This is a genomic window from Moorena sp. SIO4G3 (assembly GCF_010692305.1).
In the GTDB taxonomy this organism is placed as follows: Bacteria; Cyanobacteriota; Cyanobacteriia; order Cyanobacteriales; family Coleofasciculaceae; genus Moorena; species Moorena producens_A.
In genome coordinates this window covers 1-49,674 of sequence record NZ_JAAHIG010000040.1, presented here as the reverse complement: position 1 = coordinate 49,674, position 49,674 = coordinate 1, and the positions used below count along the sequence as shown (strand labels likewise).

Here is a 49,674-nt window from a genome sequence, read left to right as displayed (position 1 = left end):
TTACTAATGGTCAGATTAACAGTAATTGCCCACCCTACCACATAGATCCCAGCGAGCAAGCTATAGTAGGGTGGGCAAATCGACAGTATTCCTGATCTAATGGTCAGATTAACAGTAATTGCCCACCCTACCTAATGGTCAGATTTACAGTAATTGCCCACCCTACCACGCAAGCTATAGTAGGGTGGGCAAATCGACAGTATTCGAGTACTAATGGTCAGATTTACAGTAATTGCCCACCCTACCACTTCTCGAATCGGTGAGCATAGGGTCAGAAAGTCTGGAATTTGCCCACCCTACCCCTTTGGCAAACAAAGAATCGAATAAAAGTTCGATTTCCATTCTCGCGCACATGAGCAAGATATCCCTTACAAAGGGGAAGAGATGGAATTAATAATATTGTTTTCAGGGCAGAGGTATCGTCAACAATTTCAGTAACGGTTTGTTGATTTTTTTGACCTTCTATGTAGTTTTATAAGGAGTATCGTCGTATCACGATTTATTTCACACAGTGAACTATCATTAATGAGATACCAGTTGGTTTGAGTTTGGGGTGCCATGTAGGGCTCCTTGAATACGACCCGATCGACTGATATTGTTTTCATCAAGGGTACATGGAACTCGAAACTTGCTATGCGCACTCATACCTATAAACCGAAATATTCTAAATCCACCTCAAGGACAATAGCTCAAAAAAAGAAAGACAAAAGAGAGATTGCTATTATTTGAAGATTGGAAGCAGAGGAAAGGGAGTGGAACGCGGAAAACGCGGTCGGGGAATGGGGAAGTTTGAGTGCGAAGGTGATGCGCACCTTAGAATCAGGAGTAACCCAACCGGAAAGGGGAAGGAGAGAGATGGGGCGGCAAGCCAAGTTTAAATTTGGTATGCCGGGAGAGAGAAGCAGGCAAGGGGCGAATCACGGTGGGCATCAGGTAGTGCAGCCTAAAAGGATTATGGGGCAGCGGAGAGCACAACCGTTGACGGGGGATACGGTGATAACAGGCGAAAGCTTGAGGGCATCGAGGAGTGATAATCAAAACAAAACTGGCTGGCCTGATCGCCTCAAAGCAGGCATTGAAAACCTCTCGGGCTACTCGATGGATGATGTGAGGGTGCATTACAACTCGGAGAAACCGGCACAGTTGCAGGCACATGCTTATACACAGGGGACGGATATTCATGTGGGGCCGGGGCAGGAGAAGCATTTGGCCCATGAGGCTTGGCATGTGGTGCAGCAGAAGCAGGGGAGGGTAATCGCAAACAAACAGAGCAAGGGAGGGTTAGATGTAAATGACGATCCGATCTTGGAGAAAGAGGCAGATGTGATGGGAAAACGAGCATCTAAATCGCCATCGGAAAACCCCATTGACGGTTCTGAAAAAAGGAATTGTGGAACAAGACGGGATTTGGGAGGAAGAAAAGGAAACGAGGAAAAAAACCGGCGTGGACAGTCAAGCTATGGAGTAATACAGGGTGAGTTTTATGAGATGGTGTGGGACGAGAGCACAGAAGCATGGACATATGAAAAAAGAAGTGGCATGTATGAATATTTAAAAAATTATTATTATGATCCGGTGTTGGATGAGAACGGACAACAGATATTAATTGATGATCTAGGAGTGTGGAAATCGTTGAAGACGAGGGTTAAACGGGTACTGGGATTATTGCCTGAGATAGAAGCAATGGTGGATAACATCCGACAGCAGCAGCGATTAATCAATGCACTTAGATTGCGTTATGACAATAACGGAAATGATGACAATAATGAGGATTTAGACAGACTGACGGAAGATGGAAGCTTCTTGACAGTTGAAAGCAGGGATGAACGTGAAACAACGGTAGTAGTGTCAAGGGAAATAGTTGAAGCACTCGCGGATCCGACTCCGGTAAGTCGTTTATGGGCACATATTATACCAATATTAGCGATAACAACTATGTTCGCTATGTTTGGACTGTATGTATTGTTAAACATGGATCTCATACCACCATGGGTAAAGATACTTATAACAGTCTGCGCATGGTTATTAGCCGTGTATAATGTATATAGGATCCTGAGGTCTCAGGTGCTAATAATGGCTGCTAAGGCGTTTTTAGTGATTTGGCAGATTTTTTCACTAGTAGGAGCCGGCTTGTACTTTTTAATAGAAATGTTGGAAGGAAAAGGTACTATAGGAGGAAGTATATTAATTGCCAATATCCCCTCAGCGATTCTGATAGAGTATCTATGGAAGAGGGCTGAAAAAGCGTTGAAGGAAAACCGGGTTAACCGAGAGAGAGCAAGCGAGTTAGATCCTGCGGATTTTGACACAATATCAGAGATCACAAATACTGGTGATGATATTTCTAGCACTGCATTCCATACTCCCCGCGGTGGCTCAATAAGCTCTGCCATGAGTGATGGTTAAAAATTTTAAAGACCGTGGTGAGATCTAGTTATGGCCGGACACTAGGCCTGCCAAAAAAAAGCGGTCGGTATGGTTGTGATAATAGATCGCTCTTGTAGGGTGGGCAAATCGACAGGATAACTGATCTAATAGCCTTGCCTCTCACCATTTGCCCACCCTACCCGACCGAAAGGGTAAGCCTCTGTTGTCTGTAGGATTAAAGCCAAGTAAACCACCAACCCAAAACCAAACAGACTCACCCCATCCACGCCACTTCTCACCCACCGCAACCAATGGTGAAGGTACGTCTCAATGCGTTCGAGATCCGCATTCTGCTCATAAAGCCGAGACACCTTATCCACCATGCGTTCCACTGTCTTTTTCGCCACCCCCAACCCAATCAATTCAAAATTCAAAATTATCAATTTAAAAAAAAGAATAATGGCTCTCCTAGAGTGGCTAGCTCTTGTAGGGTGCGTTAATGAAATGTAACGCACCATTGATATACAAATTGAAACCAAACCATTCTTAACCAATACCATGGTGCGTTACGGCTTCAACTATGGTTATATCATATAATCTTCTCAACAAAACCGCCTAACGCACCCTACAAAATTCCCAAATATTATTCAGTGCGATCGCTTTTAGCGTGGCCTACGGCCAATCGCTCTAGGGTGCGTTAATGAAATGTAACGCACCATCTATCTGCAAATTGAAACCAAACCATTATTAACTAATACCACGGTAACTAATACCACGGTGCGTTACGGCTTAAAATTATGTAATATCATCTATTTTTATCAACGAATACTACGGTGCGTTACGGCTCAAAATCTTGTCATAACATCGTGTATTATTACCAAACTGCCCTTAGCACCCTACAAAATCCCTACATACAAAATTTAAAAATTATCTTCATTATATAGCAATTAATTTATCATTTTTCACATATATAATGGTGTGTTACGGCTTCAACATAGGCCATATAATTTTCTTAACCAAACCGCCTAACGCACCCTACGAAATCCCAAAGTTTTATTCATCCTATATCCGAATTGACATCGAACTATTCTATACCAATATCATGGTGCGTTACGGCTTCAACTATGGCCATATAATAGATTTTTCGTAAACCTACCCGCCTAACGCACCCTACGAAATCTAACGCACCCTACGAAATCTCTACAAAATTAAAAAATTCTATTCATCCCAAATCCCCTGTGGTTTTTCTTTCCTTCCATCCTTTCCCCAATCCCTTGGATAAATTCCCTGAGCGATAAACCGATGAATACTGGAATACTGCCAATCTTGGGGATGTTTACATAACCGATGTCGAACCGGATTATCATGAATATAATCACAATGGTGAGCAAAATCTCGTTCATTACCGATTAAATGTTCCCAACAACGACGTTGCCAAAGATTGCTTTCCCTTCGCTTTTGTCGTGACCGAGAAACTGCTCGATTAATCCCTATTTCTTGTGCATAATGTTTGGTAACATATGTTTTTATTAATCGCAATCTCACCGAAAAATCCGGATCATCAGGGGGTAAACTCCACAAACAATGAAAATGGTCTGGTAACAAAACAAATGCCTCAATGGAAAAAGGATATTTTTCCCTTACCTTAGCGATCGCTTCTCTGAGAGCTTTTTTGCCAATGTCACTACAGAGCCAAGGTACTCTTTGATAAGTGACTTGAGTGATAAAATATGTACCACCGGAAACATGAGGTCTTCTATAATTGGGCATTAGGATCTGCTAGATGCTCACATTTATAGTATTCCCAGCTCTCGTAGGGTGCGAAGCATGAAATGTAACGCACCATTGATATACAAATTGAATCCAAACCATTCTTTACCAATACCACGGTGCGTTACGGCTTCAACGCTTGGTTTTCTCAGATAATATTATCAACGAATACTACGGTGCGTTACGGCTCAAAATCTTATTATAATATCCTGTATTATTACCAACCCGCCTAACGCACCCTACAAAATTCCTACAAAATTACAAAATTATATTCATCCTATATCCAATTTGAAACCAAATCATTCTTCATCAATACCATGGTGCGTTACGGCTTAAACGCTTGGTTATATCATATAATCTTCTCAAATAAATCGCCTAACGCACCCTACTTAATTACCAAATTTTATTCCTAATATATCCAAAATTAAACCTATTAAATTATACAATTTGCGCATCGGCGCACGCTACGCGAACGAACTTTATTTTAAGCATTATACTGATAGCTGACAGATGATAGGGCGATCGCCTCTTGTAGGGTGGGCAAATAGACATGATTCCTAATTAAATTGCCAAACTATCATTATTTGCCCACCCTACCCTACTATATGCTCACATTTATAGTATTCCCAGCTCTCGTAGGGTGCGAAGCATGAAATGTAACGCACCATCTATTTACAAATTGAAACCAAACCATTATTAACTAATACCACGGTGCGTTACGGCTTCAAACCTTGGTTTTCTCTTATAATATTCTCAACCAAATCGCCTAACGCACCCTACAAAATAACTATTGTACCACTTACGATATGTTGAGAACTTCAAGACGCTGTCGGGCAATTCCCCTCCCGTTAAATCGAAGATTATAACGGGAGACCCCTTGCCCGTTTAAGTTGGGCATTAGGATCTGCTATATGCTCACATTTATAGTATTCCCAGCTCTCGTAGATCGCCTCTTGTAGGGTGGGCAAATAGACATGATTCCTAATTAAATTGCCAAACTATCATAATTTGCCCACCCTACCCTACCGAATGCGATCGCGTAGCGTGGCCTACGGCCAATCGCCCTATAGTTTATAATAAGGGAAAAACCCCCTAAATCAATTGGAGAAACCCCTTGGCAACCCTTACCGACATTGGCAAACTGATCAGTACTGATGCCAATAGTAATCGTCCAGTCATTGCAGGAACTCGAACCTCTGTGCGCCGAATTGCTGGCCTATATAATCAAGGTAACAACGCTGAAGAAATAGCGAGACGATTAAATCACCTAACAATCACTCAAATTTATGCCGCATTAACTTATTATCATGCTAACCGTCAGGAAATAGACGAAGATATCGCAGCCGAACAAACCGCCTATGAAGAACTGGCCAAACAACATTATCAGGCCACCAAACCCTAAACATGACACAGATTCGCCTTTATTTAGATGAAGATACCATGGATAGCGATCTGATCATGGCTTTGCGTCTTCGCAACGTGAATGTTGTCTCGACAGGGGAAGCTCAAATGTTGTCCCGTAGCGATGAAGAACAATTACAATGGGCCTATGACCATCAGCGTGTGATTTATAGCTTTAATGCCCGAGACTTTTATAGAATTCATACTAATTTTATCGAGAAAAGACAAGAGCATTCAGGGATTATTTTAGGGTTTCAAAACTATTCCATTGGTGAGCAAATGCGGCGGATTTTAAGGATAATTGCCACTAAATCAGCAGAAGAAATGAAAAATCAAATAGAATTTTTAAGTGCTTGGGGAGAATAATAGCGTAAGCTTTAGCCCAGACAGCAACGCTCTTGTAGGGTGCGAAGCATGAAATGTAACGCACCATCGGTATACAAATGGAAACCAAACCATTATAAAGCAATACCACGGTGCGTTACGGCTTCAACTATGGTTATATCAAATAATATTATCTATCAATACAACGGTGCGTTACGTCTCAAAATATTGTTATAATATCGTGTCTTATTACCAACCCGCCTAACGCACCCTACAAAATCCCTACAAAATCCCAAAATTCTATTCATCAATTCTCGAAAATGAAACCAAACCATTCTCAACCAATCCCATGGTGCGTTACGGCTTCCACTATGGTTATATCAAATAATATTATCACAAAAAACGCCTAACGCACCCTACAAAATTACTACAAAATCCCAAAATTATATTCATCCTATCTCCAAAATGAAACCAAACCATTCTCAACCAATCCCTACAAAATTACCAAATATTATTCATATAATATCCAAAATTAAATCAAACCATCATTAACCAATACCATGGTGCGTTACGGCTTCAACCCTTGGTTATCTCAAAGAATTTTATCACCCAAAACGCCTAACGCACCCTACAAACTTACTCCAAAATTAATAATACCCTGATAGCTGATAGCTGATAGCTGACCGCTGATTGCTCACCTTTCTTTCAATTACTCCTCAACAAAAAAAAAACTAAAAACCCTTGACAAATTATTCAATAATCATTATGATTATACTTATAAACCTAAAAACAATTATTCGTTTATGTCTCAAAACTCTCTGCCAAATTCAAACGATAATTCAAACGGATTCGTTGTTCCGTACATTTTACAAGGGTCTCGCGAGCAAATAACCCATACCATGTATCTCCTTAATGGCCTGGGCTACGCTAAACTTACTGAATGGGGTCCTCTTCAGCCCACTGGAATTCCAGGGAAATATATTACGATTATGAAGAGGTATTGGATTTGGCGTTAACACCTTAATTTTCTGGGGGGGTTTCCCCCCTGGATAAAGGCTCCGGTCTGTTCGCTACACGAACAGATAGGTGAGAAAATTGAGTGCATAAGCGAAAATTCCTAGCCGTGGAAAGTATTTCTGCGGCTATTTTTTTTTGGGTGATCAGGTTGAAGGTGATCAGGTTGAAGGTGATCAGGTTGAAGGTGATCAGGTTGAAGGTGATCAGGTTGAAGGTGATCAGATCACTTTTGTAGTGCGATCGCTTTTGTAGGGTGGGCTGCATGTTGATGATCACTGATCAAAGGATGAAACTCTCATGACGCAGCCCACCCTACGGCTAAATCTGCTGACTGAGTGCGTACGCCGATCTTGTAGGTTAGGTTGAGGGGATGACTGATAGCGATGCAGCGCGGTCTTGGGGAGGCAGCGCGGTCTTGGGGAGGCAGCGCGGTCTTGGGGGTTTCCCCCATGAGCGACTGCCGTTCCCCCAGCGACTGCCGTGGTTTCCCCCACTCGCGCTTTGCATCAAGACAAAGATAAAATAGAAAAAACCAGCAAATGATCAAGAAAGCATGCTCAAAACCTCAGCCTTTCAGCAAGCGATTGAAACCGTTGAAAAATTGTCCTTAGAAGAGCAAGAGATATTACTCGATACTCTTCTGAAACGATTCCATCTACAACGTAGAGCCATAATATCCCAAGAAATCCAAGAAATTCACCAAGAATTAGCAGAAGGAAAAGTAACATTTGGTTCAGTTGATCAATTCCTAGAAGAACTCGATCAACCATGAAAATTGCTTGGACACCCCAATCACTACGAGGTTTTAAACGAATAATTCGTAAAAGACCAGATTTTAGACCGCTAATTGAAAAAACCGTGCGTCAGTTAGCAGAAGATCCCTTTCATCCTAGCTTACATACCCACAAACTTAAAGGTGATTTATCCAATATCTGGTCATGTTCAATTGACTACAGCTACCGTATTTTATTTGAATTTATCGAAAATCCTGAAGATCAAGAAGAAGCTATTTTGTTGCTTAATTTAGGTACTCATGATGAAGTATATTAGCGAAGCCCTAGTCAGTAGGGTGGGCAAATCGACATGATAACTGTACTTTAGGAGAAACTATCATGACGCAGCCCACCCTACACCACTTCACAGGGATTTAAACAACATCCAATAGTTTTAGACTAAGAACCATGACTCCAAATAATCCACAGCCAGATGAACGCCCTCCTATTTGGATTGGGCATGTTAGCATAAACGTTTCAGACTTCAAAAAATCTCTCGACTTCTTTGAGTTTGTGGGGATGCGAAAAGTTGCTGAATTTCAAGACTTAGCAGTACTTGAGTTAAGAGGGGGAACCCATCTGGTGCTTAGAAATAAACCAGAAGCAGCACCAGGACAAGCAAGTTTTGATCTGATGGTGGATGATTTAAAAGCTCAACAGGTCGCCCTGCAAGAGGCTGGCTATACACCGAGCGAAATTCGCGAAGGCCGAATTCACAGTGTGTTTGATGTCTCTGAACCTTCAGGAAACATAATTAGCTTTTACGATAGCCATGTGGTGGGGCCAGTCTAGAGGTTATATCATGTCAGGTTGAATACTTACACTTTGGGGAATCGAAGGCAGAGGGCAGAAGGCAGAAGGCAGAAGTAAAGGAGTAAGGTTTAATCGGAGAAGGTTTTTTATAACTAATTATCCGGACATGATATTACTCAGTAGGGTGGGCAAAGGTGGATGATAACTCATCTTTTGGTTAAACTATAGCGTTGATTGCATGTATGAGGTACACTTATCAACCTCAAAGTCCCCCTTGTTAAGGGGGACCAACGGGGGATCCGTTTGTACCTCATGGGAAAAATAATTGCTATATCATTATTGGCGTTGCTTAATAATGGAATGATTTTAAGAGTTTTTAGGAATGGGCATCATGCCGTGGAATGGGCATCTTGGTGGAATGGGCATCTTGCCGTGGAATGGGCATCTTGCGTGGAAGCGATGCAGCGCGGTCTTGGGGGTTTCCCCCATGAGCGACTGCATCAAGACACTGGCATCTTGCCAGTTTCATGCTTATTTCCGCGCGGGCAGGATGCCCACTCTACTTATATTCTTGCTTGATTCAGCAACGCCTCATTATTTGCCCACCCTACCCAGCTTATAGCTGACCGCTGATAGCAGAAAGCTGATAGCTAAATCTGCCGACGGAACGCTCTAATGGCTTCTCCCGCATCGGTTTCCGCCATCAAAACACAGTGTCTAAACCAATCAAGATCCAATTCACTCAGTCCGGGTAGCAAGCTACGTTCAATGGGGACATAACTGCCATCTTGAAGATGATAAAGCTTCAGTAATCCATCTTCCCAAAACCAAACCTCAGGAACACCTAAAGCTTGATAGCGTTCTAACTTACTGATGCCACCACTACTAAAAACCACTTCGATGGATAAATCTGGAATCGGTTTAACACTACCGATGCAATAAGACTCGTCAGCTTGGGCAGAGGCGACCCCTTCTTTTTCCTGAGTCATGCAGCTAGTTGCCTGAAAGAAAATACCCTTTTCCGTCAGAAAAGTTGTGATTAAGTTACCGATGATACTGGCAAAAATTTCATGTTCTCGTCCTGGCATCAGAATCTCGATTATTCCATCAAAGTAAAACAGCCGTACTCCAGGAGAAGCATCAAAGCCCTTCTGAATCAACTTAAACTGTTCCCAGGTGCCATCATGGACAATGCGTTGGTCGGTGGTTTGGTCGATTAGTTGGGGCATCGCTCTCACCTCGGGCTATCCTTACCGGCCATTGTGACATAGTCAGTAGGGTGGGCAAATGGACATGAAAACTGTACAAATGCTGAAACTATGATTATTTGCCCACCCTACACCAGAGTCAGTAGTCAGGTTTGGTGGGCAAATGGACATGATAAGTGATCAAATGGTGAAACTATGATTATTTGCCCACCCTACACCAGAGTCAGTAGTCAGGTTTGGTGGGCAAATGGACATGATAAGTGATCAAATGGTGAAACTATGATTATTTGCCCACCCTACACCAGAGTCAGTAAGGTGGGCTGCATGTCGATGATAACTGTACAAATGGTGAAACTATGATTATTTGCCCACCCTACACCTACTGTTGACAGAATCAGGTATTCTATGGGCTACTGTGCTAGAAAAAATAATATAGCGTTTCTAGGATTTATGAGGTACACTTTTCAACCTCAAAGTCCCCCTTGATAAGGGGGATTTAGGGGGATCCCTTTGTACCTCATGGCATATAGAATTGCTTAACATAGAGTTAAACTAGTCACAAGAAACTAGTCACCATCATGAACTATTCCCTAATCAGAATACTGGCTAATCTTCTGACATCTCTGATAGTTGCGATTTGGATTGGCGCGATCGCTATTTTCTCGATCCAAAATATCACGGAAGTATCCGTGAAGTTTTTAGTCTTCGAGTCGATTGATCTGCCAATCGGTGTTGTCTTGGCTATTAGCGTTGGTATTGGTCTTCTTGGGGGAGCGATCGCACCTCTAGTGTGGCAGCTTTTGGGACAATCCTGGAAAATCCTAGACTATGAGGATGACCTATACTACGATGAGTAGACTTGGAGAATTTAATCGTAGTCCATCCGGTCATAAAGTCTATCATCATATTGATGAGACATAAACTCAGAGCGCCGTCTAGCTGGTAGGGAAGGAGGAACACCAGAGTAGGGGTGTTGCACCACGTAAGTGGTACGAGGAGGACGCTGTGGTCGTGAGAGCAAGGCTAACCCCCCAATCACAACAGCACCACCACCAATGGTTACTGCCATACCGCCAAGTCCCCAAAGTATCCCTGACATCAGGGTATTTGCCGTCTCATTATTAGGTTTACGATTAGGAATTAGTTGCTCAGGAGCCCTGATCACACTGGCATCAACCTGAGCAGTTAGATTGTCTAGCAGTAACTGCTGATTGTGAAGTTGGGCTTTGAGCTGTTCAGTTTCAGCTCGTTGTTGCTCAACCATAGTTTTGAGCTGCTCAGTGTCCCGCCGCTGCTGTTCAACATTGAGGATATTATTTAAATTATTATTTAAGTTGGGCGAAGCTAGAGCCTGGTTTGGCGGTTGATCTGTGTAAGGAGAATTATAGGGATTGTTAGGGGAAATTTGGAAGGGTTGGGAAGAGGGAAGGTTATTCGCCACCATATTGCCTCCTCCTTTGAGGAGAAACAATGCTGCCATACCGGCAAAGGCAGCCCCCGTCAGGAATGCCATACCATCACTCATTAATATTGCCTCTCAACTGGAACCGAATTACAACGAATTGCCACTACTGCTAAGGTCGCATATTTTTTAGCTTACGGCAAAAGAAGCCCCTGACATTTTAACGCGCAGCATAATAAGTGTGGGATTAATTTTTCACAGGGTATGCATGGAATTGCTATAATATATGTACTGGTAAACAAAGCCGTTCGCGTATCGTGGCCTACGGCCTTAAATGCTGGTTTGTCAGGACAACAGTCTTAAAAAAAACACCAAGAAAACAGAGCGGCAGCGATGCAGCGCGGTCTTGGGGAGGCAGCGCGGTCTTGGGGGTTCCCCCCATGAGCGACTGCCTTGGTTTCCCCCACTCGCGCTTTGCATCAAGAGAGGGCAGTCCGTTCTTAAAGCCCAGCGCCTCCTAAGCAATAGCCGGATTGGCGCTTGTTGCCTACACTGAACCTGAAAGGTCAGTTTAGGAGCTGTAACTTAATTTCACCCTTAACGTTGGGCAATAAGCCCTGTGCCCATAGTTTTGGGGAATTTTGGTGTAACAATTGCAACCATACCCTAAATTGAACAAGATGAGTGACCCATTCCCCCACCACGAGAACGCAGGTGGGGGTCTGAGAACTGCCTATTGTGGTATAATTGGTTTAGCTTGAGCGGTACGGTAAAGGACAGAACAAGATTCTGAGCAACCTAGAGGCACGACCTCTCAACGCCAGGGAAAACAAACCTGTAAATCCTGTGTAGTCGGTTTATATACGTCAGACTCTAGGTAAAATTTTCTAATACAAGCCCCATAGCGGAAACGACTTGGGGGAGAAGTCCAGCAAAAGTCCTGGCTTTTCGGCGCGAATGCCGCCTGTCGCGAGGGATAAACCCTTGTAATCAAGACGGACACCCCCACCTCCCGTAGCAGTTGGGGGGAGCATTCATAACTAGATTGCGGCCAATGTCTACCCTAGCTCATTTTCAAAATTTTGCGATTTCTCGATTAAGTTTCCTTAATTGCTATGGATAATGGTGTGGGCAAATCCTTTCCGCCCCCTAGGGTAACCTGAAGATAGTCTTACCCAGTAAGGAATTGAGTGACATGAGGGGTAAAACCCTTTAGCCGATTATCAATGGTTTCATAGCATCTTCGATAGATGTTAATAACAAGTTACCAAACCTTGACATTTGAGTTGGGAGTCGGGATTCCCGATTCCCTACTCCCTACTCCCTACTCCCTACTCCCTACTCCCTACTCCCTACTCCCTACTCCCTACTCCCTACTCCCTTTCCTATTGCTGTATTTGCCGAAGCACTTCCCTAATCACATCCGTTGGCACCTGATCTGTCAAGGTTACTTCACCAATCTTGGTAGGCAAAACAAATCTTACCTTACCGTCTTTTACTTTCTTATCCGTTTGCAGGGTATCAATAATGGCGTCAATATCTAGCCCACTGGGTAACTTAGTAGGTAGTCCAGCTTTCTGGATTAAAGCATCCTGGCGCTCGGCATCTTCTGACTGCCACATCTGGAGTGCCACAGCAATCTGGCCTGCCGCTACCATTCCAATCCCTACCGCTTCCCCATGATTGACTAACTTGTAGCCAGTTAAGCTTTCTACGGCATGACCAATGGTGTGACCATAGTTCAAAATTGCTCTGAGCCCAGCTTCTTTCTCATCCTGACTGACCACATCGGCTTTAGCTTGACAAGACCGAGAGAGAATTGTTTCTAATAAATCCTTCTTCAGGTAACGCAATTGGTCAAGTCGCTTCGATTCCTCTAGTTTCACAAACAGCTCTTCATCCCAGATAATCCCATACTTAATCACTTCTGCCATCCCTGCTCGCAATTCTCTGGCTGGCAATGTTTTTAAGACCGAAGGGTCAATTAAGACAAATCGTGGTTGATGGAAGGCACCGATCAAGTTTTTGCCCTTGGGGTGATTGACCCCAGTCTTGCCACCAACTGAAGCATCAACCATGGCCAACAGCGATGTGGGTACCTGAACGAAATTAATTCCCCTTAGCCAAGTGGCAGCTGCAAATCCTGTCATATCCCCAATTACTCCACCGCCCAATGCCACTAGAGTCGAGGAGCGTTCTAGGCGGTTTTCTAGGGCAACATCATAGATCTTTTGGATAGATTTGACAGTTTTGTATCGTTCACCAGCAGGGAGGGTGAGGCTAGATACCTTATATCCCACTAACTCCAAAGCTGCGATCGCTCTTTCCCCATATCTTCGGAAAATCGCTGGATTCGATACCACTAAAACTTTTTTGCCCAACTGTAGACGGCTCATCCAAACCCCAATATCATCTAAGCCACCTGTGGTCATTTTGCCATCAGGAAGCTGTTGTGCGATCGCAATATCATAGGAATGTTCTGGTAGAGCAACGGGAATAACTAACTTCATGGGGGAGAGCGGCACTTAGTACATGATTAACGTTACTTTACGCGATTTTTGGGTAGGCAAGGGAATGTATTCCCTTACCACCAGGCACATCGACCAACCAAAAGAAGTCAGCGTAGCTTTGTAACAATAGGGGTTCAGACTTAGAAATCCTGACTTTTAAGAAGTATTCTCTCTTGCTCATTTAACCGTTTGTTGATATATTGTAAGTAATGGAATTTTAACATCAATGGCTCCCAATCACTCTTACACGACCAAACTGAAGCTAAACAACCGTCAAAAAACATTGATGGCTAAACACGCAGGATTTAGTCGGTGGGTGTACAACTGGGGTTTAGCCATGTGGCGAGATGCATACAATCAAGGTTTAAAGCCTAACACTAAAACCCTAAAGCGGTTATTTACTAACCATGTCAAACCTGAGTATCCCTGGATGAGGGAATTATCCTCAAAGGTTTACCAATATGCGTTCATCAATTTAGGAGAAGCATTCAAACGGTTTTTCAAAGGAATGGGTAAGTACCCTAGATTCAAATGCAAGGGTAGGAATGACCGCTTTACTATCGACAATTCAGGGAGACCGATTCGATTAGGTGGATTAATTCATAACTTACCCTTCCTGAAGCGGGTTAGAACGTTTGAAGCCCTACCAGATTGTCTAACTAAAAAAGTCACAATCTACAAAAAAGCCGGTGAGTGGTATATTAGCTTCTCCATTGAAAAGACCTTTGAACCCACAGTTAAAGAACGAGAAAGAGTTGGGGTGGATTTTGGGATAAAAACCCTAGCTGTATTAAGTTCTGGGGTTGAGTTTAAAGGCTTAAATCCATACCGAAACGCTCAAAAGAAACTGGCAAGACTTCAGAGACAATTAGCGAAAAAAGTTAAAGGTTCTCAGAATTGGGAAAAAGCCAAGGTTAAAGTTCAAAAACTCCACCGTCGTATAGCTAATCTACGCAAAGATTATCTTCACAAAATGACAACTTATATCGCTAAGAACCACGGGGAAGTTGTGATTGAAGATTTGAAGGTTTCTGGGATGATGGCTAATCACAAATTAGCGAAAGCAATCGGTGATTTAGGACTGTATGAAGCCAGGCGGCAACTTCAGTATAAGTGTGAACGCTACGGTGCCAAGTTAGTAGTAGCTGACAGGTTTTTTCCATCTAGTCAATTATGTTCATCATGCGGAAATAAACAGCCAATGCCTTTATCTGAAAGGGTTTATGACTGTGGTTGCTGTGGAAATAAGATTGATCGCGATTGGAATGCCTCGTTGAACCTAGAACGCTATAACGAGTACGGCTCGACTCGTAAGCCTGTTGAGGGTTAACCGCTCCCATGCCCCCGTTGAAGCAGGAAATCAACACACAAAGTCTCGTTATGTGAAGCTTTGTACACGTTTGATGGAGCAGCCTTTTTCCTAGTGAACTATGGCGCTGTATATATCTAATCTAAAAAATATGTATATGTAGATATATATATGAGAGGGGTTAAAGGCCACCCCTCTACAGATCCAGCTTTTAAAGTCCAGGCTTTAAGGAAATTTGGCATCACTCCTTAGCACTAGCAAACACCAACTGGTTGCAGCAGCTTCTTTTGAGCGTTAGCAGATAATACGGTAACCTGACCGTGGTCATCCACATCAACAACTGCTGTATCGCCCTCTTGAATCTGACCAGATAGCATGGCTTCGGCTAAGCTATCTTCTAACAAGCTCATAATTGCCCGTCGTAGAGGTCTAGCACCATAGCTCGGTTCGTAGCCTGCTGTGACTAAGTGGTCTTTGAAAGCCTCTGTGACTTCCAGGATAATTCCTTTCTCTTGTATAGAGCTAGAGATTTCCTGGAGCAGGATGTCAGCAATTTCCTTAACTTCATTCTTCTTGAGCTGACGGAAGACAATTATATCGTCAAGGCGGTTAAGGAACTCAGGACGGAAATAGTCTTTAAGATTTTCATTGACCTGAGTGCGGATCTGGTTGTACCTAGATTCATCTTGGTTATTTGACGACTCAAAGCCAAAAGCACTACCTCCTTTTTCAATCACTTTAGAACCAATGTTGGAGGTCATGATTAAGATTGTGTTCTTGAAATCTACAGTACGACCTTTAGCATCGGTTAAGCGACCATCATCTAACAATTGCAACAGTACGTTGAAAACGTCAGGGTGAGCTTTCTCGATTTCGTCAAATAGTACCACCGAGTAGGGCTGGCGTCGGACGGCTTCGGTAAGTTGACCACCTTCGTCGTACCCCACAAACCCTGGGGGAGAACCAATGAGCTTGGAAACAGTGTGGCGTTCCATATATTCCGACATGTCAAGGCGAATCATCTTGTCTTCTGACCCAAACAGGTAGGAAGCCAAGGATTTAGCCAGTTCTGTCTTACCAACTCCAGTCGGACCAGAGAAGATAAAGCTAGCAATCGGTCGATTGGGATCTTTTAATCCAACTCTTGCCCGACGAATTGCCCGAGACACAGCAGTAACAGCTTCGTTTTGACCAATGATCCGCTCGTGCAAGGTTTCTTCCAAGTGCAGCAGCAGAGCTGATTCAGATTCGGTCAGTTTATTGACCGGTATCCCAGTCCAAGACGCTACGATTTGAGCAATGTCTTCTTGTACCACAATCGGAATAGTTGGAGATGGGGATAACTTACCTTCAATTCCCTCACTCTCCCACTCTGATTCTGCTCTAGCCCTTGAAGAAGGCTTTGAGTGCATCAAGTGAACCCGACTCCCAGCTTCGTCAATCAAGTCAATGGCTTTATCAGGTAAATAGCGGTCCGAGATATAGCGGTCTGACAATTGAGCTGCAGCCAGTAACGCTTGGTCAGAAATCTGGACTTTGTGATACTCCTCGTAGGTTGAGCGCAAACCATGGAGTATATCAATGGTATCCTCTACAGAGGGTTCCGAGACCATGACTGGCTGGAAACGACGTTCTAGTGCTGCGTCTTTCTCAATATACTTCCGGTATTCATCGAGAGTAGTAGCTCCCAAGCACTGGAGTTCACCTCTAGCGAGAGCAGGCTTAAGGAGATTAGCCGCATCCATACCCCCTTCTAAGGAGCCTGCACCGACTAAGGTGTGAATTTCGTCAATTACTAGGATAATATTCCCCGATTGCTGGACTTCAGACACAACCTGCTTGAGGCGTTCTTCAAAGTCTCCCCGGAAGCGAGTACCAGAAACCAATAAAGCCATATCTAGGCTAATCACTTGTTTGTCTGCCAACAGGTCTGGAACATCTTGAGATACAATCCGTTGGGCTAGACCTTCTGCGATCGCAGTTTTGCCAACTCCCGGTTCCCCCAGTAAGATCGGGTTATTCTTGCTACGACGACCTAAAATCTGAACCACCCGCTCGATTTCCTGCTGACGACCAACCACCGGATCTAGTTTGCCCTCTGCAGCTAACTTGGTCAGATTAGTTCCAAATTCTTCTAAGGTAGCTTTCTGGTTTTGAGTATTCCCCATAAACGAGGAACCTTTTCCCCTAGCAGTTGTTGCTGCTGTTAATTCTGCTATCGTACTAATGACATGGGTGCGTAATTCTGTGAGGTCTACACCCAGGTTTACCAGTACTTGAGTGGCAACGCTGTTCCTGTCTTGAATGATAGCTAGCAACAAATGTTCAGTATCGATGTAGTTGTGTCCTAGTTGCTTAGCTTCCTGGAAAGATTGCTGGAAAACTTCTTTGGCTTTGGGGGTGAAAGGGAGTTCTGAGCTAAACATTCTCGAACCCCTACCCACAGTATTTTCTACCGAGTAGCGAGCATCTTCGAGGGTAACACCAAAATCACTCATTACTCTGGCTGCCACAGCTGTTCCTTGTGCAATCAAACCCAACAGCAGTTCCTCAGTTCCTACGAGGCTGTGTCCCAAGCGACGGGTTTCCTCCTGAGCCAGCATGATGGATTTGATCGCTTTATCTGTAAAATGTTCAAACATCCCCGGTTCACCTTACGGAATTTAAGCAGTGGGTGACATATCACCCTGGTGTAAAGTTTTATGTACTTTACATTCACCAATGTACCCATCTGTGCTTAAATTCAGCAGTCGGTAGAACCGTAATCTTGAGGAGTGGTTGCCGCCTAACGCATTTTGGTCAAGCTTTCAGTCTTATCCAAAAACATCTCGGTGAAAATACTCATCACAGTTCGCTTACGCACCCGGATATTGGCACTGATAGACATACCCGATTGCAATGGCTCTTTTTTGCCATAAGCTTGAATGAACTGTTTATCCAATTTGATTTTGGCAGGGAAAGTATAGTCTTGACGCAATTCCGCAGGATCCGGTGGTAGGGCATCAACACCAATCCATATTACCTCCCCTTTGACATCACCAAACTCACTAAAGGGAAAAGAGTCAACTCTGACTTCGGCTTTCATTTCTTTTTCCACAAAGCCGATGTCTCGGTTGGTAAGATAGACCTTAGCAATAAGAGAGCTACCGGGAACAATTTTGAGCACTGGTTCACTGGTATTGGCAACAAAACCAGGAGTTGAGGGTTGCAAATCAAAGACTGTTCCATCCACAGGAGCTCGTAGTTCTTGATAGCTTAGGGTTAGTTGAGCCTGCTGCAACTGGCTATCAATTTCCGCCATCTGTTTATTGTTATCAACAATTCGTTGATTTAATTGACTGATGATGCTAGCTATTTGGGTGTTTATGCTATCAATCCTTTCTTGATTTTGAGCCATCAAATCAGCCAGTTCTCGTTGAGAAGAGGCAATAGTATTGAGTAGATTTGCTCTGACCCCAGCAATTTCTTTTTGCAAGCGTTTTTCTTCTTCAATCCTAGAGTTTATCTCAGTTTGGCGATTTTTGACCTCATTTTCCTGCCTCAAGAACTGAATCTTAGAAAAGCCCCCTTGTTCATACAGGGGTCTGAGATCTGCAAGAATACCCTGCTCAACACTCAGGATGTCTCTGCCATTGGCAAGTTGAATCTGATTTTGTTTGAGCTGTTCCTGTAGGGAGCCAATTCTACTCTCAAGTTCAGCAATCCGAGCGTCAAGAGCAGAAGTACCATATTGTAAACGAATTCGTTGTTCAGGGCTAAGATTAGCGCTCTTAGAACCTCCACTCAGTTGAGCGCGATAAAGTCGAATTTCTGCCAGTACCGTGTTTCGACTAGCGATCAGAGAAGGCAGTTGTGAGGACAGTTGTATGTCCAAACCTGGTGGTGGTACAGGTGGATAATTAGGATTACTAATTGCAGCTTGATAAAACTGGTTTTCTCTGATTAAGGTAGCCCGGCGTTTATTGAGAGAAGTCAGTTGAGCCTGAGTAGCCTTAGGCTCAAACGAAAGGAGCAAATCCCCTTTTTTAACGGACTGTCCTTCCTCAATATGAATGTTTGTCACCACTCCACCCACAGGAGCTTGGACTTCTTTAACTGCACCTTGTGGCTCTAGCTTCCCACGGGCGGGAACCGCATAGTCAATTTTGGCAAAGTAAGCCCACACCATACCAAAACTTGTTAGACTCAACAGTGCCCAGAGAATGGCATGAGACCAATGGGGCGATTGTTCTAAAATAACTGGCTGGTCGAATTCGAGGTGACTATTAGAAGCACGATGTCTGTCCCTGGTGTCTTGAGGCACTGTGGTTTTGCTCATAGTACCCACAGAACCTAAGTTGATTTTTGGATTTCGTTTGGAACCATTGCCATTACCATTGCCATTATATTGGCTCATCGTTATTAGCTCCTGCTATTCGTTAATACTTGGGTATTGGATGAATGATCAAGGATCAAAAAGAAAGAATGAAGGATAAAGGATGACGAATTAAGGATAAAAAAGAAAGAATGAATGATAAAGGATGACGAATGAGATAATTATCGGGTTTAATAATTAAATTTAGTAACTAATAAAAAAACTGACTCATTGATCATTTTTATCACTTACTATAGGGGGAGTTAGCAAAAACTTCTCGCTCTCAATTAAACGCTTGCTGTAAAAGCAACTACCCGACCACTAGTATTTTTTTATCCTTGAGCCTAGTCTATCCGACACCAAGGGTTAAACCAAATAGCAAATACCGAGACAATACAAACTTCATCCTTCACCCTTAATCCTTAATGCTTAACCCTTCATGGTTAATCCTTCACCCTTCACCCTTCATAGCTACATTTGAGCATCTTGTTGCATGTAGAGGCAATAGTAACGACCTTTCTGAGCCATCAGTTCATCATGAGTACCTTGCTCTACTATTGAACCCCGATCCATCATCAAAATGATATCAGCGTTGCGAATGGTTCCTAGGCGGTGGGTAATGAACAATACCGTGCTTTGTTGAAAAGCTTCCGCTAGATTTAAACACACTTGCCGCTCGGTGTCATAATCGAGGGCGCTGGTGGCTTCATCTAATATCATTAACTGGGGTGATTGCAAAATCGTTCTGGCGATCGCAATACGCTGTCGTTGTCCCCCTGAAAGACCTGAACCCCTTTCGCCAACGCTGCTATTGTAACCCAAAGGCAAACCCATGATAAAATCATGGGCTACTGCTATTTTTGCTGCCTGAATAATTTCCTCACTGTCTGCATCAGGATTGGTCAGAGCAATATTCTCTTGAACGCTTCCCTCAAACAACAGGGTTTCCTGAGGCACAATCCCAATCTGACGCCGCAGGGAATAGAGTTCGACTTTCGAGATATCGTAACCATCCACAATGATGCGACCGGACTCTGGACCATAGAGTCTAGCCAAAAGTTTGGTCATGGTACTCTTACCGGAACCACTTTGACCTACAATCCCTACAAATGAACCAGCTGGAATCTCGACGTTAATGTTATTCAGTTGCATTGGTCCACTCTTGGCAAAGCGGAAGGAGAGATTTTCATAGCGAATGTCTCCCCTGATAGAGGGCAAGGGGATATTACCCTGGTCTGCTTCAGCCACTTCTTTCGGTGTATCGACAATGTCACTGAGGCGTTCGAGAGATAGCGCTGTAGACTGGAAGTTTTGCCAAAGTTGGGCTAAACGCAGCAAGGGACTGGTAACGTAGCCCCCAATAATCCGAAAGGCAATCAACCCCCCTAAGCTTAATTGTCCATCTAGTACTAGATAGACCCCTACCCACAGCACAAGTAAACCAGAGAGTTTGTTCAAGAAGGTGCTCATAGAACTGGCGGCGGTAGAGGTTAGCACATTCTTGAAGCCTTCACTAACATAGCGCCCATATTTCTCTTGCCATTTCCAACGCGATCGCAATTCAATATTCTGGGCTTTGACGGTGGAAATACCAGATAATACCTCTACTAGATAGGATTGGGTTTGAGCATTCCGTTCTGCTTTATTGCGTAGCTGTTGCCGGACAATTGGGGAAACGATCAGGGTCAGGAGCATGAACAAAGGAATCACTGACAAAGTCACCACGGTCAGCACCCAACTAAACATGAACATGACCACGATGTAGATTATAGAAAAGACTGAATCTAACACCACGGTTAGGGCTGTCCCGGTCAAAAAGGAGCGGATATTTTCTAGCTCATTGATGCGAGTGGACAACTCCCCAACGGGTCGTTTCTCGAAATAGTTTAACGGTAAGCGCAACAGGTGGTCGATAATCTCGGAACCAAGAGACATATCGATACGGTTGGTCGTATCTACAAACAGGTAGGTACGCAGGGTGATTAAAACCCCCTCAAAAACCGACACCACCAACAGTAAAATTCCCAGTACTTGCAAGGTATCGGTACTGTTTTGGGAGATCACTTTGTCAATGAGTACCCGGATAATCAAGGGATAGGCGAGACCTAACAGTTGGACAAAGAAAGAAGCAATTAAAACTTCCGCCAATACCTTGCGGTAACGAACGATAGAAGGCCAAAACCAACTCAGACCAAACCGCTGGGTAGGGGTGTCTTTGGTAGGTTTTAACAGAAGTACCTGCCCGCCTTCTCCCCAGTTTTCTTCAAAATCTTTAGGTTTAAGCTTTTGAATTCCCAGCTGTGGCACCGCCAGCACTACTTGCCGTTCACTGGCTTCATAGAGAATAGCTAAGCTATCGTGCCACAACAGCATCGCTGGGGTCGGTAAACGTTTAATAGCGTTAGCTGGTATTGTTGCGAGTTGGGCAGTTAATCCCATCAGTTCTGCCACTGCACCACAGTGCTGAAGGGAGATTTGACCGGTGCGAGCATGCTGGTTTTTTAGCACCTTCCGTATACTATCTTTGCGGAAAGGAATTTTAAAGTACTTACTCAGCATTTGGAAACAAGCCAAGGATTCCTGCACCGCTCCTTTACCCCGTATAAAGGGGAATTTTGTAGGAGTAGTCTGGTCAGTGTAAATTGTCTCGGGAGCCTCATCCGGTCGGTCTGGAGCCTGGGGAATATCGTCTTGAGGTATACTGCGAATTGTATCGGTAGGCTCAGCCAAGGTTTCCGAGTCAGTAGCGGTAGCTTCTGAGAAAATAGCTTCTGGAATTCCCACCAAGCGCGTTGCACCATGACCATTGACCTGTAAGCTAGACAATGCTTCCGAACTCAGACAAGACCCTACTGGTAAATTGGCGGCTGCTCCTCCACTCACAAACCATACTCGATTGGGGTCGAGTTGGCTTGACATTTGCTTGCCCCGAGGTAGGTTATAAACTAAAGCGTCTGACCAGGCTAACAGGGCAAGTGCTTTGAGGTCAGTCTCTGCCTCAGCCCGACGCCCCAACTCTGTTCCCAAAAGATCAAAGATTTCCACTAGACCACAACGGGCTTTGAAGGCATCACAGAAAGATTTTTCTGTATCTAGCAGCCCTAAGAAGTCAGCCACATTGATGGTGACACAAACCGCTTCCACCGATGCGATCGCAGTTTCACATGGTATGCCCCTGACCAAACTGACCCAGCCAAGAATCGCCCCTGGTTGTAGTAATTTGAGGGTTGTGGGGGTTTGACGGCGTTGGTCATAGCCAATTAGACGGGCTTTGCCTTGGAATAAAATCGAGATTTGGCCTGGCATTTTATCCCTGACCACAATTGTCTGGCCCATGCGGTAGCGCAACAGTTGGCAACTAGTGGACAGTTTTTGCCGTGCTGCCCTTGACAATTGATTGAACGGCGAAATACCAGCTAGAAACTCTTGAATTGTTGTTGTATAGGTCATTGAGCCTCTTAGGATTTGAGATTAGTTTGCAAGAGCGTGAGATTAGTTAGCTTAAATTTAATAACAGCTTCTCATGGGGTATTTATGAGGATATGCTATAAATATTAGGTCTGTTTTTTATGTAAAGACTTTGCAGAGCACCCTAGGACTTGCTTAGCGCTTCTTTCATTAAGAAATGTAACTAGTTGGCTATGCTATGATGGTGCATAGGGAAAATCTATTGAGACTAGCCTTAAACAACAAAAATTTACCCGATCACCATAGACTAATGATCATTTAGCCACGGCACAGTTTCAGGATTACCATAAATGCCAAGCTAGACGGGTTTTTCGGAATCTTCTCCATCTGGCGCGAGATAATCATGCCGAGAACCACCATACCCGCCCATGTTCCCCCAAATCCGGAATCAAAGCCGCTGTCTAAGGTTTCTTGAGTTTAGTTTCATTTCTAGAGTTTTGTGGTTAATCTAGCGCTGCTAATTGCTGATTCAGTTGCTCACTGAGCCAGGTGCTGAAACATTCATTCAGCAGTCGCTGGCGCATCGAATCATCTAACTGGGCTGGCATAAACTTCTCCAAACGCACGATTAACAGCCATTCTCCCAAGCGAGTCGGTGGGAACAATTGTCCGGGTTGGCTCAGGCGAAGCATTTGGGCTAAGGCGGGGTGAGGTACGCTCAGTTCAACTGGACCGATTAATCCCCCAGTTTGAGCTTCTGGTCCTTGGGAATATTCCCTAGCTAGGTCAGCAAAAGACTCTTCTCCTTCTTGAATGCGGAAATATATTTCTTGGGCTACCCCTGGGTCTTTTGTCCGAATCAGGGAATAAATCACTCGGTCTAATTGTCCCTTCCGTTCCAGAAAATAAGATTCCAGTTTGTGACTCCAGGTTTGTTGTTTGTATTTCTCAATCAGAATACTTCGTACCGCTAGGGCTTCTAATTGAGCTGGATTCATACCACGCTGCTTTAGCCAAGCCTGTTTAGCCGTCTCGTCAATGAGCTGATTTTTTTCCAAAAACTGCTGATAGGCTTGAGCCTTCTCCTCTGGTGTGCAGCTTGCGGTAGCCACTGCCTCGTCAATGATAATCTCACGGATTAACGGTGGCAGCAATTGGTAACCAGCTAGCAGGGGAACAATTTCTTCTGCACTAATGACGCGATCGCCTATTCGTAAAACTGTAGTTGTCCCCATAAGAAATGTTTGGCTTTGTGGTAGCGCGGTTGTGGATATGATTTAGATATCGCCCACTGTATATTATAATTCCTAACTCTAAAGCTTCAACAGTACAGTTTTTGCACATTTACGAAACTTGGGTTAGGGGAAAACGCTTTCTCGGGTTTTTGCTACTGGGTAACTGACTACTAACACCACATTACTTGATGTCATTCCATGGGTTGCAGTAATGGGGTTGATTTTGCCTTGCCCACGGAGCAAATGGCTTATTGCTTGAGGGTCGGTTCTGAGCAACTGGGCTGACGGCTAATAGCTGATACCTGAGTACTCGCCACTTGGTATCACTATATATTAAGTTTTAAAAAGATTTGGGAAAGCCAAATATTTCTGTTCAAAGTATCTCAAATAACAAAACCAGGATCACAGACCCTAGAGCACCGAGCTATTACAAGGGTATTACAAGTTGCGGAGATTGATTTTACCTTGGTGACTGATTACCTGAATAGCTATCATTTCATAATAACATAATTCTGATTTTAGAGCATGTGTAACTTTGTTAGTCTGTCATTGATAATTAGTCTAAGCTAAGAGATTGTCCTGCCGTTGGGATAAGCGTGAAGCGTAACTATTGCAGAATATAAATCCGACCTGGCATTCTGTCATGATTATAATTACTGAGCAACCAAAACTCGCTGCTTATCGCTCTAGTTCATTGGTCCGTTGTCTGTATTTCATTTTTCGCGGGTTTCCCCATTAGCTAGGTCTGTGTTTTACTAGTTCCCTCACATTTTTGTTTGTGTTTGTTCAACTGACTTCTCACCCCTAAAACCCCAATGGCTAGTAACCCCAATACAGAGGTTGGTTCTGGAACTGAGGTGGGATCAGTGGGTGTTGGCACTGAGGGGGGATCAGTGGGTGTTGGCACTGAGGGGGGATCAGTGGGTGTTGGCACTGAGGGGGGATCCGGTTTTGGAACTGGGGGGGGATCAGGTATGTCGAGTCTGACTACATTGACATTATCGATTAGTACTCCTGAATCAAAGGCACCATCTCCCACATCTGTTACACCTATGGTCACAGTGTAGGTTCCAGAGGCAGCAATTTTCTGAGAGTAGGTCTTAAAACCAGTTTCATTAACAAACGGTGTCATGGAATCAGCTAATACTGAGAAGGTATCAGCCAAACCATTCAACTGACCGGAAATTCCCACAAAAGCGAAGTCATTAAAATATTCAGAACCGAAATCATCTGTGAGGAAGTTGTAATCGAAATTAAGAACATCTCCTGCAACTGCTGTAAAGGTAGTTCTGATTGCTGATCCTTCAAACACCTCCCCCTTTCCTTTGCCGATCTGATCCAGCACTGTAATGTCCAGCTCTAGAAAATTGGCTAGCTCCACGAAGTTTTCTTGTTCCTGGGGAAGGAATGTATCTAGCTGGGCATAGAAACTGCCGTCAGTAGGTTGACTACCAAAACCTGCAGTGCGCACAGAAGCACTACCCAATGTTTCCCAGCCCGTAAAATAATTTTCAAAACTACCATTAGTGATGATGGTGGCTGAGGCAGGATTAGTATCAAATAGACTGGCCACACCGATCAGGCTGACAATACCTGTTCTCAAAGAGAAGCGCTTGTAGTTTTTAAGGTCAAACATATTGATTATCTTTGTTGAGAACTAGAGATTAGTCATTGGTAGATGCTTCCCAGTTCCAAAGTGGATATTTTTTCCGAGTAGACGCTCTTAACCCATCTGACAGTCTTAGGTTGAAGACTGACCAGATTGCTGATTGGTTCCACACCTAAACTCGAAGCTGATCGTGAAAATCCGCGCATCACCTGTGGTTAATCATGCGATGATAAAATCGCCATCAACTATATCTAGATTTATATCGTTTTTATCAACATTTTTTAGGATAGCTAATGTTCTGAAGGGGGTGTACCCTTGAATACCATCTGGATCTACTCTAATATAAGTATCTGAACCCAACTGCTCAATTGTCAACCAATCTCCAACATTGGCATCTGAATTCAAACCTTCGTTGTGAAAAAGATCCCAAAAGAAACCAGAGGTTATAACCACAACATCTTCATCGTTGGGATCGAAATCTTCAATGATGTCCATCCTCTCGGAAAAGTTACTATACCAGGTCAGATCACGATCATCATCATAACCAAGGTTGATAAAGTCACCTCCACCACCTCCGAATACAGTGTCAGCCCCCCCTTGAGCGTCGATATTATCTGGCTCTGGGGTACCTGTGAGCCAGTCCCCTTTGTCTGTGCCATGTAGTGGATTAACATTTCGTGGATTAATATCTCGGATTTTCATAAGTGTTTAGTATGTGCTAACTCTGTGGTTTTTGATTGTTTTAATCATTTCCTTTAAGTCATGAGCAGAGGCATATTTTTCTCTATTAACGAGAAAATAATAGTTACTGCTACTGAGGGTTTAGAGTGGCAGCACACCCAGGAATTACTCTCCTAAAAGAGAAAACTATATTTTTCTCCTTGTCCATAAAAACCAGATAAATTCTAACTCATTTTTTCAGTATAAAATTGGTTTTAACACTAAAAATATTTACCATAAACAATCTTTACTAACAGTTTAAAAATCGTGATATTTTGTGTGGATAATGTGAAGAATTTGATAATAATAAGGAAAGGTCAAGTGATGATGCCTATTCTTAGTTTTTCAATCCACTTAGAGGAAAATCCGGAATACTTGTCTGACAATTTTTCTGGTTATATCACAAGTGTTATCACAATTGTGTAGACAAGAGGGAGGTAAGGCGCGCAAAAGCTATTAAGGGATTAAAGGGATTAAAGGGATAATAGCAGGAAGAGGGTTAAGAGGGAGAAGAGGGGGAAGTTATAGCACTACGCATTAAAGTTAGGACATTGATACAAGCAGCAAAACCTTGTGTAGTAAACTTTTGCCTCTTGCCTCTTGCCTCTTGCCCTTGCGCGTAGCGCTATATACCAATTTCATTTATTCGAACTACAGATGCTGAGCAGGTATAAGTTACAGGTTGCAGGTGATCAGCTTACAGGTTATTAAGCTAGTGTGCATTTAATTGGCATATTTTATACTTTCGGAATTAGGGAAGGCAGACAAGGGGGATGCTTGGCAGTGTTGTCTTTCCACTCTGATCTGTCTTCCCGCTCTTCCCCGAGAAAAGTATTGCTGATCAAGGTCTCCTCTACTCCAGATTGAGTGTGCCATTCACCGATAACCCAAGCCTCGAAGGTGATGATTTTGCCAAAAAAGCCGTCTCATTCGTCTATTCCCTGGTTTAGCATTGGCATAACTGCCATTGTTTTACTGTCACTCGCCCTGCGATTTTGGGGGCTGGGTCGATTTAATCGCCTGGTATTCGATGAAGTTTACTACGCTATATTTGCCAATAACTACTTAACCGGTACTTCCTTTTTCAATCCCCATCCTCCCCTAAGTCAGTACATCATTGCCATTGGCATCTGGATTGGCTCTCATCTACCTTTTGGGCAGGATAGGGTTAACGAGCTGACTGGTTCCTTACGCTCTACCTGGAGTTACCGATGCCTGAATGCCCTGACGGGTTCTTTGATTCCGATCGTAGTGGCGGCTCTGGCTTATCAACTCAATCGACGTCGCAGCTATGCCTTGATTGCTGCTCTGTTCGCAGCTACTGATGGTTTATTCCTGGTAGAATCCCGCTATGCCCTCAACAATATATATTTAGTGATCTTGGGATTACTGGGTCAGTTGTTTTTCCTGCTGGCTCTGAATCATTATGCTGCCAAACGCTGGCTGATGCTAATCCTATCTGGTGTGTTTTTTGGTGCTTCCGCAGCGATTAAGTGGAATGGCTTGTGGTTTTTGTTAGGGATTTATATAGTATGGGCTGTGGCTTGGGTATGGCAATTATTTAGAACCTATTTTGGGCAGACAACCCGTACTCCCTCCATACCATCGGGACGCCATCCATTACAAAACCTGACCCAACTGAATATCGGGCACATCCTGCTGAACTTGGTAATTTTACCAGTTGTTACTTACAGCCTGCTTTGGATTCCTCACTTACTGATGAATCCTAGCCCTGGATTCTGGGAGTCTCAAGTCAAAATTTTAACCTTCCATCAAAATGTGGGCAGTGGTACTGACGTCCATCCTTACTGTTCTCGGTGGTATAGTTGGCTGTTAATGTGGCGTCCGGTTGCTTACTTTTATCAGACTGCTAGTCACAGCCCTGAGGCTGTTCCCACTGACTCCCTCTTATCGGCTGATGCGAGCAATGTAATCTATGATGTCCATGCCATGGGCAATCCTTTCCTATGGTGGCTCTCGACTACAGCTATTTTGTTGCTGCTGCTGCTGTTAACCCAACGCATCTTAGAAGGGGTGGGCTGGAAATCTATACCAACCTCCTATACCTGGATTACCCTCTATTTGATCGTAAACTACGCCGCTAACCTATTGCCCTGGACGAAAGTGACTCGCTGCACGTTTCTTTATCATTATATGGGAGCTTCAGTGTTTTCTGGATTAGCACTGGCGTGGCTAGTTGACCGCTGGCTACACAGTGAGAAAAACCAGTATCGTAGTGCTGGTGTCAGCGTAATCTTGGTAGTTGTACTAGCTTTTATATTCTGGTTACCAATTTACTTAGGTCTACCCTTGTCTGAGTCAGGGTATCAGTTGCGGATGTGGTTCCGCTCCTGGATTTAGGGTAATCCCGAGTTGTATTGAATTGAGATGTTGAGCCAGAAGAACAATCAGCTATCAGCGCTCCGTAGAACAGGCGTCTCCCCTGTCATCTGTTGTTTCTGTTCTGTTGCCTGTTGCATTTGCTGAAAAAACCGCTATAGCTACTGTACTCCATGCCCCTGTGAAGTATCCCAATAGGTAAGCATTCAGCTATCAGCCTTTGGCCAAGGCCAAGGCCAATGGCCACGCTACGCAAATGGCCACGCTACTTGAGGTGCTTATGGGCTACGCCCACGCTACGCGAACAGTTTTTGAATAAAAGAGGTAAGCATTCCTTTCCTACTTACCGCAATACTATTGTCCACAATAAATTCACAAAAAATATACAGATACTTGACAGAAACTTCATAGTAATTTTGTATTAAAAGACAGAATTGTGAATAATATACTTTCGGGGCTAAAAAATCCTGCCAACTTGGCAATCCATCCGGTTTGAGGAAAAGTTGAACCCCCTCAAACCAGTGGTTGGGGCAAATCACTCTGATTTTGTTGCCTCAGGCAATTAGTTAAAGTCTCAACTTGAATTCATGCGTAAGCCCATTTTGACGATTTTCTACCAGTTCAATCCATGGAATAGCAGCATCGGTGGCATTCAGACAGTGATCCGCTCCTTCATTAAATATGCTCCGACTGAGTTTGAGGTGCGGTTGGTAGGAACAGGAGAACCCAAATCATCGACAGGGGTATGGCAAAAGACTGAGTATGCTGGTCGGTCAATCCAATTCATGCCCCTATTTAATATGCTCAATGATAATGTTAGGGGCTTTATACCGACTACTGTCAAGTATACAGCAGCTTTGTTAGGTCGTTGCTTGGCATCCGATTTTATCCACTTCCATCGCCTTGAACCAACTGTAGCAGCTCTCAACTGGTCTGGAGATAAGACCCTTTTCATTCACAATGATATTCAGCAGCAGATTGCTGCTGGCACTAGTAAGAAGGCCATGCTATGGCAGTATTTTCCAGCAGGGTATTTTGCACTGGAGCGCTTCCTGATTAAACAATTTGACCAGATTTATTCTTGTAATACGCAATCAGCCCAATTTTACCAGGAACGTTACCCCGAGATCGCTGAGCGCGTCACTTTTCTTAAAAACACAGTTGATACTGAGATTTTTTATCCCTTAGAACCAAGGGAAAAGGAGAAGCAAAGGAAAGTCCTTGCCCAGCAGCTAGGTTTACCAGAACAGACACGTTTTGTTTTGTTCGCAGGTCGCCTTCATCCCCAGAAAGATCCCATTTTACTGGTGCGAGCGTACGCAGCGCTCAACGACCCGAGTCTTCATCTGCTCATAGCAGGGGATGGGGAATTAGCTGGTGAAGTCCGTTCTGAAATTGCTCGTTTGGCGCTCTGTGAGCGAGTCACCATGCTCGGGTCCGTGTCCTTTGAAAAACTAGCCCAGTTGCACCGGATCAGCAGCGCCTTTGTACTGAGCAGTGCCTACGAGGGTCTTCCTATGGTTGTCCTGGAAGCACTCTCGAGTGGAACACCTGTAGTAACTACCAACTGTGGTGAAACCCCTAGACTGCTCCGTGCTGACAGTGGGATGGTGGCCTACGAAAGAACACCCTTTGCGATCGCAAATGCTCTGGGCCATGTATTGCAACATGCCGAGGATTATCCGGCTGTGTCCTGTGTAAGGAATGCCCAGCCCTATGCAGCCCACACAGTAGTCAGCGATGTCTACACAGACATGTTGCATCGTTGGAAACATGGCTCTGTGTCATCTACTACTAGCCCAGAATGCATTTAAATTAGACATCTTGCAGAAGTAGGGTACTTCCGATCAGGGAATAGGCAATACGGATTGTGGAGACTAGTGTTGGACTTTTGCAAGAGGTCTACTATCCAATGTCTGATTAAATCTACCGTTTCTAAAAGAGAATCGCAAATCATGAAAATTGCCGTAATTGGAGCAAAAGGTTTACCGGCTAAACAGGGTGGAATTGAGCGCTGCTGTCAGGAAGTTTATCCCAAAATGGTTGCACAAGGTCACTCGGTAGATCTGTTCGCTCGACCGAGTTATACCCAAACCCCCTGGTTTTCCTCTTATAAATACAAAGGTGTGCAAGTGATTTGCCTACCCTCCTTATCATTCAGAGGGCTAGATGCGTTGACCAGTTCTGCTTTCGCTGCGATCGCTTCAATTATCAAACGCTATGACATTGTGCATTTCCATGCTGTCGGTCCATCCCTGTTTACCTGGATTCCCAGAATTGCCTCTTCTAAAGGGATTGTGGTTACCTGTCATGGATTGGACTGGCAACGAGCTAAGTGGGGCCGACTTTCTAGTAGTATCATCCACTTGGGAGAAAAGGTGGCAGTGAACTATGGCCATGAACTGGTTGTAGTGTCAAACAATCTCAAGTCTTATTTTTGGAAAACCTACGGCATTGATACAATCTACATCCCCAACGCCCCAGGGATATATGCTGAGTCAGACCCCAAATTTCCTTATCTTAAATCCCTCTCACTAGAACAGGGACGTTATCTTCTATTCCTAGGCAGACTGGTACCAGAAAAACGACCCGATTTACTGATAGAGGCGTTTCAATCCCTCAAGCCTAGAGGATGGAAACTTGTTCTAGCTGGTGGTATCAGTGAAATGCCTGAGTTTACCTCGAAGCTGGTCAATATGGCAGCTGGAAATAACGATATACTCTTCACGGGTGAACTCCAAGGATCTCGCTTATCAGAGATCATGCGAGGAGCAGGGATTTTCGTTTTGCCTTCTGATTTAGAAGGAATGCCCCTAGTGATGCTAGAAGCGATGCGGGAAGGAATCCCAGTGGTAGCAAGTGACATTCCGCCACATCGGCAACTTGTTGGTCAAGAGCGAGGTCTGCTGTTCGAGACTGGAAACCCTAACTCCTGCGTTCGTTGTCTAGCGCAAGGCATACAGCAACCTCTGCAGTTGGCAGAAATGGCTAAGAAGGCACAACAGTATGTGCAAGCTAACTACAACTGGGAAAAAATCACTGCTGATCACTTAGCCGTGTATGCCAAAGTTACCGACTCACCTGTTGTGATCACACAGCAAACAAACGACTCAATTCAGCCGCCTACCACTGAACTAAAGGTGAGTCTAGGTAACGAATTCCAGTCAAAACTCAAGCCTAAAGCAATGACTATGACACCTGAAAAACGGCAGCGTCTAGAAGCTTGTCTACAAGAACTCACTACTCTTCTGTACGAAGAAACGAATTCTCGGGAACAGACTGATCCAGAGAATTTGGAAAAAACCTTGCGTAAGCAAATCTTAGAACAAGTTAACCTCCAACTTGACCTGTTGTTGTCTAGCAAGCCACAAAAACTCAATAAGGTCGGCCTAGAAAAGTGAACTATTAAGGTAAAAGGCAAATTTAAACTTGAAAATTGCAGCAATTAGCAATTAGCAATTAGCAATTAGCAAATGACTTAAAAAACGTGTAATGGAGACCAGCCTTTCATCTTTAGTATCAGTCTTGAAGCGTCGGTTTTGGCCAGCTCTGGCTACCTTTGCTTCCGTAATTGGTGCCTCGATCGCCTATCTAGTCTATACTTCACCAGTGTATGAGGTGAAAGCAAGGCTAATTGTTGACAATAAACAGGTAAGTGTTTCTCCCTTAGGTCGTGACCTTAGCCAATTGCCTAACCGGGGACCGGGTGGGGCTAACCCAATTGCTAATCAAGCAGAACTGGTTAAGTCGCAACGGATTCTGCAGCAAGCAATTGACCAAGTCTTTTCACAAGACGTCAGTAATTTAGTGACAACCATAACTCCTAAAGAACTTAATAAGGATTTAACAGTAAAAAATATTCCTGCTACTAACATTCTTGAAATTAGCTATCAGAATCAAGACCCAGAATTAGCTACTGTGTTGCTTAATGCTGTTGCCAACGCAATGGTTTACGAAAGTACTGAAGCAATTCGCCAAGAAGCTAGAGTAGTACGGGAGTTTTTGGAGAAGGAGGTTCCTCAGCAACGGGCATTGACTGAAGCAGCAGAAGTGGCGGAGAGCAAGTATAGAAAAAGTAGTGGTTTAGTCTCGTTTGAGCAACAAACCGAAAGCTTGGTGGAGAGTCTTGCTAAGGTAGAAGACCAGGAACGTCTTCTGTATGCCCAACTTCAAGAAGTCAATGCCCGGCTTAAGGCACTCGGGCAATTAACAGGCTTTAATACTATTAATAATGCCTACGTAAGTGGGCGGGTTGGTCAAGATCAAGAACTAGATAAATTACGGGCTAAGCTAGCAGATTTGGATTCCGAGTTAGCTACGGTTCGTTCACGTTTTAACGAGAATCATCCCACAGTACTATCGTTGCTGGAAGAGCGAAATGCTATCCGTTCACTCTACAATCAAAAAATTGCTACTATTGCCCCCAACTCTAAGACCATACTCCCATTGGATGTAGCATCTGATCAGTTGAGTCAGGAGCTTACCTCCAGATATATTATTTCTAATACTGAACAATTAGCACTGGCAGAGAAGCTAACAGTTTTACAGCGTGAGCGAGCTATACTTCAGAATGATCTTGAGCAACTACCAATTAAACAGCAACGTCTTACGGCATTAGTTCGCCAACGAGAAGAAGCAACTGAATCGTTGAAATTTCTACAAAACAAACTAGAGGAAGCACGGATTGCTGAAGCTCAACTTGTTAGCAATATCCGTATTATTGCTGAAGCTCAAGTCCCCTCCTTACCCAGTGAACCCAATAAGAAAGTGGTGCTAGTACTTGCTACCGCTGCTGGAATTACCCTAGCCATCGGTATTATTCTACTGCTGGAGGTGATAGATAACAAGTTGTACGATGTTTCTGATGCAGAGGCACTGCTGAAACTTCCCAGACTGGGAGTCTTACCGGAAATACCTTTATCTGCTCTGAGTCTTAAGCATCCCGAACAATTTTTGGCTGATCTCAGTTTAGTTGAACCTTACCGCCTACTCCTCAAGAAGCTAGAGTTTCGGACTCAAGAGAAGTTGAAGCTGATTGTGGTCAGCAGTACGGTTTCTGGTGAAGGTAAGTCAATCGTGGCTTCCCATTTAGCAGCTGTGTCAGCTATGTTATCTCAGCAGACATTAATTATTGATGCAGACCTACGTAAGCCCAAGCAGCATCGGATCTTGGGGATAACCCCTAAGCCTGGTCTGACGGATGTAATTGACACAGATATCACTCTGTTTGAGGCAGTGCAACCGACAAATATTGAAAACCTCTCCATTTTGACCTCTGGTGGGCTGTTTACTAACCCCTCTAGGGTGCTAGAGTCAGCCTCGATGAAACATCTATTAGCCGAAGCAGCAACTCATTATGATCTGGTGATCATAGATACTCCACCCATTAGTAGCTGTGCCGATGTTCATACCTTGAGTCGGTATAGTGAGGGATTAGTCATGATTACCCGTCCCAACTTCACACCAAAGGACATGCTACTTCAAGCAGGAGAAGAATTGAAAGAATTGAAAGATAATGGCTTGCCCATACTAGGGGTGGTGATCAATGGGATGACGGCTCAGACTGAAATATTTTACTCCTATTCCGATCAGAGTTACCAGTCTTTATCCAAATCCCTGAAGCGTTTGACCGATCTCAATGGTTCCTTCAACAAGTCTGTAGCGCCTGGGAAGTCTGTTTTATCGCGGGGTTCAGATGATGTGGAGCAATAACGGTCCGAGTCGTTTCCCTAACCCTACCCTTTTGGTAGGGTTAGCCGGTGTAGGGGTTGGTATAGTTACAGGGTTACTTGCTGGCATTAATCCCCTTTTACTGGTTTTAGCCCTGGGCGCAGGTATGGTAGCAGTGCTGGTCTACTGCTTTGCCAGCTTTGACCAAATTGTACTGGGTCTGTTAATCCTGCGTAGCTCTCTTGATATTTTCTCAAAGCAACAGTTACCAGCACTATTTGCCATCGGGCTTGATGCTGTGACATTACTCTACGTGACGGTAATGTTATTAACAGGTCAGAGGGTTAAAACTGATAAATTTTGGTGGTTATTTGCTGGTTGGGTAGGGTTACAGGGTTTGTGGGTTATCCTGCTTGCTTTGGGAGGATTAGGACTTGATAGTTCCTATGTTTCAGTGAGTATCCGGGAGTGGGTGCGCCTATTTTCATGGCTGATGGTCTACCTGCTGATCATGCAGCTTAAACACCGGATTGCTCCTGAAAAAATTATCCATATGCTGTTCTTGGCTCTTGTTTTACCACTTACATTAGCCTTGATCCAGATGATCATTCCTTCAGTGTTACCTTCCATACTTTCACCGATGAGAGATCACTCTGCCACAATCTCTGAAGGAGCATCTCGAATCAGAGGGACTATGGGTCACCCCAATACCTTCGTTACCTTTATATTGCTATTTATCGGTCTGACCTATTGGAAGTTAAGTCATTCAAAGCAGCGTTTGCTCTGGCTTCTGTTGCTAGGTTTACTCGCCTTTTTCTTTGTGAGTACCAAATCCCTATTTGGCTTGATGATGTTGGGGACTTTTGTGTTGGTTTTGATTGCCCCTAGATTAAGTCTAGTTAACCTAATCGGTGGGTTGCTATTTTTCGCCCTAGTTATAGGACTATTTGCAAGTTCAGAGTTTGGACAAGAACGCCTCGGATCAATTGCTAACACACCCCTACTCAATCCTGACATTGAGATCTGGCGTGCGATTCTGCTCTCGAAGGTAGACAACAACAGTTTTAATTGGCGGCTCGATCAGTGGACTTACTTACTGACGCAATGGCAGCATTTCCCAATCTTGGGTTATGGTCTGGGTTTGAGTCATCACATTAGTACCAATGGTCTTCTTCCCCACAATGATTATGTCCGGATTCTGGTAGAAGGTGGGTTAGTAGGTCTAGGGACTTTTTTAGCCTTTTTCTTTGCTCAGTTTTTGCGTCTTGTTCAGTTACTTCGGTATGCACCTCCTGGCAGTGGACAGCGCGATTTGTGTTTTATCCTGTTGGCAACTCTTATGGCTATACCTGTAGGGATGATTACCGAGAATATCTGGAGTCATACCAATTTCTTTTTCTACTGGTATACCTTGTTGGCAATTGCAGGTTGGAACTGGCAGAGGTGTCCACCTTCTGATAGTACTGTTGTTACTAGTACTGTGAAACCAACTCGGTTTTGAACTAGAGTTGGCAACTGAGGGTTAGTAATTTTAGTGTTTTTAATTTTAGTGTTTTTAATTTTAGGGTTTTAACTATTTAGTGTTTTAACTATTTAGGGTTTTAACTAAACAACTTAGGAGATTATAGATATGCCAAAGGTTTCTGTAGTTATTCCCACCTACAATGCCATGACTTATCTTCCCAAAACTATCGATAGTGTTCTCAATCAAACCTATGGGGATTTTGAAGTAATAGTCGTTAATGATGGCAGTACAGATAATACTGAGCAATGGATTTCTCAGATAGCTGACCCACGAGTTAAACTCATTTCCCAAGCCAATCAAGGCTTGGCTTCTGCAGCACGAAACCAGGGAATTGCTAATGCTAGGGGGGATTATATCGCATTCATCGATGCTGATGATCTTTGGGAGCCCACTAAGCTAGAAAAACAAGTGTCTGTTCTGGAAGAAAATCCAGACGTCGGTTTGGTATATACCTGGGTTGCCTATATCAATGAAACCGGTAAACCCACAGGTAGAGTGTTTGAACATCACGCCGAGGGTAATGTTTGGGAGAAGCTTGTTGAACACAATATAGTTGAATGTGGCAGTGTAGCAATGGTTCGTCGCCACTGCTTTGAGAGCCTAGGGGTATTTGATCAAACTCTTCGCGCGGCTGAAGATTGGGACATGTGGCTTCGGATCGCTTCACGTTATCCTTTTGCTGTGGTACAAGAACCCTTAGTTAGCTATCGCCATCATCAAAATAATAAGTCCAAAAACTATGTAAAAAGGCTAGAAGACTTCCGTACAATCATTGAAAAAGCTTTTCAATCTGCTCCCTTTGAAAGCTTATATTTAAGAAATCGAAGCTATGGCAATATTAACCTCTGCCTAGCTTGGAAATGTCTTCAAAGTAGTGATCAAGATTACAAAATGGCTAATCATTTTCGTCGTCAAGCTCTCATGCATTATCCTCAGCTACGCTTCTCCCGAGAGTACATCCGTCTGAGTATAGCGATCGCACTGATGCAGTGGTTCGGACCTGAGGGCTATGGCAAAGTGCTAGAGCTGGCTTACACTGTGCGTCAGCGACTATCAAATGTTTCATGATATCAAGTTCGCTTTTTTCCTTGATTTATAGTCATTTGTCATTTGTCATTTGTCATTTATCAAAAGTCTTGAGATCCACAAGGTTTGGCTTGTAAAATAACACTTTTGTTTTAGAAAATACCCAGGCTAATCTACTTTAGATCAAACAGCATTTTTATAACCCTTATATGTGCTTAAAATCTAGGAAATTCAGACGGTATTTAGTAGGAGTACTGCTGCTGGTAACAATAGCTCTAAGCATTGGTTTGGCTAATTATCTACGAGCCAACAATTTAATTTATGCTAATAGCAGCACTCCTACCACTCGTGACCCCTGGCTCTGGCCCTTTTCTCAGGACTCAATCTGGAACATGCCGATTGGTAGTCATGCTAAGTATAAACCGGCTAATCTACCTCGATCAGCCCGTTCTTCTGTAGATGTTGATCTGTTATTTATTATCCCCGCAGGTAGTCCACTGCAACCCTTGTATAATCCTGGCAGTTGGACAAAGCGATGTAGCGGTAAGACAACCTATGAAAATTTATCTATTCCTATTCCTGATGATTTAATTGTTCCGGATGCGATTAACACTCCCACTAAGTATTCCACTCCCAATAATGCTGCTGCTTTGCTTCAGCCTGATGGTCACACCATAATCCAACTAGAACCTATGGCTCGCTGTGTTAAAGGTGGTCCTGTATATGGCTATCACTGGCCAAAAAAAGACTTAGATTTATACAGTCAAGGTATTGCTGGAGGTCATCTTGGTTCTGGATTGTCCTCTATAGGTGGAACGATACGCAAGGGAGAGTTGACCGGTAGCGAGCCAATTCGCCATGTTTTAAAAATAGAACTTTGGGGAAAATACCTCAATTACAATCCCCAAAGCCCTACACCTGGATACCGCTGGCCTGCGGATAGAGCAGATCGTAAAGCTCCATCTAAATATAAAGGTAAGGATTCTCAACTGGTAATGGGATCTCTGTTAGCAATTCCTCCTAACGTAACAGAAGAAAGTCTTGGTATAACTACACCAGCCGGTAAAAAACTTTTTCATGCTTTACAAGATTATGGCGGTTATGTAGTTGATGGAACAGGTAGAGATGCTTATGCTTTAGCTGTGGAAAAAGGGGTTAAACAAGAGTTTAAATCAGCTTATGGTTATGGGTTATTTGCTAAAGCTCACCATAATAATCCCTTTTACAAAGATTTTATGCAACTCTTTCAATCTTTAGATATTGTTACTAACAATAGTCTAAACCGCGTAGGTGGAGGCGGTAGACCTAGAGCGCCTTTAGCTCCTCCCTTTGCTAATGTACCTGTATCCTAATGCTAATCAAAAAGCTCAAGCAGCTATCATCTGACCAATTCATTCGTAACATTAGCTGGCTAGGAAGTGCTGAACTAGTGCAGCGCATCTTCCGTTTAGCGACAACGGTTACTCTAGCTCGTGTCTTCACTCCCTATGATTATGGAATGGTATCAGTCATTGCTACTACTTTTCAATTTGCTAATACTCTCAGCCTTAGAGCGGGGATTGGAGCTAAGCTAATTCAGGCTGATGAGCAAGAGTTAGAGATTATCTGTAATACCGCCTACTGGCTGAATTGGATTTTATGTCTTTCCCTAGCTATTATTCAGTGTATTGCTTCCTATCCGATTGCTTGGTTTTATGACAACAACCAACTGATTTTACCCATCTGTACTCTTTCCCTAATTTACTTAATGTTTCCAATTTTCATGGTTCAGTCTGCCTTGATTGAACGAGAAAACCGACTAAACGTTAGGGCTTGGTGTTATGCGGCACAGGCAATAGTCAGCAATATCATTATCGTTGGTTTAGCGCTGTTGGATATGGGGGTTTGGGCTGTAGTATGGTCGATGGTTTTATCCTATCCAGTATGGATTGTAATTACCTATTCCAATCATCCTTGGCGACCCCCTAAATCTGTCAGTTTGAAGCAATGGAAAAACATTACCAGTTTTGGCAGCAAACTGCTGGGAGTTGAGTTGTTAAATAAGCTAAGACTCAACATCGATTATTTACTAGTTGGTCGATTTCTCGGTATGGAAGTATTGGGACTTTACTTTTTTGCTTTCAACGCTGGATTAGGGATTAGCCAGAGTGTTCTTAATGCCTTAGGTTCCGCCTGGTATCCTCATTTTTGTCAAGTTCGTGAGGACTTAAAGGAGCTCAAAAAGCGATACTTTGGTAGTTTCAAGATGATTGGAGCAATTGTATTACCACTTGTTATTTTACAAACTAGTTTGGCTCCATTTTATGTGCCAATTGTGTTTGGGGAAAAATGGGTAACCGCAATTCCTGTCTTAATCTTGATTTGCTTTTCAGCCTTGCCAATTGCCTTGTCTCGTTCCACATCTCGGCTACTTCAAGCGCTGGATAAAGCTCACATTGATCTAGGCTGGAACGTGATTTTCACTGTTCTGTTTACTACTTCCTTACTCCTAGTCATGCAAGGAGGAATTTTTTGGGTAGCTGTATCTGTCCTGATCACCCAATTAGTAGCGATGCCAATTTTTGCCCTTTGGATCATTCGATACGTCTTTGGTAAAAGGTCAGCATCGTCTGATTAATATCAAGTCCGCGTTTATTCAGTATTATATAGCATTTACCATACTTATGAGGTACAAAAAAGTTTTTCCCACTTCCCTGCTTCCTGCTCCCTGCTCCCTGCTCCCTAAAACCTAGAACTTTATACCTCACAAAATTGATAAATAATCTCATGACATAGGAGACAAAAAATGAATGAATTGTTCAATAGTATCTTTCTGGAAGTTAGTGCCAGAACTAGCAATTTGTTTCAGGGAACCTTGAAGGAAAATATTGTTTTTATTCATATTCCTAAATGTGGAGGATCGTCAATTAGCAAAGCCCTTAAATCTTGTTATGCTACTTGGGATATCAGAGACCGTAATTTATGTCATCTGGATGCCGCTGCATCTTTGAAGGCTGCTCAGAAACTGATTGATCGAGACTTATCATCGAGTAGGGTATATGACCCGGTTGTGTTAAAGCTTCGAGAGAATTTACTTGTATATTTTATGTGTCGGGAAAATGTTAATTACATTACTGGTCACTTGGTATTTAGTTCAGTAGCTCATCGCAATTTTAAAGAAAAATATGCCTTTATTACTATTTTACGAGATCCAGTAAAACGATGGATTTCCGAATATTTCTATAATCGTTATAAAAGCCATGAACATTGTAAAATAGATATGGAAATCGAAGAGTATTTAGACTCAGAATTTGGTCAAGCACAAGGACATAAATATGTAACGTTTTTAGGAGGTAACCATGAAATAGGAGACTACAGCCCAGAGCAAGCTGTTAATCAAGCTAAAGAAAATTTGCATAAATTTGCTCTGATCGGATTCCTAGAGTACCCAGAAAAATTTTTGAAACAGTTTGAAGAGCGCTTTGGCAGAAAATTAAGGATTAGGAGTTTAAATCGTAATCCTAAATCAAAAAAGCACCAATCTTCTGTCATCACTGAAAAAATCTTAGAAAAAATCAAAAGGATATGTCAGCCTGATATTGAAATATATGATTATGCCATCGAAATTTTTTTAAATTCAAATACTTCTGAATATCAAGACAAATAACAAATGACAAATTGATCTGAATATGAAATCCAAAACACAATCTTTTTCTCCACCACTAGCTAGAGCAAATTGGCGACAGGAGTGGATTCCCATTACCTTGATTCTGCTATTAGCTGTTACGTTGTATTTTTATCAACTTGGTACAGAGAGCCTTTGGATCGATGAACTCTATAGTATTCATGACGCTAAAGCGATACCAGAGAAGCTTCGTCTGACACGTCCACTCTATTTCATACTTCTACGGCTTTGGATGTTTTTCGGTGAGAGTGATGTTTGGTTGCGGGGATTGTCGATTCCGTTTGGATTAGGTAGTGTTTTCTTGACCTATTGCCTTGGTCGTCGTTTAGTGGGACAGCGAGTTGGACTGATTGCAGCTCTCCTAGTAACCCTATCGCCTGTGTTCATCAACCATGCCCAAGAAGTGCGGATGTACAGCTTAAGTACTTTCCTTGGTCTAGTAGGGACACTGGCTCTGACTCATGGGCTGGAACGTATGACCACTGTGTCAATCAGTTGCTGGCTGATTGCACGGCTTTTAGCGACTTTGACTACACCACTCAATTGTTTGCTGCTACTGCCAGATTGTCTATTACTGGTGTGGAAATTTCGTAAGCGATACCGTGTTTTGTTAGGGGTTGGTGCAGTACTCCTAGTTGTTGGTATTGTGTCCTTACCATGGATTTTCCAGGTCGCTACTGCTTCATCTGCATTCTTTGACGGTTGGACAGCTAACAACCCGAAACCAACCCTAGTTAATGTGTTGTCCCGACTAACGATATTTACAGCCTATTGGCCCTTGAAGTCTTTACAGTCCTCTGTAAGTCAACATTTCTACAAGTTATATACCATAATGTTGGCTGGTTTGCTGGGCTTTTCTCTATTTAATAGGCAGCTTAAACCCCGCATTTTTTGGCTTGCTGCTTGGGGATTTTTACCGACAGCTGTGCTGTTTATAATGTCTTGGATCTTTAGTCCGGTTTGGCTACCACGCTATCTGCTATTCATTGCTCCATACCTGCTGATTTTGCTGGCAATAGGGTTTAGCCAAATTTGGCATCGAGCACGCAAATTAGGGATTGCGATCGCTCTAATGTATTTCGTGGCAGTTGGTGGTGGGTTGGAGCATTACTATACCAAGGTGTACCGTCACGATTGGCGCAGTGTGTCACAAATGATTACTATTAATGAGCAACCGGACGATGTCATTGCTTTACACATCAATCATAGTCGCCCGCGTCTTGCATTAAGTCATTACTATCAGGGTTCAGCACCTATTCAGGTTTTAGATTTAGAGGAGTGGGAACAAAGTTTGTCACCATTTCCATCACGGCTGTGGCTGGTACATAAGAATTACGGAAACCAAAATAGCACTGAGCAATTACAGAATGATCTCAAGAAAAGATTTCAAATCCAAAACCATCAAGTATTCAAGAATGAAATCGGGTATAAAAGTTATATTGATGTATTTTTGGTCACCCCTAAGGACACCGAAACAGCCTTAGAATAAGTGGCTTTCAAAGATATCACTTAGAGCAATTGAAAATTGGCTCTTAAGAATCAAAAATCAACAATTAACAATTAACGTAAGCATTCAGCTATCAGCTATCAGCTATCAGCCATGGGCTTGTGGCCAAGTTACTTGAGGTGCTTATCGGCTATGGGCACGCTACTGTTCGCGCAGCGTGCGCGTAGCGCAATCGGTGCTTTTAGGTGCGACCCGTGGCGAATTTAATTCTTAATACGGAAAGCGCACCTTTGAATGAAATAAGCTGATCGCTGACCGCTGACCGCTGACCGCTGAATGCTTACCAATTAACGATATTCCTTTCGTTGCCACAACAGTTTTAGTCCTGCGACTAAACCTAAGCCAAGGGGAGTCGCGGGTTCTGGTACTGACTCTGGCTCTGATGGTGTGTAGTCGTAAGTAACCTGAACATCCCCTTGGGCTTTTGTTGCGATCGCATTGAGTATATTAGCAGTTCCGGTAACAATTGATATGGTTTCCGCAGAGAAGAAAAAGTCTACGGGTTCAGTGCCACCGAATGCATTAAACACGGAACCATTTGTGAACGTCTTCTCACCGGATACATTAGCGGTTAGTCCGATAAATGAAACGGCAGACTCACCCTGAAAATCTAATGTGCCATCATAGGCAGCGACAACGGCTGAATCTCGTACTGTTGCTGTCTGTGTGAACAGGGTTGTATTATTTGCTCCGACCAATGTGAATAAGCCTTCCAGATTCCAAGTCAGAGTTGCTGGCTTTGCGTCTAGGCTTTCGCTTCGTGCGTCTCCTGACATTAGCCCGTTAAATTCTATGGTCACGGCATCAAGGGTACCGAGACTAGTGTCGAAGGGGTTGATAACAGGTGTCAGAGGCTCGTCAGTGATATTTGTCGGCATCAGTGGCACTGATGCGGATTGAACGATCGTGGCACTCAATGCTGCAGTAGTAGTTGCCACAATACTGCTTAATACAGAAACAGTAGCTACGCAAATCAGATATTTGGTTTTCATTGATGTGAAATTCAATCTTCATTTACAAGTTAATCATTTTTTTTAAAAATGGCAATTTTTATGGGAGCTTTATGGTCTTTTAAAATAACAATTATTATCCGAAAAATTTCTGATTTAAATTTTATTTTTTTGTGCTAAGTAGTCGGACAAAAATAAATCGTACGTAAGGATTTAGGTTTCGGGGGTAGTTGACATAGGTAACGTTGATGGGACAGCATGAGTATCACTCGTGAAGAAAGCGCCGCCAAAGCCAAGTGATGAGGAACTTCACCAATTGTCTTTGGAACAATTGGTAGAAATCATCAAGGCGCTTCAAGGGGAGGTAGCACGACTCAAAGAAATAATTAGTAAAGATAGTAAAACCTCATCAAAAGCACCTGACGGGGTGACATGAAAGCTAGAATGTAGCCAGAATAAGCGATCTAGCTATGAGCCCTCGTAAATAATACTCCAGTTTATTGCGATTTAAGCTCATTAACTCCTTAACCAAATCGCAACACGACTCCATAAAACTCACCCAAAGCAAGCCCATATAAACCGATGTAAAAGCTGGACGGTGCGCGCCTCCAAGGGCGCGAGGGATTGCTCGCGCCCTTGGGTCGCACCGCTATGTCTCCTTTCTATACGTCTAGGCTCTTTAACTAGACCAACATATTTCTGTACACCTTTATGTTTAATTTTTTGCCCTTGGAAAGTTGCTAAACTATAAGAGATAGCTACAAGTAAAATCAAAGACATTAAACGAGAACCAGAAACTTTGGTTTTTTCGTTCATTATAGCCCCCACTTTTAAAATCTATAAACATTTCTTCTTCTCTTGGTGCGCGTTCCCTAGGTCGGGTTTCCCGACCGGGATCGCACCGCTATTTTAAAACGCTTTTTGTAAGTTCGGATAGCTTCGTTAAGGTTATCTAAGTTGCTTAAGATAAACCATCCCTCTTCTGGAGACCAACCGTGTAACTTACGTTTCCATTTACAAGCTATATTAAAACCCGAAATTTGGTGAGTATTCGTTACTTTTAAACCTTGAAATAACAAAGATAAGCCTGGTTTTCTTACCAAAGCATTTAAGTCTATCCAAATACCATTTTATACTTCCAAAAATTCCGTCTTTTTTAATCTCAAGCAAAACTGTATAGACTTCTCTCTTAGCCAGTGAGCTAATCGAATAGAACAAAATTATCTATCTCCCAATACTATGGGTTTAGAGTTTTTAAATAAGCGATGCAGCGCGGTCTTGGGGGTTCCCCCCATGACCGCGCTGCATCAAGACAGGGTAGAACTTTCTCGAAGATTTGGATTTGTTCCGTCAGGTTACTTGAGCCTAATTTAGGTAATAATTGCCAATATACAGGGATAGCTCTGTGATCATAAACGATGCTAACCATGATTAAATTTATCCCTGCCCAACTGGTGCGTTCGCGTAGCGTGACCTACGGTCAATCAATAACTAAATATAAAACTTGGTTTAGAGGAAAATTTTGAGTTAACCAACTAGTGAGAATGGGAAACCACAGTTTGTCAATCTGAAGTATTGGTAAATATAGAAATCTTTAGGTGCGACCCGCACCTAAAGCTATTCGCAGTCATTGGGGGATTGAAAACAGCTTACATTGGACATTAGATGTCACATTTTCTGAAGATAGTAGTCGTATTCGTAAAGATAATTCTCCTGAAAACTTTGCTTTACTGCGTCGTTTAGCTTTATTTAAATATAATGAAACAAAAAACGACTTTTAAAGGAAGTTTAAGAATGAAACGCGCTTCGTGCTGCTATGGACAATAACTATTTAGTAAAGATTTTAACATCTGCTAGTAAATAATTCTCGACTTTTCGTTAAACTGTAAAAATCAGCTGAACCATCGCCTAAATTTACGAGTTAAAATTTCGTCAAATAACTGAGGAGGCGCTAGAAAATGTTTAGTGAGGTTAAATCTATTGATTGTTACTAGTTAAAAATCAATAGATTTTTAAAAACTTAGTTAAGTTAGATGCGTTTACCCTGTTTATTATGGTTGATTATTCCGTGGTTATATGTTAGGCATAATTATGATTTTTTACTCGCCTTTCATGATTTAATTTATACTATAAGTCAAGTTAAACCGTTTTAATTTTATTGATAAACTATCGAATTTTTTATTACCTCTTAAATTCTGAGAGTGACAGAAGAGGAATAATTGTCAAATCTTCTGAGTTGAAACCTTTTCAGCAGTTCTGGCAATGCTCTGAAACTTTGCCCAAATGGGATGTGACTATTGCTCCTCCTTGATTGGTATATTATTTTAACGCAAGCCCCTTTTTGGCGGAACGGAAGTTCTGCTATAGAAGCCGTAATATCGTTAGTGATGATATTTTGAGGAGTTTTGGTGAAAGCCTGCTAAAATAGGCTCTCTCGTGGCTGCCATTTGTTCAACAATATCAGCAGCTTGAGCAACCCCTCCTAACCGATGTAGAGCTTTCTGCAATCGGTTAGCATTGTTTTTGTAAGAAACCTCACTTAGCACTCGTTTGATTGCAGTTCTTAGTCTGGGAACACTCAAACGACTCAAACACACAGCCTCACCTGCTCCCGTCCAAACCAGACGTGCTGCTACTCCTGGCTGATCATAGGAAATCGGAATTGCTACTAATGGAACACCGTTGTACAGTGATTCCAATGTTGTATTCAAGCCTCCGTGGGTGATTACGAGACTAGCTTTTTTCAGTAGTTCCAGTTGGGGCGCGTATCCAACAACGATGGAAGAACCCGGCAAATCTAGGTGAGGTTGAGAATTAGTTTTTTGCCCCAATGAAATAACAAGCTGGACATCCAATGCCTCGCAGGCAGAAGCAATCTGGTGAAAAATCCCCATCTGACCATTGAGCAAGGTTCCCATAGAAGCATAAATCAAGGGTTGTCCAGTTAACTGTTCATAGGGGAAACTAATTGGTTCTCGCAGTGTTGATCTATTGTAAAGTCCGGTGAAATGGCACCATGGAGGTAAAGCAGCACGAGGGAATTCAAACTCAACAGGCATCTGACTAAGCTGAGCTAGTGGGGAAAGGTATTTGTTGTAACCAGAGTAAATGGGTAAATTCCACTTACGGCGATACCTAAACAAGGTTTGGAAATAGGCACGATCTAAGAAGTTGAAAAAGGCATAGCCCAACTGGTTCCGCCACCTTGACCACAAAGTAGGATTATAGTGCCAGGGTGTACAAGAATGAGGAATATTCGGCTCCTCGTTGATCAATACACTGTTATTTATAGTTGCAAAAGGAAGACCTAACAACTCTGCTACAGTGCCTCCTTCTAATGCCCCTGCATCCACCAACAGTGCTTCGACTCCCAACTGTCTGAAACGATCAGGCATATCTTCGCAAAAGGCAGCTACCCATTTCTCAGCCCACAGATTTAACTGTTTCCAAACAGCAATTCCAGATAAGATGCCCTGTTGAGCCACACATTCAGCTATGGCACCTGAAGGAAAGGTAGACTCACCGAAAGCACAAAAATCTACACCCGCTTCCACTGCTAATGGTTGAGTGTCAACTAGACCGGATAAGGTGACATGATGCCCACGTTGTCTTAGTTCTCGCCCGAGTGAGAGCATCGTGTTGAGGTGGCTGGGCATTGGTACGCAGACAAGGCCAAAATGTGTCATCTACTATCCTCCACTGGCAGTCGTTGCTTGAGAGGTCTCTGGAGTAATGATTTCTGAAAGACTTGCTGATTGGTCATCATTCATCACACCAATCAGATGATAAAAACGCCAAGTTAGTAGTAACGCTGCAACACCTATCCCCAGAACCAGACTGCACCATAAACCTATGCCACCCCACCCTAGAGTAAATGCCAACAGGTAACCTCCACCTAAACCTACGCCCCAGCAAGCACCAATATTGATCAACATTGGCACCCGTGTATCTTTCAATCCTAGTAAGGCTCCCAGGGCAATAAATTCAACTCCAAAAACAATTGCGTACAACGCTCCCATATTAATAAAGGAAATAGTCAATTGAATAATTTCAACATTATTTGAGCTGTCTGGGTTCAAGAAAATAGTTGCAATCGGTTCGGCAAACCACCAGCAAACCACGGCAATGATGCTCATCAAGGTTGTCACCAGAAAGATGTCAAAAGATGTTGCTCTTCTTGCACTTGAATGTGCATTTTGTCCAACTCGTTGTCCAACCCGCATAGTTGTGGCATAGCTAATTCCAGAGGAGATCATAATAGCCCACATTGCCACCTCCATAGCTATTCTATGAGCTGCAAGGCTTTCTGTCCCCAAATACCCCATCAGTAGAGCTACAACTGTATACATTCCCATATCAGCTGCCAACTGTATTCCAGTTGGCCATCCTACCACAAGGATCTCCACAAGCAAAACTTGATCAAGGCAAAATAAATTCTGAAACAACTTATACTCTCTAAAGTTAGGATGAAATGTTAGCCAGCAAATAGCAATAGCAAAATTAAACCAAAAACTTAAAGTGCTTGCCCAACCAATTCCTGCTATACCCAGAGCCGGAAAACCAAACTTACCAAAGGCAAGCAAATAATTAGCAAATGTATTAAACAGTAATCCAATCACCGAAATAACAGTAATTGCTTGAGGGCGATTCACGGCGCAAGCAAAATCTGTTAAGACAGCAAAACCCAGGGCTGCTGGAAAGCCCCACACAATTGCCTGTAAATAACTTTTGACTAATAAAATAGTACCGTCTTCTTGACCTAATATTAGCAAGATGAGGTCAGAGTTCCATATAAGAACCATTGCTGGAAAAGATAGTGCAGCAACCAGCAAAATCCCCTGACGGGTAGAGTTACCAATATTATCCGTTTGACCAGCTCCAAACGCCTGAGCAGTTAGAACACCTACAGATGAAAGGGTAGCAATAGAAGTAACTACTAAAAAGGAAAAAATGTTTCCCCCTAACGCACCTGCTGCAAGGTTTTGATTTCCCAGTAGACCCATAACCAGCGCATCAACAGTGCTGACACCAATTCCAGTAAGTTGGGAGGCAACTGATGGGATAGCCAATCTGAAGCTGGCTTTAGCCTCAGATATAAGTTCTGTTCTAAAAATCGTTGGAATTAATTGCAACTTACTTGGAGGTGATTTCATAAATCTTGTAAACTTATCAGTATCAGGACTTATGTACGTAAGTCCTGATTTTAATAAAATTAGATTTTAACGCAATTAAAATCTGGCTGCAAAGTAATAAATCGGTTTTCCCACAGTTTAATAAAATCCTTAGTTATATCTTCAAAGTTTTCCGGATCAATATTTGAATCATTAGCAATCTTACTGATAGTATTCTCTTTCTTAAGATTAAGTAAAACTTGGTAAGTTTCTGGCATAATTAACAGTGACTTTCCTCCAGCATAATTGAAATAAATTTCACGATAGGACAATTTTTCTTCTTGAGATTTAAACTGATTAACTTCTCTCAAACCTGCTGAAGGAACTAAGCACGGTATCAGATTAACAAAGTAATCTTCCCAGGATAAATTAGACTTACTGACCAGAAAATCATTGATCACTAAATAATCTAAATTAGTGGTCATAAAACAAGTAATCGCATCAAAGCAAGAGTTAACAATTGGTTCTACATTGTTATTAAAAGAAGTATTAAGTAGGATAGGAACCTGGGTCAGTTTGCCAAACTGATTAATTAAATTCCAATACTTTTGGTTAATGTTTTTTGAAACAGTTTGAATACGAGACGTGCCATCTATGTGAGTAATAGCACCTAAGAGATTTCTTTTATCTTCCTTGACCTTAACCGTGAAGACCATATATCCAAAAGAAGATGGTTGTTGCGACAGTTCAAAGAATTCATCTGCGGCTTCAACGATCGCAGAAGGAGCAAAAGGTCGGTAACTTTCCCTCTTCTTAACCATTGCATTAATGCGTGTTTTATTTTCGGCTACCCTAGGGTCAGCTAAAATACTTCTATTACCCAAAGCCCTAGGACCAAACTCGCTTTTTCCCTGTACCCATCCTATTACTGCACCTTCAGCTATAAGTTTCGCGACTTCAACAGATGGATTTTCCATCAAACGAAAATCCAGAAACTTACTCCATTGTTCTAGAGTAGATTGCACAGAATCGTTACTGCCAACATCAGGTCCCCAAAAAACATGATCGATTGGTGAGAGCTTGAATTGGTTGTTAGAATACTCCTGATGCAGTATCATTGCTGCTCCAATTGCTGCTCCAGCATCGTGAGAAGCAGGATGAACAAAGATTTCGTCAAAAAGGCCAGAGTAGAGAAGTTTGCCATTAAGAGAACAGTTGTGGGCTACTCCCCCTGCCATACACAGTTTTTTATGCCCAGTTTCTTTTTGCCAATAGGTTAGGATGTGTTTAGCGATCGCTTCCAATGTATCTTGTAAGCCTGCAGCAAAGTCTTTATGATCTTGAGTGAATTTTTCTCCTTTACGTCTCGGAAGTAATCCTTCTTTTATGAATACATCAATCATACGAGAAAGAGGTTCAAGATGATAATCCCCATTAGGAAGCAATTTATATATGGATTGAAACTGAGGTCGAAATCTTTCCTTATCTCCGTATGGAGCTAATCCCATAACTTTGTATTCATCAAATAGTGAATACCCAAGTAACTCTACACCAGCTTCACCGGACGGCGCCGGCGTGCCCGTCAGGTTCATCAGATCCTCTGTCAGCCCAAAATAATCCAACTCGTTCAACCGGGCATCTTCGTCGGCTTCAAAGCCCATGCCCACAACCGTCTCGCGGTGCCGCCTCAACGTCCCCGAGACCACATGGTCAAACCCATA

At 43.0% G+C, this 49,674-nt stretch carries 40 protein-coding genes and 1 pseudogene; 22 read left to right on the top strand and 19 right to left on the bottom strand.

Annotation, left to right across the window (positions count from 1 at the left end; all coding sequences use genetic code 11):
- The first annotated feature begins 978 nt into the window (after positions 1-978).
- A complete protein-coding gene (locus F6J99_RS10475) occupies positions 979-2,406 on the top strand; it encodes a DUF4157 domain-containing protein (protein ID WP_293112878.1) in 1,428 nt (475 codons plus the stop codon).
- A gap of 125 nt (positions 2,407-2,531) precedes the next feature.
- Here the strand turns inward: F6J99_RS10475 and F6J99_RS10470 are convergent, their stop codons facing one another.
- Both F6J99_RS10470 and F6J99_RS10465 read right to left on the bottom strand, forming a co-directional pair.
- A complete protein-coding gene (locus tag F6J99_RS10470) occupies positions 2,532-2,801 on the bottom strand; it encodes a hypothetical protein (protein ID WP_293112877.1) in 270 nt (89 codons plus the stop codon).
- A 784-nt stretch (positions 2,802-3,585) separates the two neighbouring features.
- Positions 3,586-4,137, bottom strand: coding sequence for a transposase (locus F6J99_RS10465; protein ID WP_293112876.1), 552 nt, complete (start codon positions 4,135-4,137; stop codon positions 3,586-3,588).
- Between the two features lie 1,114 nt (positions 4,138-5,251).
- On the opposite strand from F6J99_RS10465, the gene F6J99_RS10460 reads away from it, so the two are divergent.
- Positions 5,252-5,539 carry a DUF433 domain-containing protein gene (locus tag F6J99_RS10460; RefSeq protein ID WP_293095906.1) on the top strand — a complete coding sequence of 96 codons (288 nt, stop codon included), beginning with the start codon at positions 5,252-5,254 and terminating at the stop codon, positions 5,537-5,539.
- Between the two features lie 2 nt (positions 5,540-5,541).
- Positions 5,542-5,904 (top strand): DUF5615 family PIN-like protein, encoded by a 363-nt coding sequence (locus F6J99_RS10455; protein WP_293112875.1) that lies wholly within the window; start codon positions 5,542-5,544, stop codon positions 5,902-5,904.
- Positions 5,905-6,882: 978 nt separating this feature from the next.
- Here F6J99_RS10455 and F6J99_RS10450 read toward each other — a convergent pair.
- Together F6J99_RS10450 and F6J99_RS10445 are read right to left on the bottom strand one after the other, a co-directional pair.
- Complete coding sequence (locus tag F6J99_RS10450) at positions 6,883-7,143, bottom strand: hypothetical protein (RefSeq protein ID WP_293112874.1); 261 nt, start codon at positions 7,141-7,143, stop codon at positions 6,883-6,885.
- Between the two features lie 8 nt (positions 7,144-7,151).
- Positions 7,152-7,373, bottom strand: a complete 222-nt coding sequence (locus F6J99_RS10445) for a hypothetical protein (protein ID WP_293112873.1) — start codon at positions 7,371-7,373, stop codon at positions 7,152-7,154.
- A 59-nt stretch (positions 7,374-7,432) separates the two neighbouring features.
- Here F6J99_RS10445 and F6J99_RS10440 point away from each other — a divergent pair, with 59 nt between their 5' ends.
- The 4 genes from F6J99_RS10440 (at position 7,433) to F6J99_RS10425 (ending at position 8,984) form a co-directional block, all read left to right on the top strand.
- On the top strand, positions 7,433-7,651 hold the full coding sequence (locus F6J99_RS10440) for a hypothetical protein (protein WP_293025629.1): 219 nt from the start codon (positions 7,433-7,435) through the stop codon (positions 7,649-7,651).
- A complete protein-coding gene (locus F6J99_RS10435) occupies positions 7,648-7,929 on the top strand; it encodes a type II toxin-antitoxin system mRNA interferase toxin, RelE/StbE family (protein WP_293025631.1) in 282 nt (93 codons plus the stop codon). The genes F6J99_RS10440 and F6J99_RS10435 overlap by 4 nt, the downstream gene beginning before the upstream one ends.
- A 131-nt stretch (positions 7,930-8,060) precedes the next feature.
- Positions 8,061-8,444 (top strand): VOC family protein, encoded by a 384-nt coding sequence (locus F6J99_RS10430; RefSeq protein ID WP_293112872.1) that lies wholly within the window; start codon positions 8,061-8,063, stop codon positions 8,442-8,444.
- Between the two features lie 273 nt (positions 8,445-8,717).
- Positions 8,718-8,984: a hypothetical protein gene (locus F6J99_RS10425; RefSeq protein WP_293112871.1), complete on the top strand. Its 267-nt coding sequence runs from the start codon at positions 8,718-8,720 to the stop codon at positions 8,982-8,984.
- Between the two features lie 71 nt (positions 8,985-9,055).
- On the opposite strand, the gene F6J99_RS10420 is transcribed toward F6J99_RS10425, so the two are convergent.
- Positions 9,056-9,634 carry a Uma2 family endonuclease gene (locus tag F6J99_RS10420; RefSeq protein ID WP_293112870.1) on the bottom strand — a complete coding sequence of 193 codons (579 nt, stop codon included), beginning with the start codon at positions 9,632-9,634 and terminating at the stop codon, positions 9,056-9,058.
- Positions 9,635-10,191: 557 nt separating this feature from the next.
- Here F6J99_RS10420 and F6J99_RS10415 point away from each other — a divergent pair.
- Positions 10,192-10,470 (top strand): LapA family protein, encoded by a 279-nt coding sequence (locus tag F6J99_RS10415; protein WP_293112869.1) that lies wholly within the window; start codon positions 10,192-10,194, stop codon positions 10,468-10,470.
- A gap of 11 nt (positions 10,471-10,481) precedes the next feature.
- Here F6J99_RS10415 and F6J99_RS10410 read toward each other — a convergent pair whose 3' ends face one another.
- Positions 10,482-11,138, bottom strand: coding sequence for a hypothetical protein (locus tag F6J99_RS10410; protein ID WP_293112868.1), 657 nt, complete (start codon positions 11,136-11,138; stop codon positions 10,482-10,484).
- Positions 11,139-12,296: 1,158 nt separating this feature from the next.
- Here F6J99_RS10410 and F6J99_RS10405 point away from each other — a divergent pair.
- Complete coding sequence (locus tag F6J99_RS10405) at positions 12,297-12,452, top strand: hypothetical protein (protein WP_293112867.1); 156 nt, start codon at positions 12,297-12,299, stop codon at positions 12,450-12,452.
- Here F6J99_RS10405 and aroB read toward each other — a convergent pair.
- Both aroB and F6J99_RS10395 read right to left on the bottom strand, forming a co-directional pair.
- Positions 12,401-13,525 (bottom strand): 3-dehydroquinate synthase, encoded by a 1,125-nt coding sequence (gene aroB / locus F6J99_RS10400; RefSeq protein ID WP_293112866.1) that lies wholly within the window; start codon positions 13,523-13,525, stop codon positions 12,401-12,403. The two genes, F6J99_RS10405 and aroB, sit on opposite strands and share 52 nt — an antisense overlap.
- A 37-nt stretch (positions 13,526-13,562) precedes the next feature.
- Positions 13,563-13,706 (bottom strand): hypothetical protein, encoded by a 144-nt coding sequence (locus F6J99_RS10395; protein WP_293112865.1) that lies wholly within the window; start codon positions 13,704-13,706, stop codon positions 13,563-13,565.
- Positions 13,707-13,751: 45 nt separating this feature from the next.
- On the opposite strand from F6J99_RS10395, the gene F6J99_RS10390 reads away from it, so the two are divergent.
- Entirely contained in the window at positions 13,752-14,855 is a 1,104-nt protein-coding gene (locus tag F6J99_RS10390; protein WP_293112864.1) for a transposase, read from the top strand.
- A 233-nt stretch (positions 14,856-15,088) separates the two neighbouring features.
- Here F6J99_RS10390 and F6J99_RS10385 read toward each other — a convergent pair whose 3' ends face one another.
- The 6 genes from F6J99_RS10385 to F6J99_RS10360 all read right to left on the bottom strand — a co-directional run bounded on the left by F6J99_RS10385 (position 15,089) and on the right by F6J99_RS10360 (position 26,142).
- Entirely contained in the window at positions 15,089-17,476 is a 2,388-nt protein-coding gene (locus tag F6J99_RS10385; RefSeq protein WP_293112863.1) for an ATP-dependent Clp protease ATP-binding subunit, read from the bottom strand.
- A 143-nt stretch (positions 17,477-17,619) separates the two neighbouring features.
- A complete protein-coding gene (locus tag F6J99_RS10380) occupies positions 17,620-19,230 on the bottom strand; it encodes an HlyD family efflux transporter periplasmic adaptor subunit (RefSeq protein ID WP_293112862.1) in 1,611 nt (536 codons plus the stop codon).
- A gap of 429 nt (positions 19,231-19,659) precedes the next feature.
- Positions 19,660-22,638, bottom strand: coding sequence for a peptidase domain-containing ABC transporter (locus tag F6J99_RS10375; protein ID WP_293112861.1), 2,979 nt, complete (start codon positions 22,636-22,638; stop codon positions 19,660-19,662).
- Positions 22,639-23,099: 461 nt separating this feature from the next.
- Positions 23,100-23,831, bottom strand: a complete 732-nt coding sequence (locus F6J99_RS10370) for a peptidylprolyl isomerase (RefSeq protein WP_009149356.1) — start codon at positions 23,829-23,831, stop codon at positions 23,100-23,102.
- A gap of 739 nt (positions 23,832-24,570) precedes the next feature.
- Entirely contained in the window at positions 24,571-25,467 is an 897-nt protein-coding gene (locus tag F6J99_RS10365) for a PEP-CTERM sorting domain-containing protein (RefSeq protein ID WP_293112860.1), read from the bottom strand.
- Positions 25,468-25,659: 192 nt separating this feature from the next.
- On the bottom strand, positions 25,660-26,142 hold the full coding sequence (locus tag F6J99_RS10360; RefSeq protein WP_070395122.1) for a hypothetical protein: 483 nt from the start codon (positions 26,140-26,142) through the stop codon (positions 25,660-25,662).
- A 921-nt stretch (positions 26,143-27,063) separates the two neighbouring features.
- On the opposite strand from F6J99_RS10360, the gene F6J99_RS10355 reads away from it, so the two are divergent.
- The 10 genes from F6J99_RS10355 to F6J99_RS10310 all read left to right on the top strand — a co-directional run bounded on the left by F6J99_RS10355 (position 27,064) and on the right by F6J99_RS10310 (position 41,874).
- The gene (locus F6J99_RS10355; RefSeq protein ID WP_293112859.1) at positions 27,064-28,521 is read left to right on the top strand and encodes a phospholipid carrier-dependent glycosyltransferase; all 1,458 of its coding nucleotides are present in this window, start codon (positions 27,064-27,066) and stop codon (positions 28,519-28,521) included.
- 566 nt (positions 28,522-29,087) lie between these two features.
- Complete coding sequence (locus tag F6J99_RS10350; protein WP_293112858.1) at positions 29,088-30,314, top strand: glycosyltransferase family 4 protein; 1,227 nt, start codon at positions 29,088-29,090, stop codon at positions 30,312-30,314.
- A 141-nt stretch (positions 30,315-30,455) separates the two neighbouring features.
- Positions 30,456-31,901, top strand: a complete 1,446-nt coding sequence (locus tag F6J99_RS10345; protein WP_293112857.1) for a glycosyltransferase family 4 protein — start codon at positions 30,456-30,458, stop codon at positions 31,899-31,901.
- A gap of 91 nt (positions 31,902-31,992) precedes the next feature.
- Complete coding sequence (locus F6J99_RS10340; RefSeq protein WP_293112856.1) at positions 31,993-34,212, top strand: polysaccharide biosynthesis tyrosine autokinase; 2,220 nt, start codon at positions 31,993-31,995, stop codon at positions 34,210-34,212.
- Complete coding sequence (locus F6J99_RS10335) at positions 34,196-35,671, top strand: O-antigen ligase family protein (protein ID WP_293112855.1); 1,476 nt, start codon at positions 34,196-34,198, stop codon at positions 35,669-35,671. The genes F6J99_RS10340 and F6J99_RS10335 overlap by 17 nt, the downstream gene beginning before the upstream one ends.
- A gap of 129 nt (positions 35,672-35,800) precedes the next feature.
- Positions 35,801-36,763: a glycosyltransferase family A protein gene (locus F6J99_RS10330; protein ID WP_293112854.1), complete on the top strand. Its 963-nt coding sequence runs from the start codon at positions 35,801-35,803 to the stop codon at positions 36,761-36,763.
- A gap of 167 nt (positions 36,764-36,930) precedes the next feature.
- Entirely contained in the window at positions 36,931-38,073 is a 1,143-nt protein-coding gene (locus F6J99_RS10325; protein ID WP_293112853.1) for a hypothetical protein, read from the top strand.
- Entirely contained in the window at positions 38,073-39,338 is a 1,266-nt protein-coding gene (locus F6J99_RS10320; protein WP_293112852.1) for a lipopolysaccharide biosynthesis protein, read from the top strand. Before F6J99_RS10325 ends, F6J99_RS10320 begins: the two co-directional genes overlap by 1 nt.
- Before the next feature lie 168 nt (positions 39,339-39,506).
- Complete coding sequence (locus F6J99_RS10315) at positions 39,507-40,367, top strand: sulfotransferase family 2 domain-containing protein (RefSeq protein WP_293112851.1); 861 nt, start codon at positions 39,507-39,509, stop codon at positions 40,365-40,367.
- A 22-nt stretch (positions 40,368-40,389) separates the two neighbouring features.
- Positions 40,390-41,874, top strand: coding sequence for a glycosyltransferase family 39 protein (locus F6J99_RS10310; protein WP_293112850.1), 1,485 nt, complete (start codon positions 40,390-40,392; stop codon positions 41,872-41,874).
- Between the two features lie 305 nt (positions 41,875-42,179).
- Here F6J99_RS10310 and F6J99_RS10305 read toward each other — a convergent pair whose 3' ends face one another.
- A complete protein-coding gene (locus F6J99_RS10305) occupies positions 42,180-42,884 on the bottom strand; it encodes a choice-of-anchor E domain-containing protein (protein ID WP_293112849.1) in 705 nt (234 codons plus the stop codon).
- A 229-nt stretch (positions 42,885-43,113) separates the two neighbouring features.
- Here F6J99_RS10305 and F6J99_RS10300 point away from each other — a divergent pair, with 229 nt between their 5' ends.
- A complete protein-coding gene (locus F6J99_RS10300) occupies positions 43,114-43,278 on the top strand; it encodes a DUF1192 family protein (RefSeq protein WP_293112848.1) in 165 nt (54 codons plus the stop codon).
- Positions 43,279-44,079: 801 nt separating this feature from the next.
- Here F6J99_RS10300 and F6J99_RS10295 read toward each other — a convergent pair.
- A complete protein-coding gene (locus F6J99_RS10295; protein ID WP_293112847.1) occupies positions 44,080-44,271 on the bottom strand; it encodes a hypothetical protein in 192 nt (63 codons plus the stop codon).
- A gap of 184 nt (positions 44,272-44,455) precedes the next feature.
- Here F6J99_RS10295 and F6J99_RS10290 point away from each other — a divergent pair.
- A pseudogene (locus tag F6J99_RS10290) lies at positions 44,456-44,706 on the top strand (ISAs1 family transposase); the annotation flags it as partial.
- A 517-nt stretch (positions 44,707-45,223) separates the two neighbouring features.
- Here the strand turns inward: F6J99_RS10290 and F6J99_RS10285 are convergent.
- From F6J99_RS10285 to F6J99_RS10275, 3 genes are all read right to left on the bottom strand, one after another.
- Positions 45,224-46,528: a glycosyltransferase gene (locus F6J99_RS10285; RefSeq protein ID WP_293112846.1), complete on the bottom strand. Its 1,305-nt coding sequence runs from the start codon at positions 46,526-46,528 to the stop codon at positions 45,224-45,226.
- A 3-nt stretch (positions 46,529-46,531) separates the two neighbouring features.
- Positions 46,532-47,995 (bottom strand): MATE family efflux transporter, encoded by a 1,464-nt coding sequence (locus F6J99_RS10280; RefSeq protein WP_293112845.1) that lies wholly within the window; start codon positions 47,993-47,995, stop codon positions 46,532-46,534.
- 59 nt (positions 47,996-48,054) lie between these two features.
- Positions 48,055-49,674, bottom strand: a 1,620-nt coding sequence (locus F6J99_RS10275) for a carbamoyltransferase C-terminal domain-containing protein (protein ID WP_293112844.1), incomplete at its 5' end; no start/stop codon positions are given.

Bases quoted from the DNA above. Each gene is read 5' to 3' on its own strand.
- F6J99_RS10465 (WP_293112876.1), bottom strand. From the start codon at position 4,137: ATGCCCAATTATAGAAGACCTCATGTTTCCGGTGGTACATATTTTATC.
- F6J99_RS10455 (WP_293112875.1), top strand. From the start codon at position 5,542: ATGACACAGATTCGCCTTTATTTAGATGAAGATACCATGGATAGCGAT.
- F6J99_RS10450 (WP_293112874.1), bottom strand. From the start codon at position 7,143: ATGCAGCCCACCCTACAAAAGCGATCGCACTACAAAAGTGATCTGATC.
- F6J99_RS10440 (WP_293025629.1), top strand. From the start codon at position 7,433: ATGCTCAAAACCTCAGCCTTTCAGCAAGCGATTGAAACCGTTGAAAAA.
- F6J99_RS10435 (WP_293025631.1), top strand. From the start codon at position 7,648: ATGAAAATTGCTTGGACACCCCAATCACTACGAGGTTTTAAACGAATA.
- F6J99_RS10430 (WP_293112872.1), top strand. From the start codon at position 8,061: ATGACTCCAAATAATCCACAGCCAGATGAACGCCCTCCTATTTGGATT.
- F6J99_RS10425 (WP_293112871.1), top strand. From the start codon at position 8,718: ATGGGAAAAATAATTGCTATATCATTATTGGCGTTGCTTAATAATGGA.
- F6J99_RS10420 (WP_293112870.1), bottom strand. From the start codon at position 9,634: ATGCCCCAACTAATCGACCAAACCACCGACCAACGCATTGTCCATGAT.
- F6J99_RS10415 (WP_293112869.1), top strand. From the start codon at position 10,192: ATGAACTATTCCCTAATCAGAATACTGGCTAATCTTCTGACATCTCTG.
- F6J99_RS10410 (WP_293112868.1), bottom strand. From the start codon at position 11,138: ATGAGTGATGGTATGGCATTCCTGACGGGGGCTGCCTTTGCCGGTATG.
- aroB (WP_293112866.1), bottom strand. From the start codon at position 13,525: ATGAAGTTAGTTATTCCCGTTGCTCTACCAGAACATTCCTATGATATT.
- F6J99_RS10395 (WP_293112865.1), bottom strand. From the start codon at position 13,706: ATGAGCAAGAGAGAATACTTCTTAAAAGTCAGGATTTCTAAGTCTGAA.
- F6J99_RS10390 (WP_293112864.1), top strand. From the start codon at position 13,752: ATGGCTCCCAATCACTCTTACACGACCAAACTGAAGCTAAACAACCGT.
- F6J99_RS10385 (WP_293112863.1), bottom strand. From the start codon at position 17,476: ATGTTTGAACATTTTACAGATAAAGCGATCAAATCCATCATGCTGGCT.
- F6J99_RS10380 (WP_293112862.1), bottom strand. From the start codon at position 19,230: ATGAGCCAATATAATGGCAATGGTAATGGCAATGGTTCCAAACGAAAT.
- F6J99_RS10375 (WP_293112861.1), bottom strand. From the start codon at position 22,638: ATGACCTATACAACAACAATTCAAGAGTTTCTAGCTGGTATTTCGCCG.
- F6J99_RS10370 (WP_009149356.1), bottom strand. From the start codon at position 23,831: ATGGGGACAACTACAGTTTTACGAATAGGCGATCGCGTCATTAGTGCA.
- F6J99_RS10365 (WP_293112860.1), bottom strand. From the start codon at position 25,467: ATGTTTGACCTTAAAAACTACAAGCGCTTCTCTTTGAGAACAGGTATT.
- F6J99_RS10360 (WP_070395122.1), bottom strand. From the start codon at position 26,142: ATGAAAATCCGAGATATTAATCCACGAAATGTTAATCCACTACATGGC.
- F6J99_RS10355 (WP_293112859.1), top strand. From the start codon at position 27,064: ATGATTTTGCCAAAAAAGCCGTCTCATTCGTCTATTCCCTGGTTTAGC.
- F6J99_RS10350 (WP_293112858.1), top strand. From the start codon at position 29,088: ATGCGTAAGCCCATTTTGACGATTTTCTACCAGTTCAATCCATGGAAT.
- F6J99_RS10345 (WP_293112857.1), top strand. From the start codon at position 30,456: ATGAAAATTGCCGTAATTGGAGCAAAAGGTTTACCGGCTAAACAGGGT.
- F6J99_RS10340 (WP_293112856.1), top strand. From the start codon at position 31,993: ATGGAGACCAGCCTTTCATCTTTAGTATCAGTCTTGAAGCGTCGGTTT.
- F6J99_RS10335 (WP_293112855.1), top strand. From the start codon at position 34,196: ATGATGTGGAGCAATAACGGTCCGAGTCGTTTCCCTAACCCTACCCTT.
- F6J99_RS10330 (WP_293112854.1), top strand. From the start codon at position 35,801: ATGCCAAAGGTTTCTGTAGTTATTCCCACCTACAATGCCATGACTTAT.
- F6J99_RS10325 (WP_293112853.1), top strand. From the start codon at position 36,931: ATGTGCTTAAAATCTAGGAAATTCAGACGGTATTTAGTAGGAGTACTG.
- F6J99_RS10320 (WP_293112852.1), top strand. From the start codon at position 38,073: ATGCTAATCAAAAAGCTCAAGCAGCTATCATCTGACCAATTCATTCGT.
- F6J99_RS10315 (WP_293112851.1), top strand. From the start codon at position 39,507: ATGAATGAATTGTTCAATAGTATCTTTCTGGAAGTTAGTGCCAGAACT.
- F6J99_RS10310 (WP_293112850.1), top strand. From the start codon at position 40,390: ATGAAATCCAAAACACAATCTTTTTCTCCACCACTAGCTAGAGCAAAT.
- F6J99_RS10305 (WP_293112849.1), bottom strand. From the start codon at position 42,884: ATGAAAACCAAATATCTGATTTGCGTAGCTACTGTTTCTGTATTAAGC.
- F6J99_RS10295 (WP_293112847.1), bottom strand. From the start codon at position 44,271: ATGGTTAGCATCGTTTATGATCACAGAGCTATCCCTGTATATTGGCAA.
- F6J99_RS10285 (WP_293112846.1), bottom strand. From the start codon at position 46,528: ATGACACATTTTGGCCTTGTCTGCGTACCAATGCCCAGCCACCTCAAC.
- F6J99_RS10280 (WP_293112845.1), bottom strand. From the start codon at position 47,995: ATGAAATCACCTCCAAGTAAGTTGCAATTAATTCCAACGATTTTTAGA.